The organism is Streptomyces sp. NPDC046925, assembly GCF_040644915.1.
GTDB lineage: Bacteria > Actinomycetota > Actinomycetes > Streptomycetales > Streptomycetaceae > Streptomyces.
The window spans coordinates 1-56,767 of record NZ_JBEYWZ010000005.1 but is presented as its reverse complement, the minus strand read 5'-3'; the positions used below and the strand labels follow the sequence as shown (position 1 = coordinate 56,767).

Sequence of the window (56,767 nt, the reverse complement as noted above, 5' to 3'; positions counted from 1 at the left end):
GGTCCGGCTTCAGGCAGGCGGTGGTGGCGGTGGCCCAGCCGTGCATCCCCGGGTGGTGTCCGGGCTCGGACAGCGCGTGCAGGGCGACGCCCAGCTCCGCCAGGGGCGAGGGGTCGAAGAAGATCCGCTCCTGCGGCAGGCCCGCGATCTCGATGTGCACGCTCATGGCCCCATCGTGCACCGCGCCACTGACATCCCGGCCGCCGATTGACGCCCGGTGTCAATCGGCGCGACGGGGGCCTGACGGCGGGAGCAGTCTGAGGTGACAGGGCCGGAACCCGAACCGGCTCTCCTCGACCCACCCCTGCGCCGACTCGGTTTCCCGTCGACCCGGGGGTGCCCGATAAGTAACAATTGTCTTGAAAGGTGACCCGCCATGAGCATCACGCAGCAGTACCTCCTCGACGGCTACCGCGCCGCCCAGCACGAGGAGCGCACCCCGCCCGCCCCCGGTACGCAGGACTGGCAGGTCATCCACGAGGTGCGCGACTACGGCCGGTTCCGTGCCGTCATCGGGGAACGCCCCGCCCGCGGCCGGGTCCGGGCGGCTGTGGCCCGGTTCATCCGGGGATCCGGCGCACGAACTCCGCGACCGCATCACTGACGTCCTCGGGCGTCCACTCCAGGCCCGCCCCGGTCACGGTGACCTCCGTGACCGAGAGGCCGGGCGGCCCGTCGGCGAACCAGCGGCCGAACAGCTGGGTCTTGGTCTCCTCCGCCTGCCCGAGCGCCGCCTCGGTCAGGGCCCCGGCGTCGTACGGCAGCCAGACCTGGAACTGATGGGTGTGCGGCCGCTCGGGGTGCACGCGCGACCAGGGCACCCCGGCGGCCGCGAACCCCTCGCGCAGCGCGTCGGCCACCACGCGCGCGTGGGCGACGTAATCCGGCAGGCGCGGAAGCGTGTTCTTCAGGCCGAGCAGGGCCGCGACGGCGGCCGGATACTGCTGGAAGAGCAGGCCGCCGTAACGGTGCCGCCACGTCCTCGCCTCGTCGACCAGGGTGCGCGGGCCCGCGAGCGCCGCCCCGCTCAGGCCCTCAAGGGACTTGTAGAACGACACGTACACGGTGTCCGCGAGACCGGCGATCTCCGCGAGGGAGCGGCCGAAGTGCGGTGTGCACTCCCACAGGCGCGCGCCGTCGAAGTGCACGACGGCGTCGCGTTCGCGGGCCGCCGCCACGACCTCTTCGAGCTCCTCCCAGGACGGCAAGACGAAACCGGCGTCCCGGAGCGGGAGTTCGAGCATCAGCGTCCCGAAAGGCTCTCCGAAGTCCGCCACCTCCTCGGCCGTGGGCAGCCGGGGCTCGCGCGTCGGATGCACCGTGCGCAGCCCGCTCACCGCGTACAGGGCGCCCCCTTCGTGGACCTCGGGGTGGGCCTTGGGGTGCAGGGCGACGGTCGCGTTGCCGGTACGGCCCGCCCAGCAGCGCAGGGCGACCTGCTGGGCCATCGTGCCGGTCGGGAAGAAGGCGGCCGCCTCCTTGCCGAGCAGCCGCGCGACCTCGTCCTCCAGACGGCCGACGACGGCGGAGCCGTAGATGTCGACGGGCTCGTCCGCGCCCACGACCTCCGGGGCCGCGTCCGCGAGTGCCGATAGCCGCGCGGTGACCGGGAGGAGCCCGGACCAGCGGTGCAGGGTCCGGTCGGCGCCGAGCCCCGCGGCCCGGCGCCGGGCGGCCGCGAGATCCTCCTCGCTCGCCCCGTCGTCCGCGGGATGCTCCTGGCCCTGTGCTCCGTCGTATGAAGTCATCTCCCGAGCATGGCGTGTGACCGGCCACCGGTCATATGAATACCCACAGCCTGTGGACAGCCGAGGACGCGGCACGGACCAATCGCGTTAGCATGACGAGAAATCGTCCGGTACCCCGAGCGGACTGGAACGGGAAGGCGTCATCGCGTGAACGCACCTCATCAGCCAGACCCGCGGGACCGCCCCGCGAGGCTCACGGTGGGTGTCGTGGGAGCGGGCCGGGTAGGCCCCGCGCTCGCCGCGGCACTCCAGCTCGCCGGACACCGTCCGGTCGCCGCGTCGGGTGTCTCCGACGCCTCCGTACGACGCGCGGCGGCCCTGCTGCCCGACGTCCCCCTCGTCCCGCCCGCCGAGGTCCTGGAGCGCGCCGACCTGGTCCTCCTGACCGTGCCGGACGACGCCCTGCCGGGCCTGGTCGAGGGCCTCGTCGAGACCGAAGCGGTCCGCCCCGGCCAGCTCCTGGTGCACACATCGGGGCGGTACGGCACAAAGGTGCTCGAACCGGCCCTGCGGTCCGGCGCCCTGCCGCTCGCGCTGCACCCCGCCATGACGTTCACCGGCACCCCCGTCGACGTACAGCGCCTCGCGGGCTGCTCCTTCGGCGTCACCGCTCCCGAAGAGCTGCGCCTGGCCGCCGAGGCCCTGGTCATCGAGATGGGCGGCGAGCCCGAGTGGATCGCCGAAGAGGCCAGGCCGCTGTACCACGCGGCGCTCGCGCTCGGCGCCAACCACCTGGTCACGCTGGTCGCCGAGTCCATGGACCTGCTCCGGGAAGCGGGCGTCGGCGCCCCCGACCGGATGCTCGGCCCGCTGCTCGGCGCCGCCCTGGACAACGCCCTGCGGTCCGGCGACGCCGCCCTGACCGGACCCGTCGCGCGCGGGGACGCAGGCACGGTCGCGGCGCACGTGGCCGAGCTGCGCAAGCACGCGCCGCAGACCGTCGCCGGATATCTGGCGATGGCCCGCGCGACCGCCGACCGCGCGCTCGCCCACGGCCTGCTCAAGCCCGAGCTGGCCGAGGACCTCCTGGGGGTCCTCGCCAATGGCGGGAGCGCGAGCGGCGGCAGCGAAGGAGGGGCCCGATGACCGGCCTCCTGCACACCGCCGAACCCCTGCGCACGCGCGCGCGTGACGGCCGCCGCGTCGTCGTCATGACCATGGGCGCCCTGCACGAGGGCCACGCCACCCTGATCCGCACCGCACGCCGCATCGCGGGCGACGACGGCGAGGTCGTGGTCACGGTCTTCGTGAACCCCCTCCAGTTCGGCGCGGGCGAGGACCTCGACCGCTATCCCCGCACCCTGGACGCCGACGTCAAGATCGCCGAACAGGAAGGCGCGGACTTCGTGTTCGCCCCCTCCGTCGACGAGGTCTATCCGGGCGGCGAACCGCAGGTCCGGATCAGCGCGGGCCCCATGGGCGCACTCCTCGAAGGAGCCACCCGCCCCGGCCACTTCGACGGCATGCTCACGGTCGTCGCCAAGCTGCTGCACCTCACCCGCCCCGACGTGGCGCTGTACGGCCAGAAGGACGCCCAGCAGCTCGCCCTCATCCGCCGCATGGTGCGCGACCTGAACTTCGGCGTGGAGATCGTCGGCGTACCCACGGTGCGCGAGGACGACGGCCTCGCCCTCTCCAGCCGCAACCGCTACCTGTCGGCGGACGAGCGCCGCACCGCCCTCGCGCTCTCCCTGGCCCTCTTCGCGGGCCGGGACCGGCACGCCGCCCAGGAGGCCCTGCACGCGCGGGCGGCCCTCGCCCCCGTCACGCACGCGCGCGCCGACGCCCTGAACGCCCTGGGGGAGTCCCGCGCCGCCGCCGACACCCACGCGCTCGCCCGGTCCGTCACGCCGTCCGTGCCCGGCGGCCCCGCCGCCGTCCGCGCCGCCGCCCGGCAGGTCCTCGACGAGGCGGCCCGCCGCAAGACCCCGCTGGAGCTGGACTATCTGGCGCTGGTCGACCCCGCCGACTTCACGGAAGTCCAGCCGGGCCACACGGGCGACGCGGTCCTCGCCGTGGCGGCCAAGGTCGGTGCGACCCGGCTGATCGACAACATCCCGCTCACGTTCGGAGCCACCGCATGAGTGCCACCGGAATACGGCTGCACGCCCCCGCGCCGGGCTGGTCCCTGGCCGCCGACATCGTGGTCGTCGGCTCCGGAGTCGCCGGACTGACCACGGCCCTTCGCTGCTCGGCGGCCGGCCTCAAGACCGTCGTGGTCACCAAGGCCCGCCTGGACGACGGCTCCACGCGCTGGGCCCAGGGCGGCATCGCCGCCGCGCTCGGCGAGGGCGACACCCCCGAACAGCACCTGGACGACACCCTCGTGGCCGGCGTGGGCCTGTGCGACGAGGAGGCCGTGCGCACCCTGGTCACCGAGGGCCCCGGTGCCGTACGCCGCCTCATCGAGACCGGCGCGCACTTCGACACCGGACCCGAAGGCGCCATCGAGCTGACCCGCGAGGGCGGCCACCACCGCCGCCGCATCGCGCACGCGGGCGGCGACGCGACCGGCGCCGAGATCTCCCGCGCCCTGGTCGAAGCGGTCCGCGCCCAGTCCATACCCACCGTGGAGAACGCCCTCGTACTGGACCTGCTCACCGACGCCGAAGGCCGCACCGCCGGTGTCTCCCTGCACGTCATGGGAGAGGGCCAGCACGACGGCGTGGGCGCGGTCCACGCCCCCGCGGTCGTCCTCGCCACCGGCGGCATGGGCCAGGTCTTCTCGGCGACCACGAACCCCTCCGTCTCGACGGGCGACGGCGTCGCGCTCGCCCTGCGCGCGGGCGCCGAGGTGAGCGACCTGGAGTTCGTGCAGTTCCACCCCACCGTGCTCTTCCTGGGCGCCGACGCCGAGGGCCAGCAGCCGCTGGTCTCCGAGGCGGTACGCGGCGAGGGAGCCCACCTCGTGGACGCGGACGGCGTGCGCTTCATGGTCGGACAGCACGAGCTCGCGGAGCTCGCCCCCCGCGACATCGTCGCCAAGGGCATCACCCGGCGCATGCAGGAAAAGGGCGCCCAGCACATGTACTTGGACGCCCGGCACTTCGGCGCCGAGATGTGGGAGAACCGCTTCCCGACGATCCTCGCCGCCTGCCGCACCCACGGCATCGACCCGGTGACCGAGCCCATCCCCGTCGCCCCGGCCGCGCACTACGCATCGGGCGGCGTCCGCACCGACCCGCACGGCCGCACCACGGTCCCCGGCCTGTACGCCTGCGGCGAGGTCGCCTGCACCGGCGTGCACGGCGCCAACCGCCTGGCCTCCAACTCCCTGCTGGAGGGCCTGGTCTACGCCGAGCGCATCGCGGCGGACATCGCGGCACAGCACGCCGAGAAGGCCCTCCCCGCCCTGTACGCGGCCGTCCCCGTCCCCGTGCCCGCCCCGGCGCCCGACCACGACGCCCCCGCGCACCCCCTGCTGCCCCCCGAGGCCCGCTTCGCCATCCAGCGCGTGATGACCGAGGGCGCCGGAGTGCTCAGGTCCGCTGACTCCCTCTCCGGGGCCGCGGCCCGGCTCGCCCGCATCCACGCCGAGGCCGCGGGCGCGCTCGCCGAGGACGGCAAGACCGCCGAACCCGGCGTCGACACATGGGAGACCACCAACCTCCTGTGCGTCGCCCGCGTCCTGGTCGCCGCCGCGCAGCGCCGCGAGGAGACCCGCGGCTGCCACTGGCGCGAGGACCGCCCCGACCGCGACGACGAAGCCTGGCGGCGCCACATCGTCGTACGCCTGAACGCGGACCGGACCCTGGCGATCCGCACGACCGAGACCCACGACTTCCCGCCGACCGGCCCCAGTTCCCGTCCCAGCCCTCAGGAGAAGTGACCGTGAGCACCCCCGACGACCTCCCTCTCGCCCCCACGGGCGGTGGCTGCGGCGACGCCTGCGGCTGCGGCTCGGACGACGCGTACGACCCCCTGGAGTGCGGCCTCGACCCCGCTCTCGCGCAGCTCCTGACCGACGCGGGGCTCGACCCCGTCCAGGTCGAGGACATCGCGCACCTGGCGATCGAGGAGGACCTGGACGGCGGCGTGGACGTCACCTCGGTCGCCACGATCCCCGAAGAGGCCGTGGCCACCGGCGACTTCACCGCGCGTGAGGCCGGCACGGTCGCGGGCCTGCGCGTCGCCGAAGCCGTCATCTCCCTCGTCTGCACGGACACCTTCGAGGTCGAGCGGCACGTGGAGGACGGCGACCGCGTGGCGGCGGGCACCAAGCTGCTCAGCGTCACCACCCGCACCCGCGACCTGCTCACCGCCGAGCGCAGCGCGCTCAACCTCCTGTGCCGCCTCTCCGGCGTGGCGACGGCCACGCGCGCGTGGGCCGACGCACTCGATGGCACCGGCGCCAAGGTCCGCGACACCCGCAAGACGACGGCGGGCCTGCGCGCCCTGGAGAAGTACGCGGTGCGGATGGGCGGCGGCGTGAACCACCGCATGTCGCTCTCCGACGCGGCCCTGGTGAAGGACAACCACGTGGTGGCCGCCGGAGGCGTGGAGCAGGCCTTCAAGGCCGTGCGCGCGGCCTTCCCCGACCTGGCCGTCGAGGTCGAGGTCGACACCCTCCACCAGCTGCGCGAGGTCGTGGACGCGGGCGCCGACCTGATCCTCCTGGACAACTTCACGCCCGGCGAGACCGAGGAGGCCGTGGCCATCACGGACGGCCGCGCGATCCTGGAGTCGTCGGGCCGCCTCACCCTGGAGAACGCCCGGGCGTACGCGGAAACGGGCGTGGACTTCCTCGCGGTGGGCGCCCTCACCCACTCCTCGCCGATCCTGGACATCGGTCTCGACCTGCGCGCGGCGGAGTGACGACGACATGCTGCTGACCATCGACGTCGGAAACACCCACACCGTCCTCGGCCTCTTCGACGGCGAGGAGATCGTCGAGCACTGGCGCATCTCCACCGACGCCCGCCGCACCGCCGACGAACTCGCCGTGCTCCTGAACGGCCTGATGGGCATGCACCCGCTGCTCGGCGAGGAACTCGGCGACGGCATCGACGGCATCGCCATCTGCTCGACGGTCCCCTCCGTCCTGCACGAACTGCGCGAGGTCACCCGGCGCTACTACGGAGACGTGCCCGCCGTCCTCGTTGAGCCCGGCATCAAGACCGGCGTCCCGATCCTCATGGACAACCCCAAGGAGGTCGGCGCCGACCGCATCATCAACGCGGTCGCGGCGGTCGAGCTCTACGGAGGCCCCGCCGTCGTCGTCGACTTCGGCACGGCGACGACGTTCGACGCGGTCTCCGCGCGCGGGGAGTACACCGGCGGCGTCATCGCCCCCGGCATCGAGATCTCCGTGGAGGCACTGGGCGTGCGCGGCGCCCAGCTCCGCAAGATCGAGCTGGCCCGGCCGCGCAGCGTCATCGGCAAGAACACCGTGGAGGCCATGCAGTCCGGCATCCTGTACGGCTTCGCGGGCCAGGTCGACGGCGTCGTGCAGCGCATGGCCCGCGAACTGGCGGGCCCCGGCGGCGACCCCGACGACGTGACGGTCATCGCGACCGGCGGCCTGGCGCCCATGGTGCTCGGCGAGGCCTCGCTCATCGACGAGCACGAGCCGTGGCTGACCCTCATCGGCCTCCGTCTCGTATACGAGCGCAACGTCGCCCGGAGTTGAGCACACCGCCCGCGCGGCCCCGCGGGCGGCGGCTCATAACGGGCGGCTCATAAGCGGGGCTTGCGCGCACAACCCCGCGCCCCATACAAGAGTCAGCGCAAGGACGGGACTTGGGCAGGTTCGAGCGGGCGTGGAGAAAATGGGGCGTAGGGGAAGTCTGGTCGCAACAGTGGCGGCCGGAGTGCTGATCGGCCTCACCGGACCGGCCACGACGGCGAGCGCGGTCGTCGGGCCGGCCACCGGGCCGATCGCCGGGCCGGCCGACGACCGCGTGGTGCACGCGGTGTCGTACGCGGGGGACTTGGACGCGGTGTCCCGGGCCGCGCACCCGCGCGCGGGCGGCGCACCCGACGCCACCGTCGCCCCCACCGCGTCCGCCACCTCCAGTACGTCGCCGATGTCCCGTACGGAGGGTGCGGAGGACGGGGACGACGGTGGCGCGGACGCTCCCGCTCCCGGCGGCACCATCGCGGACACCGGTGCGGGCGTGCTGCCCTGGATCGCCGCGGGGGCGGCCGGCGCTCTGGGGGTCGGCGCGGTCGTCTTCGCGATGATCCGCCGCCGTTCGGAGTGAAGCGGCCCTAGTCGGCAGCGGGCATACCCGAGTCGGAGTCGGCGGCAGGCTCAGGAGCCACGCCACAGACTGACGTTTAGCGGATTTTGTCCGTTTAACACGTATTGTCGGCTCATGCCCACGCCATACGGTTCTCGCGGCGGCATGGCCTTCGGTGCGGAGGAGCTGCGTGTGCTCCGCCGCGCTCTGGCCGTCGCCCTGCATCCCAGCCCCGTCTCCGACGCGGACGTCCAGGACTGCCTCCGCCTCGCCGCCGCCGTCGACGAAGCGGTGAGCGAGGGCGCCAGGCTCCGCGCCTTCCTGCTGGCCGACCTCGCCCGCTACCGGGCGGCCCTGCCCGGCACCGCGACCGGCTACCTCGCGCTCCTGGACGACGTCCTCGCCTCCGGCTACCAGCCGGGCGCCGACGACCTCGCCGCGCTGCGCGCCCTGCGCGGCAACCCGGTCGCCGCCGCCCTCCTCGACCGCTGCCGTACCGTCGCCGAACAGGCCGTACGCGCCCGTCTCGCGGGCCGCTCCCATACGGCCGTCCCGGCGCCCCGCCCCCTCGTCCCCGCCTCGCGCACGCGCCTGCTCGCCATCCCCGGCGGCCGGTCCGAGGGCGACGAACGGACGGAGCCCGGGCCCAAGACGCCGAGCGCACCGCCGCGGAAACCGGCCGCGCCCGAACCGTCGCGCCCCGTGCCGACCCCGGCCGAGGTCTTCCCTCCCAAGCGCCGTCCGACGGACCCGCCGCACCAGCTCGCCGCGGGCTAGCTACTCTGGGGGGCATGGACTACGTCTCCGCGCTCCTGCCCCCCGTAGTGATGGCCGTGTTCTTCGGCGGTCTCATCGTGACGATCGTGAAGACCCAGGGCGGCGCCAACAAGGCCAAGGAGGACGCGGCCGTCGACGCCGTGATCGCCCGCGCCGAAGGCGCCCAGCAGACCCCCAAGGCCTGACCGGTCCGCACACCCCAGGCGTACGACTCGCTCACTTTCCGAGTCGTACGCCCTTTTTGTTGGGGAAATGACGCCTCCGCCACGTCCGTCATGTCATTAGTGACTTCTCCCACTATTGTTCTGGTGTGCCTCGCCCCTTGGGAGAACTCGAAGACTCAGTCATGACACGGGTGTGGAAGTGGAACCGCCCCGTGACCGTTCGAGAAGTCCTGGAAGACCTTCAGCAGGAACGGTCCATCGCGTACACCACCGTCATGACCGTTTTGGACAATCTTCATCAGAAGGGCTGGGTGCGCCGTGAAGCGGAAGGCCGTGCCTATCGATATGAGGCGGTCTCCACTCGCGCCGCCTACGCCGCCGCACTGATGAACGAAGCATGGTCGCGCAGTGACAACCCGGCCGCCGCTCTCGTCGCCTTCTTCGGGATGATGTCGGAGGAACAGCGCGAGGCTCTCAGTGACGCGATGCGCATCATCGGCCCGGCCGCTCAAGCCACCCTCTCCGAAGACTCCGCCACTCAAGCCCCCGAGAACCCCGGCGAAGCGGAGCCCGAAGCAGAGAGATAGCGTCCGGTCATGCCAGCAGAACCCCCTGAACTCAGCGCTAAAGCAGTCTCCGTACGCCGGGCGCGCACAGCCGATGTGCCGGTCGTACGCAACCTCCTCGACTCCTACGCCCGTCAGGGGATCCTGCTCGACAAAGCGACGGTCGCTCTTTACGAGTCCATCCAGGAGTTCTGGGTGGCCGAACGGGACGACAACGCCGAGGTCGTCGGCTGCGGCGCCCTGCACGTGATGTGGGAAGACCTCGCGGAAGTACGCACTCTCGCGGTGAACCCCGATGTCAGGGGGTTCGGAGTGGGACACCAGGTGTTGGGGAAGTTGCTGCAGACAGCTCGCTGGCTCGGTGTCAGGCGGGTTTTCTGTCTCACCTTCGAAGTCGACTTCTTCGCGCACCACGGCTTCGTGGAGATCGGTGAGACTCCTGTCGACGGAGATGTCTACAGCGAGCTCCTGCGTTCCAAAGACGAGGGTGTCGCGGAGTTCCTCGGCCTCGAACGAGTGAAACCGAACACCTTGGGCAACAGCCGGATGCTTCTGCATCTGTGATCGACGCCGGTATTCCGGGCTGCCTGCTGCCCGGGTTCCCTATGTCCGAAACGCGCACGTTTCCCGGGTTCCCGGGGTGCTCGGTCTCTCCCAGGGGTTTGTGTTTTCCCAGCAAAAGCGGTTTGCTTTCCGACGTACTGCAGTACTGCATATAACAGGGGGCGGCGATTCTGCGGCTCGCGTCGTGCGATCCGGCCCTAAGTTATCGATGAAAGGAAATCCGGTGGCACAGAAGGTTCAGGTCCTTCTTGTCGATGACCTCGACGGTGGCGAGGCAGACGAGACCGTGACGTTTGCGCTGGACGGCAAGTCCTACGAGATCGACCTCACCACGTCGAACGCGGACAAGCTCCGTGGTCTTCTTGAGCCGTACCTCAAGGGTGGTCGTCGCACCGGTGGCCGTGGTTCGGCCGGGCGCGCCAAAGCTCGTGCATCTGCTGCCGGTGGCGGTCAGGACACCGCGGCGATCCGTGCCTGGGCCAAGGAGAACGGTTTCGAGGTCAATGACCGCGGCCGCGTCCCGGCGTCCATTCGTGAGGCTTACGAGAAGGCCAACGGCTGACGACGGGTTCGTCCCAGCCGGACCCGGTGGCATTGCGTCGCCGCCGTGTCCACGAGTCGTACGAGACCGGAGCCCACGGCGGGATCGCCGTGCGGCGCGGTGCCACCCCCCACGCACGACAGGGACGGCAGTGCCGGCAGCGTCGGCTCCACCTCGCACCCGGGCTCCGGGGGTCGCAGCCATACGGCGGCCCCCTGCGAGCCGGACCACCCCGGAGGCGTGGGCGCGTCGATCCGTCCGCCCGCCCCTACGGCCGTGAGGTCGAGCGGAATGCCGCCCCACTCCAGCCAGTCCAGGAGCCCCGGCAGCTCGTCGGCGCTCCCCGCGGACACGAAGAGCCGCATCGAATCGCCCCGCAGAGCCACCGGAGCCTTCGGCCCGACGTGCCGCAGGGCGGCGAAACCGGCTTCGGCGGGCAGCTGCAGTACATCGAAGCGGAGCCCCGTCAGGAGCTGCACCGGCAGCCCCGGACGGCGTTCGGCGGTCGCCCAGCCGAGTTCGTTCGCGTACCACTGCCGCACCGGATCGCTCTGCTCGACCGGTACACGGGGCGGGGGAACGGTGATGGCCATGCCAGGAGCAACCGGCCGGACGGCTCAAGGGTTACGCAGCGTGTTACCGGGAATGCGCACAGTGGCCGGAAATGGGGCGTGGTGGCGTGTTCGGCGGCGCAAGGCTGTTCGCCCGTAGCGGAGGGAACCGGCGCGCGCCGCATGGAGTGTCAGTCCTTACGGGTAAGACATCCCTAGTGGGGAGGGGCGACACACGCGCGAGGCCGTCTCACGTTCGCCATCGGCGTAGCTGTGGTGAGGGTAAGTGCTTGGCCTGCGGGAACATCGTCTCGCACCATCGGGTTGGAGCAGTTGTCGGCGTTCGGGGTCAGGAGGCACCTCTTGTTCTCGGCCGGGTGTCGGCAGTTGGAATGAGCGGTCCCCGCTTGCGGGACTAAGCTGCGGAAGGACAGGGAGGGGACAGCCCCCTTACTGCCTGACCGCTCTGAGGAGCGATTAACGATGTTCGAGAGGTTCACCGACCGCGCGCGGCGGGTTGTCGTCCTGGCTCAGGAAGAAGCCCGGATGCTCAACCACAACTACATCGGCACCGAGCACATCCTCCTGGGCTTGATCCACGAGGGCGAGGGTGTCGCCGCTAAGGCCCTGGAGAGCCTCGGGATTTCGCTCGAGGCGGTCCGCCAGCAGGTGGAGGAGATCATCGGTCAGGGCCAGCAGGCCCCGTCCGGGCACATCCCCTTCACCCCCCGTGCCAAGAAGGTCCTGGAGCTTTCGCTCCGCGAGGCCCTTCAGCTGGGCCACAACTACATCGGCACGGAGCACATCCTGCTCGGCCTGATCCGCGAGGGCGAGGGCGTCGCCGCCCAGGTCCTCGTGAAGCTGGGCGCCGATCTCAACCGGGTGCGGCAGCAGGTCATCCAGCTGCTCTCCGGATACCAGGGCAAGGAGACCGCCACCGCCGGCGGTCCTGCGGAGGGCACGCCTTCCACGTCCCTGGTGCTCGACCAGTTCGGCCGGAACCTCACCCAGGCCGCTCGTGAGTCCAAGCTCGACCCGGTCATCGGGCGCGAGAAGGAGATCGAGCGGGTCATGCAGGTGCTGTCCCGCCGTACGAAGAACAACCCCGTGCTCATCGGCGAGCCCGGCGTCGGCAAGACCGCCGTCGTCGAGGGCCTGGCGCAGGCCATCGTCAAGGGCGAGGTGCCCGAGACGCTGAAGGACAAGCACCTCTACACGCTTGACCTCGGCGCGCTGGTCGCCGGCTCCCGCTACCGCGGTGACTTCGAGGAGCGCCTGAAGAAGGTCCTCAAGGAGATCCGCACCCGCGGCGACATCATCCTGTTCATCGACGAGCTCCACACCCTGGTGGGTGCCGGCGCCGCCGAGGGCGCGATCGACGCCGCGAGCATCCTCAAGCCGATGCTGGCGCGAGGCGAGCTGCAGACCATCGGTGCCACGACGCTGGACGAGTACCGCAAGCACCTGGAGAAGGACGCGGCCCTCGAGCGCCGCTTCCAGCCCATCCAGGTCGCGGAGCCGTCCCTGCCGCACACCATCGAGATCCTCAAGGGTCTGCGCGACCGTTACGAGGCCCACCACCGGGTCTCCATCACGGACGAGGCGCTGGTGCAGGCCGCCACCCTGGCCGACCGGTACATCTCGGACCGCTTCCTGCCGGACAAGGCGATCGACCTGATCGACGAGGCCGGTTCCCGGATGCGCATCCGCCGGATGACCGCGCCGCCGGACCTCCGCGAGTTCGACGAGAAGATCGCGGGCGTGCGTCGCGACAAGGAGTCGGCCATCGACTCCCAGGACTTCGAGAAGGCGGCTTCTCTCCGCGACAAGGAGAAGCAGCTGCTCGCGGCGAAGGCCAAGCGCGAGAAGGAATGGAAGGCCGGCGACATGGACGTCGTCGCCGAGGTCGACGGCGAGCTCATCGCCGAGGTCCTCGCCACGGCGACGGGCATTCCGGTCTTCAAGCTGACCGAGGAGGAGTCCTCGCGTCTGCTGCGCATGGAGGACGAGCTCCACAAGCGGGTCATCGGCCAGAAGGACGCCATCAAGGCGCTTTCGCAGGCGATTCGTCGTACGCGTGCGGGTCTGAAGGACCCGAAGCGTCCCGGTGGTTCGTTCATCTTCGCCGGCCCGTCCGGTGTCGGTAAGACGGAGCTTTCCAAGACGCTCGCCGAATTCCTCTTCGGTGACGAGGACGCCCTGATCTCTCTCGACATGTCGGAGTTCAGCGAGAAGCACACGGTCTCGCGTCTCTTCGGTTCGCCGCCCGGATATGTCGGTTACGAAGAGGGCGGTCAGCTGACGGAGAAGGTCCGCCGCAAGCCGTTCTCGGTCGTCCTCTTCGACGAGGTCGAGAAGGCCCACCCGGATATCTTCAACTCGCTGTTGCAGATCCTTGAAGACGGTCGTCTGACCGACTCCCAGGGCCGGGTCGTGGACTTCAAGAACACGGTCATCATCATGACGACCAACCTCGGCACGCGTGACATCTCCAAGGGCTTCAACCTCGGATTTGCCGCGTCGGGTGACGTCAAGACGAACTACGAGCGCATGAAGACCAAGGTCAACGACGAGCTGAAGCAGCACTTCCGCCCGGAGTTCCTGAACCGTGTCGACGACACGGTGGTCTTCCACCAGCTCACCGAGGAAGACATCATCGAGATCGTCGATCTCATGATCGCCAAGGTGGACGAGCGTCTGAAGGACCGCGACATGGGCATCGAGCTCAGCGGTGACGCGAAGAAGCTGCTCGCCAAGAAGGGCTACGACCCCGTCATGGGCGCCCGGCCGCTGCGCCGGACGATCCAGCGCGAGGTCGAGGACGTCCTGTCGGAGAAGATCCTCTTCGGCGAGCTCCGCCCCGGCCACATCGTGGTCGTCGGCACGGAGGGTGAGGGCGACGAAGCCAAGTTCACCTTCCGCGGCGAGGAGAAGGCGGCGCTTCCGGATGTTCCGCCGATCGAGCAGGCGGCCGGCGGCGCCGGGCCCAACCTGAGCAAGGAGGCGTAGCCTCCGGCTCGCCTGACAGGCTCACAGGGGCTGCCCCGGATCGTTTACTACGGTCCGGGGCAGTCCCTTTTGCTTTGACCTTGGCCGCGGGTGGTTTGTGGCTGGGCGCGCAGTTCCCCGCGCCCCTGAAGGGCGCTACGACGTGATCGTGACGCCCTCCGGGACATTCCTCATGCGCGGGAGCCGGGGGTTTACCCGGAGCACGCTCAGGTTCGGGAAGCGGGAGAGCCAGGAGACGTCCGTGTCGGCCAGCTCGGCGGTGACCCAGAGGTGGGTCAGCTGTTCGTGCTCCAGGCCGTCCAGGAGCTCCTCGGTGGGCATGACGCCGACCAGCTGGATCCACGGCCGCCCGCCGAGCTGCCGCAGCGCCGCGAGCTCGGCGGTGTCGGCCACGGGGTAGTACAGGCCGACCGGGTCGAGATGGGCGATGATCTCGCGCGCGTACCGCTCCGTGTCGAAGTGCCGCCACGGGCGGACCAGTTCCATCCGGATCGACAGCGCCGAGCGGTGGCGCAGGCGGGCGAGGTAGTCGATGGCGGCGTCGTCCTGGACGCGGGTCGCCGTGATCGCGAGGAGCAGCGCCTCCTGGTCGTTCGCCACCAGCTCGGGGTCCGGCAGCTGCTCCAGGACGATGGGGCCGACCCAGCCGAGGCTGCGGGCGGCCAGCTCCGTCGTGGGGCGCACGAGGTTCTTCGTACGGTCGTGGACGAGCTGCTGCACCGCGGGGTCCAGCTCGGTGACGTGCTCCAGGCAGGCCGCGGCCATCAGGCGCCGGTGGTTCACGTGCGGGCGGCGCAGGTTCGGGGCGGCGGCAAGGAGCCGCTCCAGGAAGTCGGCGCACTCCTCGGGCCGGGCGTGGGCGGCGGCCATGCGGATGACCTCCTCCCACTCGGCGCGGTGCGCGTGCTCCACGAGAGTGCGGAACTGGCCGCGCGCCACAATCTCCTTGGCGGCCAGATAGTCCTGGAAGGTGCGGTGGATGAAGTCCACCGAGAGCCCCGACTGTTCGCGCAGCAGGCCCGTGCGGTGCAGCAGATGGCGGAAGATCTTCTCGCCGTCGCCCTCGGCCCGCGCGGAGGGGATGGCGGGCAGCGCGCCGTCCAGGATGGCGACCACACGCTCGCGCGGCAGCTCCGACACGCCCTCCTCGACCATCGCGTGGGCCAGTTTGCGCAGGAGCAGCTCCCGGGGGCCCTGCTGGAGGCGCACGTCGTCGGCGTACAGGACGTCGCGCTCGGGGTCGCGGCGCTGGAGGAGCATCTCCAGGGCGGCGTCGTACAGCTCCTTGCGGCCTTTGGGCAGCGAGCCGGAGCGGTCGCGGTTGAGGGCGCAGATCAGGCCGCACATCAGGGGGTTGGTGGCGAGCTGGCGCAGCTCGCGGTAGATCCGTACGGAGTGCAGGAGGCGCTGTTCGTACTCCTTCAGCTTGTCGCGGTCCGCCTGCTCCTTGCACTGCTCGTCGCTCATCGCCGCCGCGTGCCAGTCGTGTATGAAGTGCGTGACCTGGTCGCGGGTCATCGGCGCGAGGGAGAGCTCCTTGAAGCCCTCCTCGGCGAGGCGCTCCTGGGCGAGCCAGCCGTCCTCGACGGCGGAGGGCCGGGAGGTGACCAGACAGCCGTTGCCGGAGAAGATGCGCAGGAGGCGGCGGAGCTGGTTGCGCAGTTCGTCGCGGGTCTCCTCCGGGGCCTCGTCGATCCCGTCGACCAGGAGCACGGCGCGGCCCGCGAGGAGCGTACGGACGACCCAGCCCTCCGGGGCCTGGTCGGCGAGGGGGTGGCGGATGGCGTGCAGGAAGTCGTCCGGCGCCGGGAAGCCCTCGCGGGCGAAGCGGCGTACGGGCAGGACGAAGGGCACGCGGACGCCCTCGCGCGCCGCGGCCACAGCGAGCCACTGGATGAGGGTCGTCTTGCCCGAGCCCGCGACACCGCGCAGCAGCACCCGCTCGTGGCCCTCCAGGGCCCGGTCGGCGAGCAGCACGGTCCGCGGCTCGCCCGGTACGCCGCTGCCGCTGCTCTCCTCGGCCTCCAGGCTGAGGTAGGTGTCCTCCAGGGGCCAGCGGTCCGGCGCGTTGGCGAGGTCCACGCCGACGATGGTGAGCCAGCCGTGCTGGCGTACGACCTCTTCGGCGTACGCCGACTCGAAGTCGCGGTCTTCTTGCGATCGTTCGGGCTGACGGGCCGCGGCTTCGGCGTCGTTCAGGTCGATCAGCTGACGGATACGGCTTGCCCTCTCGGCCATGTGCCGCTGGATGTGCGGCGAGCGGCGGACGAAGTGGTACAGGACGTGCAGGCACACGGCCACGAGTAACTCGTCGTGGAACCACGCCGCGTTGGGGGAGAGGGCCCGGTCCGCGCCCTGCACGGCTCCCCGCAGGCGCCGTGCGTAGTCCTGCGGCCCCAGGCGCACGGCGTCCACGTCCGTCAGGTCCAGCTCCCCGATGGCGAGCAGCGTGCGCGTCAGTACGTCGACGACGGCGGCCAGCTCGGTCGTCGGGGCGGTGTGCGCCTCGGCGGCCATGTGCACGAAGTCCGCCGCCGTGCGGTGTACGTCGTCGGGCGTCGCCGGGGCGTCGGCGCCGCGCCAGGTGGTGAGGGCGGCGATCAGCTCGGGTGTGGCGGGCGGCAGCGGGGGAGGCAGGCGGATGAGCCGTTGTACCAGGGGTGCGGCGAGGGTCGAGGGGATGCGGACAACGGGCTCCATGGACATAGGGGGTCCCTGCGGGTGGGATTTCGTGTGTCGTGGAAAGTCAAGGGTAGGTCAACTCCGCCACGGTGGAGGGGTGATGAGTTCGATGCGGCTCGGCGCCTGCTGGGCCACCGCCTCACCGACCTCGGAGGCCACATGGACCCTTTTGAGGTTCGGGAAGACCGAGAGCCAGGCGAGGCCCTCGACGGGGTGGGACGCCTCCAGGCCGAGCCGGATGAGCTGGTCGCGCACGATGAGCTCGGTCAGGTCCTCGACGCGGTAGGCGCCGACGACCTGGATGTCCGCCCAGCCGCCGATGGAGCGCAGGGCGCGCAGATCGTCGGTGTCGCGGACGGTGACCCTGGCCTGGCGCGGCAGGTGCGCCAGTATCTCGCGGGCGTAGAGCTCCCGCTCGAAGCGCGGCCAGGCCGCGGCGAGGGTCCGCTGGACGTCCATGCTGGGGTGCTCGCGGAACTGGGTGAGGAAGTGCAGCGCGGTCTCGCTGCCCAACTCGGCCGCCGTGCGCACCACATGGCGTGCCGCGAAGTCGTCGAGGTCAGCGGCGGGCGGCAGCAGCGAGAGCACGAGCTCGCCCCCGGCCCGCGCCAGTTCCTCTGCCTCGGCGCCGGACCCGGGCGGCACGAGCAGCCGCACCCCGACCTCCACGAACGAACGGATCGCGGGCGCGACCTCCGCGGCGTACGGCATCCCGGCGGCGGCGAGCAGCTTGCCGCGCGGGGTGCCCTGCTCCACGAGCCGCCGCAGCATCCGCTCGGCCTCCTTGGGCCGGGCGTGGGCGATGGCGAGGAGGACGACGTCCTCCCACTGGTCCTTGTCGGCGTTGTTCAGGAGCAGGTCGAAGTCCAGTTCCTGTACGGCGAGCCGGGAGCCGAGATAGTCCTGGAACGTGCGGTGCAGAAAGTCCACGTGGCCGTCCGCGGGTTCGCGCAGCAGCCCGGACCGCAGCAGGAGCGAGGTGTAGACCTCCTCGGCGCCGCTGTTCAGGTTCATCGAGGGGAGCGCCTGCGTGATGATGTGCAGCGCGTCCGAACGGTCCATCTCCGAGCGGCCGTTGCGGATGAGCCACCACGCGAGCCGTTGCAGCAGCTGGATCTGGGTGGCGTACGGGATACGGATCCCGCCGGGGTCATCAAGGCCCCGCTCCCGGTCGCGCCGTTCGAGGAGCATCGAGAGGGCGGCCTCGTACAGGGACTTGCGGTCCTGGGGCAGGAAGCCGTTGCGGTCCCGGTGCAGGGCGCAGAGCATGCCGCACATCAGGGGGTTGGTGGCGAGGCGGTTCAGCTCGGGCGTGGTCCGTACGGCCTGGAGCAGGGAGATGCCGGTGGACGTGTCGGCCCCGGCGGCGCGGTGCCAGCGGCGTACGAACGTGGCGACGTCGTGCCGGGACATCGGCGAGAGCGTGAGTTCGTTGAAGCCGGCGGCGGTCAGCCACTGCTCGGGGACGGCCGAGGGGCGCGAGGTGACGAGCCACAGGTTGCCGGGGAACGTCCGGGCCAGCTCGCGCAGCCACCGGCGGGCGGAATCGCGCCGGTCGCCCGCGATCTCGTCTATGCCGTCGACGAGGAGCACACCGCGCCGCGCCCGCAGGACGCGTTCGACCCAGCCCGCGGGCTGCTCGCCCGCGACCGGGCAGGCGACGGCTTCGAGGAAGTTCCCCGGGATGGGCAGGTCCGCCCCCGGCCGCAGGATGCGCCGCATCGGCAGGACGAACGGCACGCGCCCGATGAGGTGCGAGAGCCCGTGCTCGTACGTACGGCTGGCCGCCGTCACGGCGAGCCACTGGACGAGCGTGGTCTTGCCGGACCCGGCGACGCCCCGCAGCAGGACCTGGTCGTGCTGGGCGAGGACCTGCTCGGCGGGTACGGGCAGCCCGCCGCCGCCGGGCCCCGCGCGCTCGCGGGTGGCTTCCAGGCTGAGGTAGGCGGTGTCGAGCGGCCACTCGCCCGTACCGGCGTCGAGTCCGTAGATCGTGAGGGTGCCGTGGCGCTCCGCGATGTGAGCGGCGTAGCGGGATTCGAAGGCGGCGTCCTCGGAGGACTGCGAGGGAAGACGTTCGAGCAGAATGTCGATGGTCCGCACGAGCCGGGCCAACTGCCGTGTATGCACGAGCTGTTGGCGGGCGATGAAGGTGGACCTCTGCGAGAAGAAGTTGAGGATGTGCAGGGAGGCGGTGTGCAGGAGCTGGTCGTAGAGGAGCTCGGCGTCGCCGGAGAGGCCGTACGTGCTGATCTCTGTGGCAGTCCGCAGCCGGGCGGCGAATTCCTCGGGGCCGAGGGCGACGGCCTCGTAGTCCTCGATGGTGAGGGCGCCGAGGAGGCCGAGCGTATGTGCGAGGGCGTTCCTGACGGCGAGGGCCTCGTCGGCGTCGATGGGCTGTTCGATCGGCCCCGCGGCCTTGAGCGCTCGCCGCACGAGCTCCGCGGCGACCTTCTCGACGTCCTTGGGCGTGACACCGCGCTTCTCGCCGCTGAACGAGACGAGCGAGGAGATCCGCACGGGCTTGTCCACCAGGGCCGCGCCGGGCTGATCCGCCACGAAGAGCTTCTTGATGAGCGGCACGACGACGCCGGACGCGATGCGGGCGCCTAGCGTGGTGGCTTCGACCATGGGTCGAGGGTAGGCGAAGGGGTATGCGGGCGGCTGTAGTTGGTACGTAACTGAACCGCTGCGGCGCTGATTGCAAGAAAATCCCGCTCGGGGGCGGTGCAGGGGCGTGCGGAGCGGGAATTTCTCGCGATACGTCGCTGCTGGGCCAGTCCGGGGTGAGGCGGGCCGGGGTGGGTCCGGTCGAGGGGCTTCAGTTGAGCCGGGTGCCGTACACCTTGTCGACCGTCAGCGTGATCAGCACCCTGCGGTCGGCCACCATGACCGCGCGGTACTCGTCCCAGTCCGGGTGCTCGCCGGCGGCGGCGCGGTAGTAGTCCACCAGAGCCTGGACCTCGGGCCCGTCCGGGTCAGTGCCGGGCCCGACAAGAGTGACGGCCCCCTCGGCGGTGGCCCAGGCCCGACCGTCGGCACTGGTCACCTCCAGCGCGGCCCGCGGATCGCGCCGCAGGTTCACGAACTTGGCGGTCTTGGCTGTCGTCGACACGCGGATGAGGCCTGCGGCGCGATCGTAGGAGGGCATCACGGGCGAGAGCTGCGGCAGCCCGTCGGCCTTGATCGTCGCGAGGACACCGAGGTTGCTCTGCGCGAGGAGGGTGTGAGGGTCGAAGGGCGCGGGGCCGTCTGTCGTCATGCTGGGGGCAACTCGGCTCTGGGGGCGGGGTATTCCGGCTCGGCCCGGCTTGTACGGGGCCGGACGGGTGATGGGCGCGGGCTGAGGAAGGCCTGAGCTCTTCAGCCCTCGATGCCGTCGATGGCCTCCTGGACCACGCGCGACAGATCCTCCTCGCTGGGTACGAGTTCACGGTCGGCCGGCTTGAGCGTCGAGTAGGACGTCACGGCCATCGGATTGTTGCTGGCGTCCAGGGCGAGCTGTACGGCTGACTTGTTGTGGTGGGCCCCGATGAGGAAGCCGATGGTCGCGTCGTCGCGCTGCGGATCGCGTACGAGCTGGTCGACCACGCTGACGTAGAAGTTGAGCTTGCCGATGTGCTTCGAGCTCACGCTCGGCGTGCTGCTTGTCGAGCCCGAGGAAGTCGAGACGGTACGGGTCTCGTGCCAGCTCCTTGAGGACGTCTGAGCCCTCGGGAACGGTCGCGGCGAAGTTGTTGGCGGCGGAGCCCTGGGTGAGGTGCAGCTCCTGCTGGATGAAGCGGTCCAGGATGGCGCGAGACCATCCGTTGCGGACGGCTTCGGTGATGTAGAAGTCCAGCTCGGGGCGGGTGTGGAGCTTGTCCATCATGGAGGTGACGTGGCCCCAGGGCAATTGTGCAACAGGCTGTTGCACAATTGGCTCCGGCCAGATACGGGCCATCTTGTGCATGTACATCAGGTTGCGGCGCGAGAAGCCGCGCTGGCTCGGAAAGGCCGTTTTCAGGTCTCCGGCCAGCCGGACCACGACCTTGGTACCCCAGCCCTCCCGCTCCTGGCGGGCGAGAATCAGCTTCCCGATCTGCCAGTACATCTGGACCAGTTCGGTGTTCACGGCCCGCTGGGCGCGGATGCGTCATCCGAATGGGTGTCTGGCAGCGCACCGAGACTGCCGCGGTGCAGCTCAGAGCGTCGGGGCCGGGCTATTTGAGGGTGCGTATCAGTGCGGCGAGGGCTGCGGGGGTTGTGGTGAGGGTGGTTTCCGGGGCGTCGCTCTCGCGGAGGTGGATGGTCTCGGTGTCGTGGCTTGCGGCGACGTTTACGCAGTTGGCGCCGGCGCCTTCACTGAACGTCGACTTCTGCCAGTTGAGTTCGTTCATCGGGGTCCTCCGCTGTGGGTGTACAGGATGTGCTGGACGAGGCCCCAGGAACCGGGTCCCTCACGGGCGTCCGGAGGATCCTCGCGGACAAGCGCAGGGAGTGCGCTGTGGGCCAGAGCGGCTACGGTCGCTTGATACTGCGATACGGCTGCGGCGTCGTGCAGGGTCATGCCTGCGGCAGGGTGCTCGACGAAGACGGTCTCCAGCCCGGTCACGCCCGGTGCGAGGAGCAGGAAGGGCGCGCTACGCCACGCCTGCGTCCCTTGGTCAAAAGGGAGCACTTGGATCGTCACCTGCGGATTTTCGGCAACGTCGATCAGGTGGGCCAGTTGCCTTCGCATGATGTGCGGGTCGCCCACGACCATGCGCAGGGCGGCTTCGTGGATGACGGCATGCAATCGGGGAGGGCGCTCCCCGCAGAGGACGCGCTGGCGCGCGAGGCGAAAGGCTACGAGGGTGTCGATCTCGGCAGTTGTGGCGTCGGGCCGGGCGCTACGGAACAGGGTGCGCATGTACGGCTCCGTCTGGAGCAATCCGGGGATCAACAACGTTTCGTAGCTGGCGATGTCAGCAGCGCGATCCTCCAGTTCGGCCAGGTCGAGCACCTGTTGGGGCAGCGCCTTGCGGTACTCGGACCACCACCCCTTGCCATTGCTCTCCGACATCCGGATCAGCTCGGCGATGTACGGACCACTAGTGCACCCGAACTCGTGGAGCAACGTGCGGAGCCGTTCCGTGGAGATGCCGGTCCTGGCTGCCTCGATGTGGGTCAGGTGCGGGCGTCCCATGTCGATCAGCGCAGCCGCCTCTATGAGGTTGAGACCCGCCTTCTCGCGCAGCTTCCGTAGCTCGACGCCGAGCCTTCGCTGGCGCTCGGTGATGCGCAGCCGCAGTGCCAAGGTGAGACCTCCAGGGAGTTCGGGCCCAGTTTGCCGCGTTAGTCGCGAAGGATCCACTGATCGAGGCAACTAGGTTGCACTAGTGGGACTTCGTTGCTTACGGTGAGTGCAGCGACGCTCACACGCTGATGGTGGAAGCCTCGCTGTCGACGCATACCCCTGCCTGACCGCAGAAGCGCACTGCTCGGTCCAACTCGCCGTTCCGGACGGCGACTTGTTCGCGAAGGGCAGTAGGCCACTGCGGCCGGGCTGTCAGCAGGGCAGCAGGCGAATCACCGTCACAGCGAACGAACCCCGACGCGCGCCTTGGAGGCGTCTCATGGGCGTTACCGTGCATGACTCCGGAGACCCCGTGTGTGGGTCCGGACCCGAACTCCCGCAGACCTACACCCTGTTCTCCCCGGCCAACGCCATCTCCCCGAAGATCTGCCGTGACTTCGTGCGCGGCGCGCTACTCACCCTGGGCCTCGGTCACCTCGCCGAGACCGCCGCGCTCTGTACGTCGGAGCTGGTGACCAACGTCCACCGGCACACGAAGGGTGACGTGCACCTGAGAGCCGCAGTGTCCGCGACCCACGTACGCGTCGCCGTGTACGACGGGAGCCCTCAGCTGCCCTCGCCCCGGCGGGCCCCCGTCGAGGACGAAGGCGGGCGGGGGCTCTTTCTCGTGACCGCGCTGTCGGACGTCTGCGGGATGACGCCGACCGGGGGTGGAAAAGGGGTGTGGTTTCAGCTCAATCGGTGATCACGGGGTGGGGAGCGCGTACCTCGATGCGGGAGGGGAGGGCATCCAAGTCCGACACCTGTCGGGCGTTGATCGTGAGGCGCCTCAGGGCGGAGAGGCGGGAAAAGGGGGCGACGCTGAGCCGTTCCCGGGCGGAGAGTCCGTAGAAGGAGAGGTGCGTGAGGTCGGGGAAGAGCCTCGTGACGTGAGATACCGCCGGTATCCAGTCGATGTCCGTGTGCATCAGGGACAGCTCCGTCACGCCGGTCAAGGTCATTCCGGCCGGTGCGTGGGCGAGGGCGCCGGAGGTCAGGTCGAGGCGGATGAGGTGCGGGAGGCGCGTGAGGGCCTCCCAGGTCGCCGCTGAGTCGAGATGGGCGGTCTCGCCGAAGATGACCCATTCCAACTTCTGCCACTTGTCCAAGGCGTGCAGGCCGTTCACAGCGCGTGCGGTGTCCCATATTCCGAGCGTGCGCAGCGGAGCTTCGGCGGGGATCATGTCGAGACTCCAGGGCTCGCTGATGTCCGTGAGGCGAAGCTGGTCCAGGCCGCGCAGCCCGTGGCGCGCCTCGGCGGAGAGACGGCCGGGCGGCACCTTCAGGTTCAGGAACGTGGGGGCGCAGGCCGCGATCAGGCGGGAGGCGGCGGTGGGGGAGACGGTCTCGCGGATGTCCAGGAGCTTCGGACGGATTCCCAGCCGCTCCAACTCCATGACCTGGTCGGCGCTTCGGAGAGTGAAGTACGTTTCCCCGTCGTCCAGTTGAGTGATGACCGCTTCCGCGTATCTGCGGCAGTCGTAGCGACTCCACCCCCACATGAGCTGGCTGTGCACGGCGAGCGCGGGGTGGCGCGCGAAGCGTGCGAGGAAGGGGATCGCGGCGTCCGACGGGATGCTCGTCGCGGTGATCGCGACGTTGCCGGCCTCCTGCTCGTCCAGCTCGTCCGGACCCGGCAGCAGGTCGAGGACCATGGGGCCGACCGCCGCCAGCTCGCGGGCGGCCTCCGGGCTGCGCGGCGGAATCACCTCGGCCACCCGCAGCTCCACCTGCTCCCGTACCCCGGGCGCCAGCTCGGCCGCGTGCTCCAGGCAGGTCGCGGCCAGCAGATGTACTCGTACCCGCGCCCGTTCTTCGGTGTGAGCGTCCCCGAAGGACAGCAGGTCGGCGAGGATTTCCGCTCTCTCGCGGGGCCGCGCGTGCGCCACCGCCATGCGGATGACGTCCTCCCACTGATCGTCCGCCCCATGGCGTGCGAGGACGCCGAAGTCGCCCTCGTCGACCGCTGCCCGCGCGCCCATGAAGTCCTGGAACGTGCGGTGGATGAAGTCGACCGTCCCCGGAGCGGGCTCGCGGAGGAGACCGCTGCGGTGGAGGAAGTGCTCGAAGACCGCCTTGGCGTCGCCGAGCGCCGCTACCTCCGGAACCGAGGGAAGCGCGTCCGCGATGATCGCTTCCGCACGCGAAACGTCCATGGACGTACGGCCGTTGCGGATCAGCCAGTAGGCGAGACGCTGGAGGAGTTGTAGCTGCGGCTCCTCACGGAGCTCGGGTACGTCCATGTGCCGTTCGCGGTCGCGGCGGATCAGGAGCATGGACAGGGCCGCCGTATAGAGATCTTTGCGGCCGAGGGGGAGAAAACCCCTGCGGTCGCGGTGCAGCGCGCAGATCAGCCCGCACATCAGGGGATTGGTGGCCAGCAGGCCGAGGTCGGGCTTCGTACGCACCGCATCGAGGAGCTGGCTCTCGTACGCGACGAGCGCGGCATCCTCGTCGGCCGTACCCGTACGTGCGGCCACGTGCCAACGGCTGATGAACGCCCCCGCGTCCTCCTGGCTCATCGGCGAGAGCGTGAGCTCGGTGAAGTCCTCATCGGCGAGCCAGTCCTCGCGTACGGCCGAGGGGCGGGACGTGACCAGCCAGCGGTTGCCGGGATAGGCGTCGATCAGGTCACGCAGCCACACGCGGGTGCGGGAGCGCTCGGCGTCGGGGATCTCGTCGATGCCGTCGACCAGTACCAGGGCGCGCCCCGCCGTCAGGACACGTGACTCCCAGCCGCCGGGCTGCGTACCGGCCAGCGGGGAGTCGACCGCGGAGAGGAAGTCCTTGGGGGCGGGCAGGCGCTCGCCGTGGCGGGTGAGGGTGCGCAGGGGGAGGACATAGGGGATGCGGTCGTAGAGGTACGTCATGCGGTCGCCGTCCGGGGCCGAGCGCGCGGCACTCACCGCCAGCCACTGCACCAGCGTCGTCTTGCCGGAGCCCGCCTCACCGCGCAGGAGCACGCGGTCGTGGTCCGCCAGTGCCCGGTCGGCGGGGCGGGACGTCGGGGCCGACTCGGTGCCCTGGTCCGCCCACTGCGCGATCCGGGGGCTCGTCCTGGCCAGGGCGTCGGCGATCGCCCGGTCGGCCAACTGGTACCGGTCCGGCCGCTCCGTCGCCTCCAACGACATGTACGCCGCATCCAACGGCCACCGCCCCGGCGAATTCGCCAGATCGATCCCGAAGATCGTCAGCTTCCCGTGCTTCTTCGCGACATACGCGAGATACCGCTGCTCGAACGCCACGTCCTCCGCCCCCGGCAGCGGATGCCGGCCGATCAGTTCGTCGACCTTCGCGATCAGCTCGCCCTGTCTGCGGCTCTGTTCGACCAGCGTCGCGGCCACGAACGTCGACCGCTGGGTGAAGAACTGCAGGACGTGCAGGCACGTCGTGTCGAGGAGGCGGGCGTAGAAGTACGTCGCGTCCGCCGAGAGGTCGCGGGTCGGGGTGTCGGCCGCGTCCCGCAAGCGGGAGGCCAGAGCGGTGTGGCCCAGTCCGACCGCCTCCGCGTCGCTCAGGGTGAGGTCCCCCAGCGCGTGCAGCGTGCGCGCCAGCGCGTCCGTGACCGCCCCGCGCTCCTCGTCGGCGATCGGCCGCTCGCCCGTACGTAGCGCCTGGTGGACCAGGTCCCCGGCCAGCTTGGTGAGGTCCTTCTCCGTCAGGGTGCGCTTCTCGCCCCGGAAGGAGACGAGGCCCGACAGGCGTACCGGCCTGTCCACGAGGCCCGCCCCCGGCCCCTCCCGTACGAACAACTTCTTGATCAGAGGGGCTACGGCGGCGGAGGCGAGCCGGGTGCCGATGACCGCGGGATCCATGCGCCGCAGCGTAGCGCCGGTCACATTCCACAGGTTGTTGATCTCGGGGGCCGGTGACATGACGCACAGGCGTTATGTCCGGTACTAGGCGGAATAGTGGGGGTGGCGGGAGCGGGGTCAGGGACCTTTGGCAGGCAACCCCCGGGACCTTGGGCGCGTCGGGAGGGTCCATCCGCCGGACGCGCCAGTGCGGGCCGGAGGTGTCCTTTCGAAGTGGGGTTAAACCCCGTTCCGGGCAGCAATTCCGGTAAGTAGTTGAAGGGGTAATTGTCGGGATTTGTCGGTGTCAAGAGGTCGAAAGAGGGGCGGTTGGCTACGGCTTTAGGTAGTAGATGGGGTGTTTGAGCAGCGGCCGGGGGGCGGGTTACCAAGGTGAGGCCCCGGCGGGAAACGCAGCGAAGCGTCTGCCGGGTCCCTTTGTGTCCCAGCTCCACCCCAGCTCCACCCCAGCACCACCCCAGCACCACCCCAGCACCACCCCAGCCCCACCCCCGTCCCCACGTGCCACGCAGCGACAGCGACAGCGGCGGTGTCACGTACACGCTCCCCATCCCGGAGGTCATCCGCCATGTCGAAGCGCGCCACGTCCACCCAGTCCGGCCTGTCCCTGCTCCGCACGCGGACGGCCGTCGTCACCGTCGCCGCCGCCGGTCTCGGCGCCTCGGCCGTTCTCGGTACCGGCGTCGCCGCCGCAGCCGACGCCAAGGGCGGCGCGTTGCCCGGCGTCTCCGCGAACTCGATCTCGGCTCAGGCCGACGCGCAGGCCAAGGCGGCCGGCAAGGCCAAGCAGGCCGCGGCCAAGGCCAAGCAGGCCGCCGCCAAGAAGGCCGCCGGCTGGCAGGACCCGGTCGACAAGTACACCCTCTCCGCGTCCTTCGGGCTCGGCGGCAACATGTGGTCCAGCAAGCACTCCGGCCAGGACTTCGCCGTGTCCATCGGCACCTCCGTCGAGGCCGTGCACAACGGCACCGTCGTCAAGGCCGGCGGCAACGGCGCCGGTGACGGCCCCGCGTACGGCAACGCCATCGTGATCAAGCACGACAACGGCACGTTCTCGCAGTACGCGCACCTGTCGAAGATCGACGTACGCGTCGGCCAGACCGTCGGCACGGGCCAGCACATCGCCGCCTCCGGCAACACCGGAAACTCCAGCGGCCCGCACCTGCACTTCGAGATCCGTACGACCCCGAACTACGGCTCGGCGGTCGACCCGGTCGCGTTCCTGCGCTCCAACGGCGTCAGCGTCTGACGGTCCCGCGCTTCAACGGCGGGCGTCAGCTCTGACGGTCCCGCGCTCCAACGGCGTCACCGTCCGGCGACGAGTGACGCCCTAGGCGCCTTCGTGCGCCTGTGTCACCAGATCGATGGCGACTTCGAGGATGGCCTTGCGCTTCTCCTCGGGGTCGCCGTCGACGTCTTTGAGCACGAACATCCCGCCGTGCATCGTGAACAGCGCGCTGAAGCAGCGCACCTGCGTCGTCATCGGAGTGCCCGGCTCCCTGAGGATGTCGAGCAGGCCGATCATGCGGTCCTTGAAGGTCTCGCCCGTCTTCAGGTCCCGCATCGTCGCCTGGTTCTCCTGCATGAAGCGGAAGAGCGGGGCCGCGTCCTTGAGGATCTCGCTGTAGCGGGTCAGGATCGTCCGCTTGGTCTCCAGCGTGCGCGGCTGCTCCTTGCCCCACTCCATCAGCTCGTCGATGGGCCTGGTCATGTCCTCGAAGATGCTGGTCAGGATGTCTTCTTTGGTCTTGAAGTGGTAGTACAGCGCCGCCTTCGTGACCTCGAGACGCTCCGCGATCTCGCGCAGTGACGTCTTTTCGTAGCCCTGCTCGGCGAAGAGTTCGAGGGCCACGTCCTGAATGCGTTGGCGGGTGTCCCCGCGGCGCTGCTGCTTGCCCGTGACCATCTCGGTGCTCCTCGACTCCCTCGACTCGAATCCTTGGACCCGATTTTACTTACTTGACGCCCGGCTAGTTAGGGGTCTAGTTTCCCTCAGTGTAGTCAGCTTGCCGGTCGGCAAGTAAGTAGGAGCACGAAGTGGGTAACCGGGGAGTGGGGAACATGGCCGAGATCGCCGAGACGAAGGACAAACCGGGGGAGCAGGCGAAACCTGCCGGGACGGAGAAGGAAGCGCCGCAACCGCGCAGCGTGCGCGTCGTGATGATGGCGCTGATGGTCACCATCCTGCTCGCGATGCTCGACAACATGATCGTGAGCCCCGCGATGCCGACCATCGTCGGCGACCTCGGCGGCATCGAGCACCTGTCGTGGGTCGTCACCGCCTACATGCTGGCGACCGCGGCCTCGACCCCCATCTGGGGCAAGCTCGGCGACATGTACGGGCGCAAGGGCGTCTTCCTCACCTCCATAGTGATCTTCCTGCTCGGTTCCGTGCTCAGCGGAATGGCGCAGGACATGGGCCAGCTGATCGGCTTCCGGGCCGTACAGGGACTCGGCGCCGGCGGTCTGATGGTCGGCGTCATGGCGATCATCGGTGAGCTCGTCACGCCGCGGGAGCGCGGCAAGTACATGGGCATGATGACCGGCGTCATGGCGGTCGCCATGATCGGCGGACCGCTCGTCGGCGGCACCATCACCGACCACCTCGGCTGGCGCTGGGCCTTCTACATCAACCTGCCGCTGGGCATCGTCGCGCTCGCCATGGTGACCGCGGTCCTGCACCTGCCGAAGAAGAAGGCGAAGGGGCGCATCGACTACCTCGGTGCGGCGCTCCTGACCGTCGGCATCAGCTCGCTCGTGCTCGTCACCACCTGGGGCGGTACGGAGTACGACTGGACCTCGACCGTGATCATGGAGCTGATCGCGATCGGCGTCGTCGCCCTCATCGGCTTCGTCATCGTGCAGAAGAAGGCCGCCGAACCGATTCTGCCGCTGCACATCTTCCGCAGCCTCAACTTCACCCTGATGTCGGTGATCGGCTTCCTCACCGGCTTCGTGATGTTCGGCGCGATGCTGTTCCTGCCGCTCTACCAGCAGGCGGTGCAGGGCGCTTCGGCCACCAACTCCGGGCTGCTGCTCCTGCCGATGCTGCTCTCGATGATGGTCGTCTCGTTCTTCTCGGGACGGTTCACCACCTCGACCGGCAAGTACAAGATCTTCCCGATCGCCGGCACCGTACTGATGGTCCTCGGACTGTTCCTGCTGTCCACGATGGACACCGACACCACGCGGTTCATGTCCGGCGTCTACATGGCGGTGCTCGGTGCGGGCATGGGCTGCCTGATGCAGATCACCATGCTGGTGGCGCAGAACAGCGTCGAGATGAAGGACATGGGCGTCGCGTCGTCGTCGGCCACGCTCTTCCGTACGCTCGGCTCCTCGTTCGGCGTCGCGATCATGGGCGCGCTCTTCAACAACCGGGTCGAGCACACGATGTCCGAGCGCGCCGGACAGCTGGGCGGCAAGGTCACCGAGCAGTCCGCGCAGCTCGACGCGGACAGCCTGCGGAAGCTGGCCGCGCCGGTACGGGACGCCTATCAGCACGCGGTGTCCGCCGGTACGCACTCCGCGTTCCTGCTGGGCGCGGTCATCGGAGTCGCGGCGCTGATCGCGGCGCTGTTCGTCAAGGAGGTTCCCCTGCGGGGGGCCGGGCCCAAGGACTCCGGTCCTGCCGCTCCTGAGGGCGACAGCAAGGCCGCGTCTGAGGGGGACAGGAAGGCCGCTCCCGAGGGGGACGCCAAGGCTGCCGGGGATGCGGCTGGGGACGCCGCGCCCGGGCCGCGGGACGCGGTTGCAGAGGCCGTCTGACCTGCGGTCCTACTCCCCTGGCTGAACGGGCCCCCGGCACCATGAGGTGCCGGGGGCCCGTTGCCGTCGCGTGACGCCTGCCCGCGGCGGGCGGCTACGTGCCGTGCTTGTACTTGTCGGGCTTGTACTTGTCCGAGAGCTGCAGCATCGGATAGCTGCCCGTGTTGGTCGGGGCGTGTTCCGGGAGCCAGAGGACCGCCACCGCGCCCTCCGCCGGGTCGTCGGGGCCCGCCCCCGCGGGCGTCACGTTGCGGAACGTGAGCCGGGCGCCGAGCACCCGCGCCTGACCCGCGGCGATCGTCAGACCGAGCCCGTGGCCGACGCCCGCCCGGTCCGTGCTGCCGGTGCGGAAACGGCTCGGCCCCTCCGCGAGGAGCCCCGCGGGGAAACCGGGCCCGTGGTCGCGGACCCGCACCACACGGCCCTCGACACTGACCTCGACCGGCGGCTTCCCGTGCTTGGCCGCGTTGGCGAGGAGGTTGCCCAGGATGCGCTCCAGGCGGCGCGGGTCGGTGGTGACCTCCGACTCGTGCACCACCGTCACGCTCACCTCCGAGTTCAAGGCGCCGATCCGCCGCGTCACGAACTCGCCGAGCATCAGATCCTGCAACTCGGCACGCTCGGCCGCGCTGTCCAGACGGGCCACTTCCAGTACGTCCTCGACGAGCGTGCGCATCGCCTGCGCCCGGTCCCTGACCAGCTCCGTCGGACGGCCGGGCGGAAGGAGCTCGGCCGCCGTGAGCAGCCCCGTCACCGGCGTACGCAGCTCGTGCGCGATGTCGGCCGTCACCCGACGCTCGGCTTCGAGACGCTGCTTGAGCGCGTCCGCCATCGCGTCCACCGAGCGCGCCAGATCATCGGTCTCGTCGCGTACGACGCCGCCGATGGCATCTCGTACGCTGACGTCCGTCTGCCCCCGGGCCACCTCCTGCGCCGCGGTCGCCGCCTTGCGCAGGCGCCGCGAGAGCTGGCCGCCGATCAGCACGCCGAGTGCGCAGCCGCCGAAGACCACCGAGATGGAGCCGATGACCAGGGCCTGGTCGAGGTCCTTCATGACGGTGGCGCTGCGGTCGGTGAAGCGGGTGTGCAGCGACAGGATGTGGCCGTCGCTCAGCGGCACCGCGGCCCAGATGTCCGGCACCCCGCCGTCGTGCTCCTCGACGTAGGTCGCACGGCGCCCCGCGAGGACCTTGGAGAGGAGCTCCTTGGGCATCTCCGGATCGTCGATCTTCATGCCGAACTGCGACGTACGCCCGGACGTCTCGTAGATCCGCTGGGCGTAGAGGATCCGCTCGTCCTGCACGTCGCGCGCGTTGTCGAGCATCGATACGCGCGCCGCGTTGTGCACGACCAGGCTCAGCGCCACCGCGACGAGCGCCCCGACGAGCGCGATCGCCGCGCTGATCTTCCAGCGCACGCCGGTGCGCAGCCGGGGTCCGAACGCCGCGCGGAGGCGGGCGCGCAGCGCGGCCACCTTGCCCCTGCTCATATACGCCCCCCGGGATGCGCCGTTCAGGTCAGCCGGTCTCTGCGGCTCAGCCGTGCCGTTCAGGTCGGCCGTGCCGTTCAGTTCAGCCAGTTCAGCCATGCCGTCGGCTCATGCCTTGAGCTTGTAGCCGAAGCCGCGGACCGTCTCGATGCGGTCCTGGCCGACCTTCGTGCGAAGGCGCTGCACATGGACGTCGACGACGCGGGTGTCGCCGCCCCAGCCGTAGTCCCACACGCGTTCCAGGAGCTTGTCGCGGGAGAGGACCGTGCCGGGCGCGGACGAGAATTCGAGCAGCAGGCGCATCTCGGTCGGCGTCAGCGCCACCGGCGTGCCGTCCTTGCGGACCTCCATGCCCTCCGTGTCGATCTCCAGATCGCCGAAGTGCAGGACACCGCCGTCCGGCGAGCTGCCCTCACCGGCGGCGGGCGCCCCCGACTCGGGACCGCTCGCGTGCCCGAAGCGGCGCAGCACGGCACGGATCCTGGCCACCAGGACAGCGCCGTCGAAGGGCTTGGTCACATAGTCGTCGGCCCCCGCTTCCAGGCCGAGCACGACGTCGATGGAGTCGGCACGCGCCGAGAGCATGATCACCGGGACCGTGGACTCGTCGCGGATGCGACGGCACAGCGAGACGCCGTCCAGGCCCGGCACCATCACGTCGAGCAGCGCGATGTCCGGGCGGTTCGCGCGGAACGCCTCCAGACCCTGAAGGCCGTCGGGCATCGCGGTGACGACGAACCCGTCCCGTTCGAGCGCGAGCTGCGTCGCCTCGCGGATGACGTCGTCATCCTCGACGAACAGGACATGGGTGTGCTCTGCCATCGGGAGCTTCCAGTTCTCTCAGTTCTCCGTGGGAGCGGGGGCATCGCTGCCCGCCGCGCTGCTGTAGTGATTGCGGATGCGGTCCGTCTCCCTGAAGTGGTTCGCCGCCCACTCGTACGTGATGACGACCTCGCCCGAGGGATACGACACCGGATCATCCTCCGCGTACAGCTGCTTGGTGATCACCAGGTCGCCCCGGTCGATCTCCGCGTAGACGGGTGGCTCCTCGTCCTGGAAGACATTCTCGTACTTCTTGCCCTCGGTGCGATACACGTAAGTGCTGGTGCCGACAGCGTCGCCGCAGGTCATGATGTTCACGACGACATCGGACGCCGATCCTCCGGTCAGGTTGCCGTACGAGACGTCGACCGGATACTCGTCGGCGACACAGGGCTTCAGATCGCGCTTGACCGCCTGGCTCACCTTCGGGTCGTCCTTGACGAGCTTCACCGCTTCGAGGGTGGAGGGCGGCGAGGGCGCGGACGCCTCGGAGGGCGTGGGGGACGGCGACGGGGTCATCACCGTCTCGCCGCGGTTGCCGGGGCCCTCGTCCCTGGCGCCGGAGCCGCCGGTCGAGCAGGCGGTGAGCAAAAGGCCGATGGCGGCGAGCGCGATCCCTGCCGCACTCCCCGCCCGCATCGTCCTGCCAGCCCGGGGGCTTAGGCCGCGCAACGCTCCCGCTCCTCACGTTCGAGCGCGCCGGTGGCGGGCTCATCGCGGTCCCGGCTCTCCAGCTCCTGGCGGAGCCGGGCGAGCGCCCGGTGCAGGGTGCTCTTGACCGTTCCCGCGGACATGCCGATTGCCGCGGCCGTCTCCTCTGTGGACATCTGCTCCCAGTGTCGCAGCACCACGACGCTGCGCTGCTTGGGTGCGAGCACCTTCATGATGTCCATCAGGAGGGCGCGGTCCGCGTGCTGCTCCGTGGAGTCTTCCACGGACGCGTCGGGCAGCTGCTCGGTGGGGACCTCTTCGAGCTTGCGGGCCCGCCACCACTCCGTACGCGTGTTGATCATGACGCGGCGCAGATAGGCGTCCGCGAGCCGCTTGTCGGCTATGCCGTCCCAGCGGCCGTACGTCCGCACGAGCGCGGTCTGGAGCAGGTCCTGGGCGTCGACGGGGTCGGGGACCAGGCGCCGGGCACTGCGCAGCAGGGCGTCCTGCCGAGTGCGGACGTACTCTTCGAACTCGAGCACCTCACCGTGCGCCATACCTAACCGCCTCCGTTCACCGACCACCGCTGCTTCTGCGGTACGGATATGAAGCTACGGAGGCGTTGTCACGAGGCTGTGCGGAGCAGCCAGCGGAGGGCGCACGGCCTTCCGTCGGTTGTGTAACAGAAGTAGGCCGGACGTAAAGGTGAGGTCCTGCCCGGCCTCGGCCGGGTCAGCTCGGCTAGGTCAGGGGAAGGCGGTAGAGCCCCTCGGGGAGCGGCTCGACGAGACCGTCCGCGACAAGCCCGTCAAGGGCGCGGGCCCGCTGCACCGGCTCGTCCCACACCCGGTCGAGGGTCGCCTGCGGTACGGGCGCCACGGCCTCCCTGAGCACCGCGAGCAGCTTTCCGCGGACCTGGCGGTCCGTGCCCGCGTAGGTCTGACCCCGGCGGGCGGGCCCCTGATGGGCCGGCTTGCCGGCGGCCTGCCACGCGCACTGCTGCGCGATGGGGCACCGGTTGCAGCTCTCGTTCTTGGCGGTGCAGACGAGGGCGCCGAGCTCCATGGACGCGGCGGCCCAGCGGGACGCGGTGCGCTCGTCCTCGGGGAGCAGGGCGCGGGCGAGCTTGCGCTCGGCGGCGGTGGTGGCGTTCGGGGGGTACTGGACGCCGGTGACGGCGCGCGCGAACACCCGCCGCACGTTGGTGTCGAGGACGGCGTGCCGCTGCCCGTACGCGAACGACGCCACGGCCGCGGCGGTGTACTCGCCGATGCCGGGCAGCGCGAGGAGCTGCGCGTGCTTGGCGGGTACGTCGCCGCCGTGCCGTTCCGTTATGGCGACGGCGGCGCCGTGCAGGCGCAGGGCGCGGCGGGGGTAGCCGAGGCGCCCCCAGGCGCGGACGGCTTCGCCGGGGGCTTCCTTGGCGAGGTCGGCGGGGCGGGGCCAGCGGGCGATCCACTGCTCGTACACCGGCAGGACGCGGCTTACCGGCGTCTGCTGCAGCATGAACTCACTGACCATCACGCCCCAGGGCCCGGCGTCGGGCCGACGCCACGGCAGATCGCGGGCGTTCGCGTCGAACCAGGCGATGACGGAACTGTGCAGGGCCTCGCCGGCGGGCTCGGGAGTGTCTGACATGGGCATGGGCGGCATGGGCTTCGTGGGCGCAGTCATGGCAACACGATCCTGCCACGGGCCCACCCCCCACCGGGCCAGGCGGGGCCTTCTCCCCCCGGTTTCGCCCGGCCGGGGTGGTCTGTTTGGCACGGGACCGCCCCTGTTCGGGGGCACGGCCCTGCCGCCGGACGCGCCTGGCGATCTTCCCCCCCCACCCACCCGCACCGGGCCCCCGATTTCCCCCCGCTGCGCGTCGCGGGGCAATCGGGTGGGTGGGTGGGAAGGCTTGTTCGGTGGTGATCGGATGCGGGGTGAACGGGCGGGTGGGTGGGAGAGCTTTGGCGGTTCTAGGGCCAGGACCTGACGATCGGCAGGGGTGAAGCCGCGGGGCAAAGACGTAGCGTCGGCGACGTGATGGGAAAGCGGGGGCAGGACGCCCTCCTCTGGGCAGCGTTGGCGCTACCCGCGTTGACCGCGGACCGGCTAGGCCTGAACGAGCCCCGCGGGCCCTGGCCGCAGACCGCGGGCCTCGCGGTCCTGGCCCTGGCCGCAGCCCTCTGGCGAAAGAACCCCCCGACAGGCTTCGCGGCGGCGTCCGCACTGGGCCTGGCCACGGCCCCCTCCCTGTTCACCCTCTCGTACGGCCCCGCCCTGGCCGTATTCGCCCTCCTCATGGGCCGCAGGGCCAGCCGACCCCGGCCCGCCCTCCTCCTCTTCGGGGCCACCGCCCTGACAGGGACGGCCAAGATCCTCGTACGCGGAGAAGACCCCGTAGTGGAGTGGCTGGTCTTGATGGCCACGCTCCTCTTCGGCGCGGTCTTCCCGTGGCTCACGGGCCGCTACCTCCGCCAGGGCCGGGAACTGTCCGCCGCGGGCTGGTCCCGCGCAGCCCAGCTGGAGCGCGAGCAGCGCATCGTCGCCGACCGGGCCCGGCTCCGGGAGCGGGCCAGGATCGCCCAGGACATGCACGACTCCCTCGGCCACGAGCTGAGCCTCATCGCGGTACGGGCCGGCGCCCTCCAGGTGGCCCCCGACCTGCCGGACCGGCACCGAAGCGCCGCGGCCGACCTGCGCGCGGCCGCGTCGGACGCCACGGACCGGCTGCACGAGATCATCGGGCTGCTGAGGGAAGAGGGGGACGAGGCCGCCCCGCTCGCCCCGGCGGGCGAGAGCGTACGGGCCCTGGTCGAACGGGCCGCCGACTCGGGCCTCCCGGTCACGTACAGGGAGGAGCACCAGTCCGCGCCGACCACGACAGAGGAGCACGAGCGGACCGTCCACCGGACCATCCACCGGGTCGTCCAGGAAGCCCTGACCAACGCAGCCAAGCACGCCCCCGGCGCCAAGGTCACCGTGGAGATGCGGCCGACCGCCGTCATCGTCTCCAACGGGCCCGCGCAGGCGGAGGGCCCTGGACCAGGAGCCGGAACCGGGCCCGGACTCGGAGCCGGTTCCGGCCTCATAGGCCTGCGGGCCCGCATCGAAGACCTCGGCGGCACCCTCGACGCGGGCCCGCACGGCGACGGCTTCCGGGTCGTCGCACAACTCCCCGCGCAGGGAGAGAAGCCCTCAGGGGGAGAGCACTCGGGGGGAGAGAAGCCCTTCCCGAGACCGCCCGCACCCGCAGGAACCCCCCTCGCGTACGCGCGCCGCAGGACCGTACTGGCCTTCGGCGCCGCCCTCGCCACCGGAGCGCTCCTCGTGGGCGGCGCCTTCGCCTGGTACGCCTACTCCAGATCACAGACCGTCCTCGACCCCGCCGACTACGCCCGGCTCACGCTCGGCCAGCGACAGGCCGACGCCGAACGTCGCCTGCCCGCCAGAGCCGCGACCGACCCGCCCGAGGAGCGCGCCCCGACCCCGCCCCCCGAAGGCGCGGACTGCCGCTACTACCGCGCGAGCGGCGAACTCTTCGTCAGCGTCGAGCACTTCCGCATCTGCTTCAAGGACGGGGCCGTCGTGCAGAAGAGCGTGATACCCAAGGCCGGGACCGGCGGCGAAGTCGAACAGGAGAGGAAGAAGTGACTGCGGTGATCCGTGTACTGCTGGCCGACGACGAGGCGATGATCCGCGCGGGCGTCCGCGCGATCCTCGGCGCGGGCGAGGACATCGAGGTCGTCGCGGAGGCCGGTGACGGCCGGGAAGCCGTCTCGCTCGCGCAGGCCCACCGCCCGGACGTCGCGCTGCTCGACATCCGCATGCCGGGGCTCGACGGACTGGCCGCGGGCGAGGAGATCGTACGGACGCTGCCCGGCACGGCGGTCGCGATGCTGACGACCTTTTCCGAGGACGCCTACGTCGCACGGGCGCTGAGCGGCGGAGCCACCGGCTTCCTGCTGAAGTCCGGCGATCCGCACGAACTCATCGCGGGCGTACGCGCGGTGGCCGGCGGCGCCGCCTTCCTCTCGCCCAAGGTGGCCCGCCACGTCATCGACGGCTTCGGCGCCCGGCGCGCGGTCCGCGACGCCGAGGCCCGCGCCCGGACCGAGGCCCTCACCCCGCGCGAGCGCGAAGTCCTCGGGCTCGTCGGCGAAGGCCTCTCCAACCCGGAGATCGCCGCCCGGCTCCATCTGGTGGAGGGCACGGTCAAGGCGTACGTGAGCGCGGTCCTCGACCGGCTGGGGGTCAAGAACCGCGTCCAGGCGGCGATCGTCGCCTACGAAGCGGGACTTGTACGGCTCTGACGCCCAGCCGCACCTCAGACGCCCCGCCGCACCTCAGAAGCCCCGCCCACCTCAGAAGCCCCGCCCACCTCAGACGCCCCGCCGCACCTCTGAAGCGGCGCCGTACGAAGTCCCGCCCCCGCCTCTCCGGTTACGGTCTCTCAGCGCCGGTGCGACGCGGGCCGTCGATGCGACGCGGGCGCCTGCTGATTCGGGTTGCCCGGCCCGGCGAACCACCTGACGACGCCCGTCGACGACCCGCGCATCGCCTCGCCGACCCGCGCCACGGGGCGAGTTGCCACCCGTACGAGGGCGAAGGCGAGCACGGCTCCCAGGAGCAGGCCCACGACCACGTCATGCGGATAGTGCACGCCCACGAAGACCCGCGAGAACGCCATGAGCACGGCCATCGGCAGCGTGAGCGCAGCGATCCGCGGCCAGGCGAGCGCGAGGCCGACCGCCGCGGCGCCCGCGATCGTCGAGTGGTTGCTGGGGAAGGACCAGTCGCCGTACGCCGGGCACTCGACGATGGAGGGGAGCGCACCGGCGACGGCCCGGCACGGACGTTCCTCGTCCACCGCCGACTTGAGCGTCTCGCTGCACACGTACGCCACCGCCGTGACGAGGGGCGCGAGTACAGCTATCGCGAAGGCGCGGGGGTCGTCGCGCCGCGCACGCCACCAGGCGACGATGAAGAGCGCGCCGAAAAGCAGCAGTCCGAGCTCCGTCCACACCTCGGCGAGGTGCTGGAACCAGGTAGGGGTGTCATGGGCGAAGTCGGTGACATCGCGATAGAGATCGTCGGTCATGGTGTCCATGATTACGGACGGTACGGAGTAGGTCCGAATCGTCACATCCGGCGATCGACCCGTCACAGTCCCTGACGAAAGACAGGGGTCGATAAGCGGAGCCGGTTATTCCGTGATGATGATCGGCAAACTTTGTGACTCTGAGCGGCGGGTGGGGCAGGACAAGGCCCGGATCTCTCGTAAGGTTTGGGCCGTGGGATCACTGCGCAATCCGGTCGGGCCGCTTCCCTCCACCATCTACTGGCGTCGGAGGGCCGTTCTGCTGTCCTTGCTCGGGCTCATGGCGCTCCTCGTCGTGTGGGTGCTCACCATGGGGGGCGGGGGCAAGAAGGACGGCGCCGACGGTCCGTCGGGCTCAGGTCCGGCCACGTCCATCACGCCGGGGCCTTCCAGTTCCGGGCCCGCCATCAGCCAAAACCCCGGCGGGCGCGACGAGTCGGACGACGAGGACGGCAAGGACGGCTCCGGCTCCGGCGACTCGGGCGGCGGCTCCGGTGATTCCGAGGGGTCGGGCGGATCGGGCGACTCCGGCGACGGCAGCGGCTCGGGCGACGACGGCAAGGGCGGCGGCGGTGCGGGCGGACAACTGCCCGCCGGGTCGAGCATCCCCAACTGCGTGAGCGGCGACGTGAAGTTGAAGCTGCGCAGCATCCACAACCGCTACGAGGTCGGCGAGAAGCCGAAGTTCGAGGTCGTCGCCCAGAACAGCGCGGGCAAGGCCTGCAAGGTGGACCTCGGCGCCAAGAAGACGGTCCTCACGATCACCCGCGCCGACGGCGACAAGGAGATCTGGTCCTCCGCGGACTGCCCCGAGGGCAGCGGCAGCCTCTTGCTGCGGGTGCCGGGCGACGGGCGCGTCACGCGCACCGTCGAGTGGGACCGCCGGGAGAGCGAGCCGAAGTGCGCCACGCCTTCGGCGGGGAGTGCGGAGCCGGGGACTTATCTCGTCGAGGCGAAGGCCCCCGGGCTGAAGTCGGTACAGGCTTCGTTCGTGCTCGAAGAGGGCTGATCTTCGGGTTGCTGCCCGGTGGGCGGTCTTTCCGCGCTTCGCGCGGGGTTTCCCGCCCACCCACCCGATTGCCCCGCAGCTCTAGACGTACCGCTCCAGAATCGACGACTCCGCAAGCCGCGAAAGCCCCTCCCGGACGCTGCGGGCCCGCGCCTCGCCGACCCCGTCCACGGTCTGGAGGTCATCGACGCTCGCAGCGAGCAGCTTCTGCAGGCCCCCGAAGTGCTCGACGAGGCGGTCGATGATCGCGCCGGGCAGCCGAGGCACCTTGGCGAGGAGACGGAAGCCCCGCGGGGAGACCGCGGAGTCCAGCGCCTCGGGAGAGCCGGTGTAACCCAACGCCCGCGCAACGGTGGGCAGTTCGAGCAGCTCCGCGTGCGAAAGCGCGTCCAGCTCGAAGAGCGCCTCTTCGACCGTACGGGACCGCTTCGCCGTCGGCTCGGGGACGTAGTCCCGGACGACCAGCTCGCGCTCGGGCTCGACGCCCGCGATCAACTCGTCCAGTTGCAGGGCGAGAAGACGGCCGTCCGTGCCCAGCTCCACCACGTACTCGGCGATTTCGGTGGCGATGCGGCGCACCATCTCCAGGCGCTGGGCGACCGCGGTCACATCGCGAACCGTCACCAGGTCCTCGATCTCCAGGGCGGAGAGCGTGCCCGCGACCTCGTCGAGGCGCAGCTTGTAGCGCTCCAGGGTCGCGAGGGCCTGGTTCGCGCGGGACAGGATCGCCGCCGAGTCCTCAAGGACCTTGCGCTGGCCGTCCACGTAGAGCGCGATGAGGCGCATGGACTGGGAGACGGAGACGATGGGGAAGCCCACCTGCTTGGACACGCGGTCCGCGGTGCGGTGCCGGGTGCCCGTCTCCTCCGTGGGGATCGTCGGGTCGGGGACGAGCTGCACGCCGGCCCGCAGGATCTTGGTGATGTCCTTGTCGACGACGATGCCGCCGTCGAGCTTGCACAGCTCGCGCAGCCGCGTCGCCGTGAACTCGACGTCCAGGATGAAGCCGCCCGTACACATCGATTCGACGGTCTTGTCCCAGCCGAGGACGATGAGCCCTCCGGTGTTGCCGCGGAGGATGCGCTCGAGTCCGTCGCGCAGGCCCGTGCCGGGCGCGACCGCGCTCAGGGAGGCGCGCATCAGCCCGTCCGCACCGGAGCTTCCACCGGACTTGCCGGGAGCTGACGCCCGGTCGTTGGCTGCCACTGCACTCCTCGGGTCGCGGGTTGTCCAAGCCCCGGTCCACACGACTGCTTCGTACGGATGGGCGAGACCAGGGCAAAGTCTACCGGCGCTCTTCGCTCTCCCGTGGGGCCTCTCTGCGACGCGACCTCGGAAGAACACGCAGCGCGTCCCCCATGTCGGCGACTTCGGTGACCTTCATACCGGCCGGAACCTTGCCCGGATCGGCCGGGACAAGGGCGTGCGTGAAGCCCAGACGGTGCGCTTCGGCCAGTCTGCGCTGGACTCCCGTGACCCTTCTGACCTCGCCCGCAAGGCCCACTTCGCCGATCGCGACGAGATTTTTCGGCAGCGGGGTGTCGCTCGCCGCGCTGGCCAGGGCGAGGGCGACCGCGAGGTCGGCGGCCGGCTCGGTGAGCTTCACGCCGCCGACGGTCGCGCTGTAGATGTCGCGCTTGCCCAGTGCGGTGATGCGGCCGCGCTGCTCGAGGACCGCCAGCATCATCGAGACGCGGGAGGTCTCCAGGCCGGACGTGGTGCGGCGGGGGGAGGGGATCTGGGAGTCGACGGTGAGGGCCTGGACCTCGGCCACCAGGGGGCGGCGGCCTTCGAGGGTGACCGTCAGGCAGGTGCCGGGGACGGCCTCCGTGCGGCGGGTGAGGAAGAGGCCGCTGGGGTCGGCGAGCCCTGTGATGCCCTCGTCGTGCAGTTCGAAGCAGCCGACCTCGTCCGTCGTCCCGTACCGGTTCTTGACGCCCCGGACCAGGCGCAGGCGCGCGTGCCGGTCGCCCTCGAAGGACAGGACGACGTCCACGAGGTGTTCGAGGAGGCGGGGTCCCGCGATCGCGCCGTCCTTGGTGACATGGCCGACCAGGAGCGTGGACATGCCGCGCTCCTTGGAGGCGCGGATCAGGGCGCCCGCCACCTCGCGGACCTGGGCCATGCCGCCCGGCGCCCCGTCGATCTCCGGCGATGCGACCGTCTGGACCGAGTCGAGGATCAGGAGGGAGGGCTTCACCGCGTCCAAGTGGCCCAGGACGGCGGCGAGGTCGGTCTCCGCCGCGAGATAGAGGTGGTCGTCGATGGCCTTGATGCGGTCGGCGCGCAGCCGGACCTGGCTCGCCGACTCCTCGCCGGTCACATAGAGGGTGCGCTGCTCGTCGCTGGCCGACTTCGCCGCGACGTCCAGGAGCAGCGTCGACTTGCCGACGCCCGGCTCGCCCGCGAGGAGCACCACGGCGCCGGGGACCAGGCCGCCGCCCAGGACGCGGTCGAATTCGGGCACGCCGGTGGAGCGCGCGGTGGCCTGGCGGCCGTCGACCTGGCCGATGGGCAGGGCGGACGAGGTGACACGGCCGGGGGCCGTGGTGCGGACCGCGGGCGCCCCGTACTCCTCGACCGTCCCCCAGGCCTGGCACTCGGGGCAGCGGCCGAGCCACTTGGCCGTCTGCCAGCCGCACTCGGTGCAGCGGTAGGACGGCCGGTCTTTACCGGTCTTCGTGCGGGCAGCCATGAACGGAACCGTAGCGGGCAGCACTGACAGTGCCGCACGCGAGCCGGACCGCGGCCACGGAGGCAGCTCCGGAATCATGGGTTCCTGTCCCCTTTTGAGGGATCTGTTCACCCGTAAGGATTAAATGTGCTCAAGGGGGAGGAGCGACCCGGCATCATCCGCCTAACTTCGCACGGGTGATGAGCAGCAGGCCGGAAACCCCCACCCAAGCAACCGGCGCACACCGGGCGCATCGTGACGCGCGTCAGCGCGTGGTCCCCCGCTCGGTGCCGCAGGCGCCGCCCGCACGCTACGAACCCTGTCTGGACGGCCTGTTCACGTACTGCCTGTCCGTCCTCTGCGATCACGAAGCCGCGACCGCCGCCGTGGGAGACGTCCTCGCCATCGCCGAGCGCCGCGGCTCACGCGGCCCGGCCTCCGAATCCGAACTGAAGTCCTGGCTGTACGCACTCGCCCGCTGGGTCTGCCTGCGCGCCCTCGCCGACGCGAAGCGCAAGCGGCAGGGCGCGCACGCCTCCGGGGGAGCATCCCGCGTCCCGAAGGCCGCGGACTCCACCGAGTCCGCCGAGTCCGCCGCGCCGCCGAACGAGACGCAGCGGCAGCGCCGCCGCGAACTGGCCCAGCTGGCCTGGCCGGAGGCCGCGGGCACGACGCCCGAGCAGCGCGAGGCGCTCGAACTCGCCGTCCGCCACCAGCTCACCGCCAAGGAGGTCGCCGCGGTCGTCGGCATGGACGTCGCGCGGACCCGCGACCTCCTTGCCTCCGCCGCCTGCGAGGTGGAGCGCACGCGCGCCGCGCTCGCCGTCGTGGAGACCGGCAACTGCCCGATCGTCGCCCGCCTCACCGGCGATAACCAGCTCCTGCTCGGCACGGCCCTGCGCCGCGAGCTCGTGCGGCACGTCGACGACTGCCCGCGCTGCCGCCGCACCGCCGAGCGCGCCGGATCCGGCGCCTGGCCCGGCACCGCCGCGTCCCCGGCCGCGCTGCCCGTCATCGAGGCACCGCGGGCCGCCGTGCACGTGGCGATGGCGCACGTCCCGCGCGCGCGGGGCGGCGGTCCGCGCTTCGACCGGCGCGGTTTCCCGGTGGACCCCAAGGACCACGCGGCCCGCCGCGACCGGATGCGCGCGCGTGCCGTGACGACGACGGTCGTCGCCACGGTGGTGGCCGCCCCGGTCCTCGCGCTCTGGGCGGCGTACCGCGGTGCGCCGCTGACCGGCGAGGGCCAGGACGGCCGCTCGGTCAGCGCCAGCGACTCCGGACCCGACGGCATGAACGGCGACCGCCGACCCGAGGACTACGAGAACGCGGGCAACGCCGACACCCCGCCCGACCCCCGCTTCACCGCGGGCAGCCGCTCACCGGACGTCTCCGTGGAGGTCATCAGCTCCGGATCGGCGCCGTCCCGTTCCGGCACCGGCGCCGGCCGCCTCACCGTCGCGGCGCAGCCCAGCGGCGGTACGACACTGATCACGCTCTCCGCGTCGGGGGGCGAGCCGGTCCACTGGTCGGCGAGCGCGGGGGCGCCCTGGCTCTACCTGAGCCGGTCGTCCGGGACGCTCTCACCGGGAGAGACGTTCACCCTCCGGGTGTACGTCGACCGCACGCGGGAGCCCGCCGGGCACTGGAGCGCACGGGTCTCCGTCGCGCCCTCGGGGGCGATCGTCTCGATCGACGGGTACGGCAGCGGTTCGGGCCGTCCGACGCACCCCGGCCCCCGCCCGACCCCGACACCCCCGAAGCCGAGGCCGACCCCGACGACCCCAGACCCGACCCCCACCCCGACGACCCCTGACCCGACACCGACCACCCCGGACCCGACCCCGACCCCGTCGGACCCGGGCACCTCGACACCCCCGCCGAGCGACAGCGGCGACCCGAGCCCGAGCGGGAGCTAGGGCCCCGGTACGCGGCCGGGATTCAGCGAGAGGGATCCGCCGGATGCGGTGCGACCAGCGGCAGCTGAGAAGCGAGGCGCTCCTCGCACAGCTCCGCGAGCCGGTCGTACCCCTCCTTGCCCATCAGCTCCGTCAGCTCGGGACGGTAGGAGACGTACACGGGATCACCCGCGCCGTGCGCCGACGTCGCGGACGTGCACCACCAGTGCAGGTCGTGCCCGCCGGGCCCCCAGCCCCGCCGGTCGTACTCCCCGATGGACACCTGGAGGATCCGCGTGTCGTCGGGCCGGTCGATCCACTCGTACGTCCGCCGGACCGGCAACTGCCAGCACACGTCCGGCTTCGTCTCCAGCGGCTCGCGCCCCTCCTTCAGCGCCAGGATGTGCAGCGAGCATCCCGCGCCCCCGGAGAAACCGGGACGGTTCTGGAAGATGCAGGAGCCGTTGTACGGGCGGGTCTGGCGCTCGCCGTCGTCGTCGGTCGAGACCCAGCCGGTCTCCGTGCCGATGTCGTGGTGCTGCCAGATGTCCGGCGTGAGCCGCGCCACGGACTCGGCGACGCGCTTCTCGTCGTCCTCGTCGGAGAAGTGGGCACCCAGCGTGCAGCACCCGTCGTCCGCCCGGCCCGCCTGAATGCCCTGGCAGCCACTGCCGAAGATGCAGCTCCACCGAGAGGTCAGCCATGTCAGATCACAGCGGAAGACCTGCTCGTCGTCCGCGGGATCAGGGAACTCCACCCAGGCCCGGGCGAAGTCGAGACCCTTCTCGTCCGGCTGCGTCTTCGCAGACTTGGCAGACTTCGCGGCCTTCTCCGGCTTCCCCGACTTATTCTTCGGCTTCGTTTTGTCGGTCTTCGCCTTTTTCGTCTTTGGCACGTCTCCAGGGTATGCGCGCGGTACCCGGTCCGAGGACCAGCGACAGCCGTACGAGCAGTAGCGTTCCGTATATGAGACTCGGTGTCCTCGACGTAGGTTCGAACACGGTGCATCTGCTGGTGGTGGACGCACACCCCGGCGCGCGCCCCCTGCCCGCTTACTCGCACAAGGCGGACCTGCGGCTCGCCCAACTCCTCGACGACGCCGGGGCGATCGGCCCCGAGGGCGTCGGTCTCCTGGTCGGCACCGTGCGTGACGCCCTTGAGGCCGCCGAGGACAAGGGCGTCGAGGATCTGCTGCCGTTCGCGACCTCCGCGGTGCGCGAGGCCAGCAACGCCGACCAGGTCCTGGCCAGGGTCAAGGAGGAGACCGGCGTCGACCTCCAGGTCCTCACCGGCGAGGAGGAGGCCCGCCTCACCTTCCTCGCCGCCCGCCGCTGGTTCGGCTGGTCGGCGGGAAAGCTCCTGGTCATCGACATCGGCGGCGGCTCGCTCGAAATCGCGTACGGCATCGACGAGGAACCGGACGCCGCGGTCAGCCTGCCGCTCGGCGCGGGCCGTCTGACGTCCTCCTGGCTGACCCAGGACCCGCCGGACCCCGCCGACGTGAAGGCGCTGCGGCGGCACGCGCGCGCCGAGATCGCCCGCACGGTCGGGGAGTTCAGCCGCTTCGGCGCCCCGGACCACGTCGTGGCGACGTCGAAGACGTTCAAGCAGCTGGCCAGGCTCGCGGGCGCCGCACGCTCCGCCGACGGTCTCTACGTACAGCGTGAGCTGAAGCGCAAGTCCCTGGAGGACTGGGTGCCGCAACTGGCCGCGATGACGGTCGTGGAGCGCGCCGAACTGCCCGGAGTCTCCGAGGGGCGGGCCGGACAGCTGCTCGCGGGGGCGCTCGTCGCCGAGGGTGCGATGGATCTCTTCGGGGTCGAGACCCTGGAGATCTGCCCGTGGGCACTGCGCGAGGGCGTGATCCTGCGCAGGCTCGACCACCTTCCGACGTCGTAGGGCGCGTCTCCTCTCCACTAGACGTACGTCACACAGGACTCGGGTGTGTGGGAGACCACCTCCCGGGTGCCGGGGCGGGGCCCGTACGCTGTCCCTCGTGGCAGAACCAGTGGTGCGCATCCCGGATGCGAAGGTCGCCCTGTCGACGGCCTCGGTCTATCCGGAGTCGACGGCGACGGCCTTCGAGATCGCCGCGCGCCTCGGCTACGACGGCGTCGAGGTCATGGTGTGGACGGACCCCGTTAGCCAGGACATCGAGGCGCTGCGCAGACTCAGCGACTACCACCGGATCCCGATCCTCGCCGTGCACGCGCCATGTCTCCTGATCACACAGCGCGTGTGGTCCACGGACCCCTGGGTCAAGCTCCAGCGCGCGCAGGCCGCCGCCGAGAAGCTGGGCGCGTCGACCGTCGTCGTGCACCCGCCCTTCCGCTGGCAGCGCGGGTACGCGAACGCCTTCGTCGACGGCATCTGGAAAATGGCCGACGAGACGGACGTCCGGTTCGCTGTCGAAAACATGTACCCGTGGCGTTACCGCGACCGCGAGATGCTCGCCTACGCCCCCGACTGGGACGTCACCAAGGACGACTACCGCCACTTCACGGTCGACCTCAGCCACACCGCGACTGCCCGCACGGACGCGATGGACATGATCGACCGCATGGGCGACCGCCTCGGGCACGTCCACCTCGCCGACGGCAAGGGCTCCGCCAAGGACGAGCACCTGGTGCCGGGCCGCGGCACCCAGCCGTGCGCCGAGCTCCTGGAGCACCTGGCGACCAGCGGCTTCGACGGCCACGTCGTCATCGAGGTCAACACGCGCCGCGCGATGTCCAGCGCCGAGCGCGAGGCCGACCTCGCCGAGGCCCTCGCCTATACGCGGCTGCATCTGGCGTCCGCGGTGAAGGTGCCCCGGTCGTGACATCGGCCTCACAGGGCGACGCGGCCCCGCGCCGCAGGGGACGCCCGTCCCGTACGCAGTCCGCCGGGGGCCCCGCGACACGGGACCGCATCCTGGAGGCGGCCCGCACCGAGTTCTCCGCCCGGGGGTACGAGAAGACGTCCGTACGCGGGATCGCCAAGGCGGCCGGGGTGGACTCGGCCCTCGTGCACCACTACTTCGGCACGAAGGAACAGGTCTTCGAGTCGTCGATCGAGGTGGCCTTCGCGCCCGCGCTCGACGCCCCCGCCGCGATCGAGGAGGGCCCGCTCGACGGCGTCGGCGAGCGCCTGACCCGCTTCATCTTCGGCGTCTGGGAGAACCCCGCGACCCGCGTACCGCTGCTCGCGATCGTGCGCTCGGCGGTGAACAACGAAACGGCGGCGGCCGTCTTCCGCCGGCTCATCGCCGGGCAGCTGCTCGGCAGGATGGCGAGCCGGCTCGACCAGCCGGACGCGGAGCTGCGGGCGGAACTGGCGGCCGCGCAACTGGTGGGCACGGCCATGCTGCGGTACGTGATCCAGGTCGAGCCCCTGGCGTCCGCGGACCCGGAGGCGATCATCGCGCGGATCGCGCCGGTGGTGCAGAGGCACCTGACCGGCCCCTGACCGGCCCTTGACCGGCCCCTGACGGGGGCGTGGGACAGCCGCTCACCGAGACGGTTGTCCCGCATTCCGGACAGGCTGTCCAGATCGTGGAGGGTCGGCGTACCCTCGAAAACAGTCGATTCCTATGTCTCTGAGATCTCAGAAGGAGCGAGCGACGATGCCCGAGCTCAGGTCCCGCACAGTCACCCACGGCCGCAACATGGCGGGCGCACGCGCCCTTATGCGTGCCTCCGGTGTACCCGGCGCGGACATCGGGCGGAAGCCGATCATCGCCGTCGCCAACTCCTTCACCGAGTTCGTGCCCGGCCACACCCACCTCCAGCCGGTGGGCCGGATCGTCTCCGAGGCGATCGTCGCCGCGGGCGCCGTCCCGCGCGAGTTCAACACGATCGCCGTGGACGACGGCATCGCGATGGGCCACGGCGGCATGCTGTACTCCCTGCCCTCCCGCGATCTGATCGCCGACTCGGTGGAGTACATGGTGGAGGCGCACTGCGCCGACGCCCTGATCTGCATCTCCAACTGCGACAAGATCACCCCCGGCATGCTGAACGCGGCCCTGCGCCTCAACATCCCGACGGTCTTCGTCTCCGGCGGCCCGATGGAGGCCGGCAAGGCCACGCTGGTGGACGGCACCGTCCGAAAACTCGACCTGGTCAACGCGATCAGCGACGCGGTCGACGAGAACGTCTCGGACGAGGACATCCTCCGTATCGAGGAGAACGCCTGCCCGACCTGCGGCAGCTGCTCCGGCATGTTCACGGCCAACTCCATGAACTGCCTGACCGAGGCCATCGGCCTCTCCCTGCCGGGCAACGGCTCGACCCTCGCCACGCACACCGCCCGCAAGGCGCTGTACGAGAACGCGGGCCGGACGGTCGTCGAGATCGCCAAGCGGTACTACGACGGCGACGACGAGTCGGTCCTGCCGCGCAACATCGCCACACGCGCCGCCTTCGACAACGCCATGGCGCTCGACATCTCCATGGGCGGCTCCACGAACACGATCCTGCACCTGCTCGCCGCCGCGCAGGAGGCCGAGCTCGACTACACCCTCGCCGACATGGACGCCGTCTCGCGCCGCGTCCCCTGTCTGGCCAAGGTCGCCCCGAACGTCGCGCCCGGCGGCACGTACTACATGGAGGACGTGCACCGCGCGGGCGGCATCCCCGCGATCCTCGGCGAGCTGTACCGCGGCGGCCTCCTGAACGAGGACGTGCACACGGTCCACTCCGCGTCCATCAAGGAGTGGCTGGGCACCTGGGACGTGCGCGGCGGCTCGCCCTCTGACGAAGCCGTCGAGCTGTGGCACGCGGCCCCGGGCTGCGAGCGCTCGGCGACCGCCTTCTCCCAGTCGAAGCGCTGGGACAGCCTGGACACGGACGCCGCGGGCGGCTGCATCAGGGACCTGGCGCACGCGTACTCGGAGGACGGCGGCCTCGCGGTCCTCAAGGGGAACATCGCCGAGGACGGCTGCGTCGTGAAGACGGCGGGCGTCGACGAGTCGATCTGGACGTTCGAGGGCCCGGCCGTGGTCTGCGAGTCGCAGGAAGAAGCGGTCGACAAGATCCTCAAGAAGCAGGTCAAGGAAGGCGACGTGGTCGTCATCCGCTACGAGGGCCCCAAGGGCGGCCCCGGCATGCAGGAGATGCTCTACCCCACCTCCTTCCTGAAGGGCCGCGGCCTCGGCAAGGCCTGCGCCCTGGTCACGGACGGCCGCTTCTCCGGTGGTACGTCGGGCCTGTCGATCGGCCACGCGTCGCCCGAGGCCGCGTCCGGCGGTGCGATCGCCCTGGTCGAGGACGGCGACCGCATCCGCATCGACATCCCCAACCGCGGCATCGAACTCCTCGTCGACGACGCGGAACTGACCCGCCGCCGCGAGGCCCTGGGCGGCGTGTACGCCCCCAAGAACCGCGAACGCAAGGTCTCCGCAGCACTGCGGGCCTACGCGGCCATGGCCACAAGCGCGGACCGCGGCGCGGTGCGTGACGTTTCGAAGCTGGGCTGACGCGGGCTGGTCGCGCAGTTCCCCGCGCCCCTTACGGGGCGCGTCTCACGGATGCCGGGCAGGCTCTTTCAGCCCGTCCGGCGTTTGAGGACGAACTCGGCGGAGCCGGTGATGACGGCACGTACAGGGCAGTACGAGGCCCTCGCGCCGAGCGAGTTTTCGGGAAGGGGCGGGGTTGGGGAAAGAAGCCCCGTCACCGCAACCACCCCGCCCCGCTCAGGCGTCCCCCCAGTGACGAACATGCCAGGGTGGCCAAGAGCCGCCGCTTCACGGGGGAGAGAAGCATGAGCGAGAACGTCATAGCACCGGAATCCGCAGAGGAAATCGAAGCCGCGGCGGCAAGAACGTACCCGATCGCCGCGGACGTCAACGTCCGCTCCGGCCCGGGCACCTCGTACGGCAAGGTAGGCCGCCTCTCGGCAGGAACCCGAGTGACGATCCTCTGCCAGAAGCCGGGCGAGAAAATAACGGGCCCGGCAGGCACCACGAAGCTCTGGGACCGCATCGGCAGCGGCCGCTACGTCTCCGACGCGTACGTCCGCACGGGCAGCACCGGCTACGTGGCACCCCGCTGCTGAATCACGGAAACACTGGCAACACAGCCACCACCGGCACCACCGGCACCACCGCGAAAGCCGCCGGAGTTCACTCGGACTTCGGCGGCTTCGTCGCGTCGAACGAGAACACGGTGTTGTCCGCCGCAGCCACGACCAGCACCCGCCCCGACACCGCGACCCGCGGACTCGCGTTCGACTCGCCGGTCAGCCCCTTCGCCCGCGGACTCGTGGTCCAGAGCGGCTTGCCGCCCCGCGCGGAAAGGGCGACGACCCGCCCGCTGGCAGAGCTGAAGTAGAGAGCCCCGGAACCAGACCCAGACCCAGACCCAGACCCAGACCCAGACCCAGCACCGCCCCCCGGAGCCGGCACCGGCCCCGAAGCCCCCTCCACGCTCGTCTGCCGGGACCACTTCTGCCGACCGCTCACGGGATCCACCGCGCTGATCCGCCCGGTCGTCTCGGCGAAGTAGACCGTGCCGTCAGCGATACCGGGCGTGGCGTCGTACGTCTTCTTCAGCGGCCGGGACGAGACCTCACCGCTCTCCGGGTCGACCCGCAGCACCTTGTCGTACCCGACGGACTGGGTGCCCTGCATCCGCTGGTGCAGGAGGACGAGCCCGCCCTCGGCATCACCCACCGGCTGCACGGGCCCCTGAACCGGAGTGCCCTTGCCGAGCGCACCGGACTTGAGGCCGAGGGTGTGCAGGACGGGGTGGCGCACATCGACGTTCGCGACCTCGCCGGACGGCGCGCACATCGCGTACGCGCGCTGCCCCGCCGCGACCGGCGTGCACTCGGAGCCCGCGGGAACGGGCGTCGACCAGAGCATGCTCCCGCTGCGCGCGTCCCTGGCCTCGACCCGCGTACGGCCGGGGTCGACGCTCAGGACGGTCGAGCCGGAAAGCACCGCGTCCTGCACCCGCCCGGTGTAGACCATCGACTGGCCGCCGATCGGCCGGGACCACAGCTCCTTGCTGGTACGGGCGTCAAGCGCCACCAGCTGCTGGGCCGATTCGTTGCCCTCCGGGGTGCGGTAGCCGAGGACGGTGTCCTTCGTGGCGCCCACGATGTGCATGCCCTGCGTGGGCACGCCGGGGCTCTTCACCCGCCAGATCTCCTTGCCGTCGGAGATCCGCAGCCGGGTCGCGACGACACCGCCGCCCCCGCAGAACAACGCGTCCCCGCGCGGCACGCAGCGCACCTCGTCCGGGATGCCCCGGTCGTTGGGCACGGTCGTGCGCCAGGGCTTGTAGCCGTCGGGCAGGGGCGGCGCCTCGGCCGCCGCGACCGTGCTCTCCTTGCCGTCGTCGCTTCCGGAAGAGGCGTCGGACGAGCCGAGCTGGAGCGCGGCGACCCCGCCACCGAGCGCGGCGACGGCGACGGCGGCGGCGAGCGCGGGCCGCCAACGGCGGCGCAGACGCCCGCCGTTGAGAGTCCCGTCGGGCGCGGCGGCCGTCGAAGCGTCACCGGTCCCGGCACCGTTCCCAGCACCGGGACCGGTCCCGGCCCCGGCCCCGGTCCCGGCCCCGGTCCCGGCCCCGGTCCCGGTCCCGGACCCGGCAACCGCAGCGCCCGCACCCCCGGTCCCGCCCGCACTCCCGCCCTCGGTCCCGTCATCCGAGGACCGGTGATGCTGCGTGTCCGTGTCCCGCGTACGGCTGCCCGGCGCCCCCGCCGCTTCCCCCAACTCGGCCGGCAGGTCCCGCAGCCGTTCGAGCAGCTCGTCCGCGGACGGACGCGCGTCGGGGTCCTTGTCGAGGCACGGCTCGACCACGGCGCGCAGGGCGCCGGGCACGGCGGCCAACTCCGGCGGCTCGTGGACCACTTGATACGCCGTCATGTACGGGCTGTCCGCGTCGAACGGCCCCTGCCCCGTCGCCGCGTACACCAGCAACGTGCCCAGCGAGAAGACGTCGGACCTGGGCCCGACCCCGCGCGGCGCCTGCAACTGCTCCGGCGACATGAACGGCGGCGTACCGATGACCCGCCCCGTCATCGTCAGCGTCTGCTGGTCCGCGGCGCGCGAGATGCCGAAGTCGATGACGCGCGGCCCCTCGGGTGAGAGCACGACGTTCGACGGCTTGAGGTCACGGTGCACGACGCCGACGCGGTGGATGTCACGCAGCGCCTCCGTCAGACCGATGGCGAGCGTACGCAGGTCCGTACCGGCCAGCGGGCCCTTCTTGGCGATGTGCTGGGCGAGGGTGTGTCCCTCTATATAGGTCGTCGCCATCCAGGGGTGCTCGGCCTCCGGGTCGGCGTCGACCACGGCGGCGGTGAACGCGCCGCTCACCCGCCGCGCCGCCGCCACCTCCTGCCGGAAGCGGATACGGAATTCCTCGTCCCCGGCGTACTGCTGGTGGATCAGCTTGATCGCGACGGGGCGCCCCGAAGCCGTACGTGCGAGAAAGACCGTGCCCATGCCGCCCGAGCCGAGCCGTGCCTCGAGCGGGTAGCCGCCGATCTCGGCTGGGTCACCTCCGCGAAGCGACACTCTCCTGACCTCCCCGTCCCGCCTGCCTCAGTTTTCGCCTGGGTCCGTCTGCCTGTCCTGCCACCCAAACTAGCCGCCGGGTGGTACGGCAGGGCAAGGCGGGGGACGAATAGGGCGAGCCCGCCCTCGCACCACCGGACTCCCACCGAGCTCACCCCTGCGCCGCCCGCCTCCCGACTCCCGTCGAGCCCGCCCCTGCGCCGCCCGGCCCCCGCCCCGCGCGATACTCGACGAGTGAGCGCAGATTCCAGCACCCCCGACCGCACGGCGGCGACGACCGGGGCAGCCGCGACGGCCCCCGGCCCGCAGCCCGAGCCCCTCCGCTTCTTCGGTACGACCTGGGTGGCCCACGACAACGGCTACGGCGTCCGCCGCGCGGGCGTCGCCGCGGGATCGCTGCTCGCGGCGGCGGCCGGATGCTTCGTGCTGCGTTTCGCGTACGAAGGCATGGCGATCGCGGACGTGGGGACGTTCGTGAACTTCCTGGTCCTCATCATGTTCTCGGTCTGCAGCGCGATCGCCTTCCGCCGCAGCTGGGAGGGGTTCACCCGCCGCCACGACCCGGCGTCCCAGTCGTCGATGCGCGGCCTCATGACGATCGGCTTCGTCGGCGTCCTCCTCGCCTACTTCGTCCGCTCCCTCACCGAGGCCCCCGGCGAAGAGCTCCACCGCAAGGAGTACGAGACGGCCCGCGAGCAGTACGTGAAGCGCACGTCCCGCCGCACGGGCAATCCGTCCCGCAAGAAGAAGAGGACGTAACCGCCCCGCTCCCGTACGCCCCCTGGCCCGGCCCCCGATTCGGTGGCCGGGCCTTGACGTGTCCGGCGTCTGGCGCGCGATAATCATCGCATGATGAATAACGTGAGCGACGAGGAACCTCCAGCCATCGAGGCGAGGGGCCTGACCGTCATCCGAGGCCCCCGCACAGTCCTCCGCGACCTGACCTTCACCGTCCCGAAAGGCCAGATCACCGGCCTCCTCGGCCCATCCGGCTGCGGCAAATCCACCCTCATGCGCGCGACGGTCGGCACCCAGGCCAAGGTCACCGGCACCCTGAACGTCCTCGGCCACCCCGCCGGCGCTCCCGGCCTCCGCCCCCGCATCGGGTACGTCACCCAGCACCCCTCCGTCTACGACGACCTCACCGTCCGCCAGAACCTGGACTACTTCGCCGCCGTCCTCGACCCCGGCCGCGGCCCCGCCGCCCACCGCCGCCGCGACCACGTCACCCGGGCCATCGAGGACGTCGACCTGACGCCCCACGCCGACGCCCTCGCGGGCAACCTCTCCGGCGGCCAGCGCAGCCGCGTCTCCCTGGCGGTCGCCCTCCTCGGCGCCCCGGAACTCCTCGTGCTCGACGAACCCACCGTCGGCCTCGACCCCGTACTCCGCCGCGACCTGTGGAACCTCTTCCACTCCATCGCCGCCGACCGCGGCACCACGATCCTCGTCTCCTCGCACGTCATGGACGAGGCCGAACGCTGCCACCGCCTCCTCCTCATGCGCGAAGGAGAACTCCTCGCCGACGACACCCCTCAGGCCCTGCGCACCCGCACCGCCACCGAGACCGTCGAAGCGGCCTTCCTCCACTTGGTCGACGAGGCCACCGCCGCCCGCCGCGACAACCCCGCCCCCACCAGCAGCACCTCCACCGGCAGCAGCACCTCCACCAGGAGCGCCCGATGAACACCCACCGCACCCTCGCCACCGCGGCCCGCGTCCTGCGACAACTCCGCCACGACCCCCGCTCCATCGCGCTGATGCTGCTCGTCCCCTGCGTGATGCTCCTTCTCCTGCGCTACGTCTTCGACGGCAGCCCGCAGACCTTCGACTCCATCGGCGCCTCGCTCCTCGGGATCTTCCCGCTCATCACGATGTTTCTGGTGACGTCCATCGCCACCCTCCGCGAACGCACCTCCGGCACCCTCGAACGCCTCCTCGCGATGCCCCTGGCCAAGGGCGACCTCATCGCGGGCTACGCCCTCGCCTTCGGCTTCCTCGCCGTCATCCAGTCGGTCCTCGCCACCGGCCTCGCCCTGTGGGCCCTCGGCCTCGACGTCACGGGGTCCGCCTGGCTGCTGCTCCTGGTCGCGCTCCTCGACGCCCTGCTCGGCACGGCGCTCGGCCTCTTCGTCTCCGCCTTCGCGGCCTCCGAGTTCCAGGCCGTCCAGTTCATGCCGGCCGTGATCTTCCCCCAGCTGCTCCTCTGCGGCCTGTTCACCCCGCGCGACAACATGGCGCCCGTCCTCGAATCGATCTCGAACGTCCTGCCCATGTCGTACGCCGTCGACGGCATGAACGAAGTCCTCCGCCACTCCTCCGTCACCGGCGCCTTCGTCCGCGACGCCGTGATCGTCGCGGGCTGCGCCGTCCTCGTACTCGCCCTCGGCGCCGCCACCCTCCGCCGCCGCACGGCCTGACGCACCAATGCGAGGATGACCGGAGAGCACGACCGGAAGAGCATCACCGGAAGAGAACGACCCCGGCTGAACCGCACCTGGAGGGTGACCCACACATGCCCCAGCCCGTCGCAGTCCTCGGCACCGGCAAGATCGGCGAAGCCCTCCTCAGCGGAATGATCCGGGCCGGCTGGGCCCCCGCCGACCTCCTGGTCACCACCCGCCGCTCCGAACGCGCCGCGGAACTCCGTACGCGCTACGGAGTCGACCCCGTCAGCAACGCCGAGGCCGCCAAGCAGGCCGACACCCTCATCCTCGCCGTCAAGCCGCAGGACATGGGCCGCCTCCTGGAAGAGCTCGCCCCGCACATCACCTCCGACCGCCTGGTCATCAGCGCCGCCGCCGGCATCACCACGTCCTTCATCGAGGAGCACCTCGCCGAGGGCACCCCGGTCGTCCGCGTCATGCCCAACACCCCGGTCCTCGTGGACGAGGGCATGTCCGTCATCTCCGCGGGCAGCCAGGCCACCGCCGCCCACCTCGCCCACGCCGAGGAGATCTTCGGCGCCGTCGGCAAGACCCTGCGCGTCCCCGAGACCCAGCAGGACGCCTGCACGGCCCTCTCCGGCTCGGGCCCGGCGTACTTCTTCTACCTGGTCGAAGCCATGACCGACGCGGGCATCCTCCTCGGCCTGCCCCGCGACAAGGCCCACGACCTCATCGTCCAGGCCGCGATCGGCGCCGCCGTGATGCTCCGCGACAGCGGCGAACACCCGGTCAAGCTCCGCGAGAACGTCACGTCCCCGGCCGGCACCACCATCAACGCCATCCGCGAGCTGGAGAACCACGGCGTACGAGCAGCCCTCATCGCCGCCCTCGAAGCCGCCCGCGACCGCAGCCGCGAACTGGCATCCGGCAACAACAGCTGACGCCCGGGGCCGGGGGCGCGCGGTAACCGCGCCCCCTTGCCCGGCCCCGCACGCCCCCACCCGCGCCTACAGCGCTGCCGCGGTCACCTCCACCGGCGGCAACAGACCGATCGCGCGATAGGCGGCATCCACCGTCGGCCTGGACATCCCCCTGGCCCGCTCGGCTCCCCGCCGCAGCACCTCTTCCACATAAGCGGGATCGGCGACGAGCTCCTTGTGCCTCTCCTGCAAGGGCCGCAGCACCTCCACCACGGCCTCGGCGGTGTCCTTCTTCAAGGCCCCGTACGAGTCGTACACACCGCTCAGGCCCTCGGGGTCCCCGCCTTCGCAGGCCGCGAGGATCTCCAGCAGGTTCGAGATCCCCGGCTTGGTCTCCCGGTCGTACTCGACCTCGCTCCCGCTGTCCGTGACGGCGCGCATGATCTTCTTCCGCACGACGTCCGGCTCATCGAGCAGATAGACGATCCCGGCCCCGGCATCCCCGGACTTCCCCATCTTCGACATCGGGTCCTGCAGATCCATGACCCTGGCCGCCACCTTGGGGAACGTGGCCCGCGGCACCACGAACGTGTGCCCGTACCGCTGGTTGAACCGCACCGCCAGATCCCGCGTGAGCTCGACGTGCTGCACCTGATCGTCCCCGACCGGCACCTCGTCCGCCCCGTACGCCAGGATGTCCGCCGCCATCAGCACGGGATACGTGAGCAGCGAAAGCCGGACACTCCCGCCACGAGCCCGCTCGAGGGCGGACTTCTCCTTGTACTGGATCATCCGCCGCATCTCGCCGTCCGTGGCGACGCACTCCAGCAGATACGAGAGCCGGGCGTGCTCGTCCACATGACTCTGTACGAACACGGTGGCCTGCTCGGGATCGATCCCCGATGCAAGCAACAACGTCGCCGCCTGCCGACTGAGCCTTCGCACCCGGCCGGGATCGTGATCCACGGTCAGCGCGTGCAGATCCACGACACTGAACAGCGAGTCGGCGCGGTGCTGATCCACCTCTGCCCACTGGCGCACGGCGCCCAGGTAGTTCCCCAGGGTCAGATGCCCCGTCGGCTTGATCCCGCTGAAGATCCTCGTCATCTCTCCACCTCCTGGTCAGGACCGCCGGCCCGACGACCGGGCTCCGGGTCCTCCAGGGGGAGAAACGAGAACGGCCGCCGAGTCGGCGGCCGTTGAGTACATGCGTGTGTACGGCCGCCGTCAGGCGGCCCACCACAGCTGGGTGTGCGCATGCGTAGTCACATCCCCTACGGTAGCTCTCGGGGGACGCCGCGTACCAGGGTTGACACGCCAAGGCCGCGTACGTAGTGTTCTCCGAGTTGCCCGACGTGAGCGTCGACCCTTGGTCGGTCCCCGGGCAGCCATTCCGCAACAACATTCAAGCGATCGATGTCGTGTCACTTTGCTGACCCGTCGTCTGCTCGTTTTCATGCGTGTTTGCGAAATGAGGAATCCGCGTTCGAAAGGACGCCCCGATTTGGATCGGGAGCCAGGATTCCGCTAATGTCTCACTCGTCGGAACGGCCCAACAGCCGCGAAGACAAGCCCCGCTGACTGGGAATCAGGCCCGAAAGGATCTGGTAGAGTCGGAACCGCCGGAAAGGGAAA

At 70.7% G+C, this 56,767-nt stretch carries 51 protein-coding genes and 1 pseudogene (1 of these 52 cut by a window edge); 29 read left to right on the top strand and 23 right to left on the bottom strand.

Annotation, left to right across the window (positions count from 1 at the left end; translation table 11 throughout):
- On the bottom strand, positions 1–160 hold the start of the coding sequence (locus ABZ906_RS21725; RefSeq protein WP_361385839.1) for a DUF5937 family protein. The gene continues 953 nt to the left of window position 1, outside the view; the window shows 160 of its 1,113 coding nt (coding positions 1–160); it begins with the start codon at positions 158–160; the stop codon falls past the left edge of the window.
- Between the two features lie 216 nt (positions 161–376).
- Between ABZ906_RS21725 and ABZ906_RS21720 the strand changes: the two genes are divergently transcribed.
- The gene (locus ABZ906_RS21720; protein ID WP_361384966.1) at positions 377–604 is read left to right on the top strand and encodes a hypothetical protein; all 228 of its coding nucleotides are present in this window, start codon (positions 377–379) and stop codon (positions 602–604) included.
- On the opposite strand, the gene ABZ906_RS21715 is transcribed toward ABZ906_RS21720, so the two are convergent.
- Positions 561–1,748 (bottom strand): beta-eliminating lyase-related protein, encoded by a 1,188-nt coding sequence (locus ABZ906_RS21715; RefSeq protein WP_361384963.1) that lies wholly within the window; start codon positions 1,746–1,748, stop codon positions 561–563. The genes ABZ906_RS21720 and ABZ906_RS21715 overlap by 44 nt on opposite strands.
- Before the next feature lie 147 nt (positions 1,749–1,895).
- Between ABZ906_RS21715 and ABZ906_RS21710 the strand changes: the two genes are divergently transcribed.
- The 11 genes from ABZ906_RS21710 to ABZ906_RS21660 all read left to right on the top strand — a co-directional run bounded on the left by ABZ906_RS21710 (position 1,896) and on the right by ABZ906_RS21660 (position 10,563).
- Entirely contained in the window at positions 1,896–2,834 is a 939-nt protein-coding gene (locus ABZ906_RS21710; RefSeq protein ID WP_361191115.1) for a DUF2520 domain-containing protein, read from the top strand.
- The gene (gene panC / locus ABZ906_RS21705) at positions 2,831–3,832 is read left to right on the top strand and encodes a pantoate--beta-alanine ligase (protein WP_361191118.1); all 1,002 of its coding nucleotides are present in this window, start codon (positions 2,831–2,833) and stop codon (positions 3,830–3,832) included. Before ABZ906_RS21710 ends, panC begins: the two co-directional genes overlap by 4 nt.
- Positions 3,829–5,577: an L-aspartate oxidase gene (locus ABZ906_RS21700; protein WP_361384960.1), complete on the top strand. Its 1,749-nt coding sequence runs from the start codon at positions 3,829–3,831 to the stop codon at positions 5,575–5,577. Before panC ends, ABZ906_RS21700 begins: the two co-directional genes overlap by 4 nt.
- Before the next feature lie 2 nt (positions 5,578–5,579).
- Positions 5,580–6,563, top strand: coding sequence for a carboxylating nicotinate-nucleotide diphosphorylase (gene nadC / locus ABZ906_RS21695; protein ID WP_361384957.1), 984 nt, complete (start codon positions 5,580–5,582; stop codon positions 6,561–6,563).
- A 7-nt stretch (positions 6,564–6,570) separates the two neighbouring features.
- The gene (locus tag ABZ906_RS21690) at positions 6,571–7,377 is read left to right on the top strand and encodes a type III pantothenate kinase (protein ID WP_361191124.1); all 807 of its coding nucleotides are present in this window, start codon (positions 6,571–6,573) and stop codon (positions 7,375–7,377) included.
- Between the two features lie 169 nt (positions 7,378–7,546).
- Positions 7,547–7,951, top strand: a complete 405-nt coding sequence (locus tag ABZ906_RS21685; protein ID WP_361384954.1) for a hypothetical protein — start codon at positions 7,547–7,549, stop codon at positions 7,949–7,951.
- Positions 7,952–8,095: 144 nt separating this feature from the next.
- Positions 8,096–8,707, top strand: coding sequence for a hypothetical protein (locus ABZ906_RS21680; RefSeq protein ID WP_361191242.1), 612 nt, complete (start codon positions 8,096–8,098; stop codon positions 8,705–8,707).
- Between the two features lie 14 nt (positions 8,708–8,721).
- On the top strand, positions 8,722–8,892 hold the full coding sequence (locus ABZ906_RS21675; protein ID WP_361191128.1) for a hypothetical protein: 171 nt from the start codon (positions 8,722–8,724) through the stop codon (positions 8,890–8,892).
- Between the two features lie 125 nt (positions 8,893–9,017).
- Complete coding sequence (locus tag ABZ906_RS21670; protein WP_361191130.1) at positions 9,018–9,458, top strand: BlaI/MecI/CopY family transcriptional regulator; 441 nt, start codon at positions 9,018–9,020, stop codon at positions 9,456–9,458.
- Between the two features lie 9 nt (positions 9,459–9,467).
- Positions 9,468–10,001 carry an amino-acid N-acetyltransferase gene (locus ABZ906_RS21665; RefSeq protein WP_361191132.1) on the top strand — a complete coding sequence of 178 codons (534 nt, stop codon included), beginning with the start codon at positions 9,468–9,470 and terminating at the stop codon, positions 9,999–10,001.
- Positions 10,002–10,224: 223 nt separating this feature from the next.
- A complete protein-coding gene (locus tag ABZ906_RS21660; protein ID WP_361191134.1) occupies positions 10,225–10,563 on the top strand; it encodes an Lsr2 family protein in 339 nt (112 codons plus the stop codon).
- On the opposite strand, the gene ABZ906_RS21655 is transcribed toward ABZ906_RS21660, so the two are convergent.
- Complete coding sequence (locus ABZ906_RS21655; protein ID WP_361191137.1) at positions 10,542–11,135, bottom strand: SCO3374 family protein; 594 nt, start codon at positions 11,133–11,135, stop codon at positions 10,542–10,544. The two genes, ABZ906_RS21660 and ABZ906_RS21655, sit on opposite strands and share 22 nt — an antisense overlap.
- A 441-nt stretch (positions 11,136–11,576) precedes the next feature.
- Between ABZ906_RS21655 and ABZ906_RS21650 the strand changes: the two genes are divergently transcribed.
- Entirely contained in the window at positions 11,577–14,102 is a 2,526-nt protein-coding gene (locus ABZ906_RS21650; protein ID WP_361191139.1) for an ATP-dependent Clp protease ATP-binding subunit, read from the top strand.
- A gap of 135 nt (positions 14,103–14,237) precedes the next feature.
- Here ABZ906_RS21650 and ABZ906_RS21645 read toward each other — a convergent pair whose 3' ends face one another.
- The 7 genes and pseudogenes from ABZ906_RS21645 to ABZ906_RS21615 all read right to left on the bottom strand — a co-directional run bounded on the left by ABZ906_RS21645 (position 14,238) and on the right by ABZ906_RS21615 (position 22,062).
- Positions 14,238–16,802: an NACHT domain-containing protein gene (locus tag ABZ906_RS21645; RefSeq protein ID WP_361191140.1), complete on the bottom strand. Its 2,565-nt coding sequence runs from the start codon at positions 16,800–16,802 to the stop codon at positions 14,238–14,240.
- A 57-nt stretch (positions 16,803–16,859) separates the two neighbouring features.
- Positions 16,860–19,415 carry an NACHT domain-containing protein gene (locus tag ABZ906_RS21640; protein ID WP_361384951.1) on the bottom strand — a complete coding sequence of 852 codons (2,556 nt, stop codon included), beginning with the start codon at positions 19,413–19,415 and terminating at the stop codon, positions 16,860–16,862.
- Positions 19,416–19,605: 190 nt separating this feature from the next.
- Positions 19,606–20,046, bottom strand: coding sequence for a PPOX class F420-dependent oxidoreductase (locus ABZ906_RS21635; RefSeq protein WP_361191144.1), 441 nt, complete (start codon positions 20,044–20,046; stop codon positions 19,606–19,608).
- A gap of 101 nt (positions 20,047–20,147) precedes the next feature.
- Positions 20,148–20,417, bottom strand: a complete 270-nt coding sequence (locus ABZ906_RS21630) for a PDDEXK nuclease domain-containing protein (protein WP_361384948.1) — start codon at positions 20,415–20,417, stop codon at positions 20,148–20,150.
- A 187-nt stretch (positions 20,418–20,604) separates the two neighbouring features.
- Positions 20,605–20,877: pseudogene (locus ABZ906_RS21625) on the bottom strand (DUF1016 N-terminal domain-containing protein); the annotation flags it as partial.
- A gap of 109 nt (positions 20,878–20,986) precedes the next feature.
- Entirely contained in the window at positions 20,987–21,163 is a 177-nt protein-coding gene (locus ABZ906_RS21620) for a DUF397 domain-containing protein (protein ID WP_361384945.1), read from the bottom strand.
- Positions 21,160–22,062, bottom strand: coding sequence for a helix-turn-helix transcriptional regulator (locus ABZ906_RS21615; protein WP_361384942.1), 903 nt, complete (start codon positions 22,060–22,062; stop codon positions 21,160–21,162). Before ABZ906_RS21615 ends, ABZ906_RS21620 begins: the two co-directional genes overlap by 4 nt.
- 352 nt (positions 22,063–22,414) lie before the next feature.
- On the opposite strand from ABZ906_RS21615, the gene ABZ906_RS21610 reads away from it, so the two are divergent.
- Entirely contained in the window at positions 22,415–22,807 is a 393-nt protein-coding gene (locus ABZ906_RS21610; protein ID WP_361384939.1) for an ATP-binding protein, read from the top strand.
- On the opposite strand, the gene ABZ906_RS21605 is transcribed toward ABZ906_RS21610, so the two are convergent.
- Positions 22,797–25,916 carry an NACHT domain-containing protein gene (locus ABZ906_RS21605; protein ID WP_361384936.1) on the bottom strand — a complete coding sequence of 1,040 codons (3,120 nt, stop codon included), beginning with the start codon at positions 25,914–25,916 and terminating at the stop codon, positions 22,797–22,799. The genes ABZ906_RS21610 and ABZ906_RS21605 overlap by 11 nt on opposite strands.
- Positions 25,917–26,484: 568 nt before the next feature.
- Between ABZ906_RS21605 and ABZ906_RS21600 the strand changes: the two genes are divergently transcribed.
- Positions 26,485–27,165, top strand: a complete 681-nt coding sequence (locus ABZ906_RS21600; RefSeq protein ID WP_361384933.1) for a M23 family metallopeptidase — start codon at positions 26,485–26,487, stop codon at positions 27,163–27,165.
- A gap of 81 nt (positions 27,166–27,246) precedes the next feature.
- Here the strand turns inward: ABZ906_RS21600 and ABZ906_RS21595 are convergent, their stop codons facing one another.
- Positions 27,247–27,822 carry a TetR/AcrR family transcriptional regulator gene (locus ABZ906_RS21595; RefSeq protein ID WP_361191158.1) on the bottom strand — a complete coding sequence of 192 codons (576 nt, stop codon included), beginning with the start codon at positions 27,820–27,822 and terminating at the stop codon, positions 27,247–27,249.
- A 254-nt stretch (positions 27,823–28,076) separates the two neighbouring features.
- On the opposite strand from ABZ906_RS21595, the gene ABZ906_RS21590 reads away from it, so the two are divergent.
- On the top strand, positions 28,077–29,684 hold the full coding sequence (locus ABZ906_RS21590) for an MDR family MFS transporter (protein ID WP_361385836.1): 1,608 nt from the start codon (positions 28,077–28,079) through the stop codon (positions 29,682–29,684).
- A 94-nt stretch (positions 29,685–29,778) separates the two neighbouring features.
- On the opposite strand, the gene cseC is transcribed toward ABZ906_RS21590, so the two are convergent.
- The 5 genes from cseC to ABZ906_RS21565 form a co-directional block, all read right to left on the bottom strand.
- Positions 29,779–31,173: a two-component system sensor histidine kinase CseC gene (gene cseC, locus ABZ906_RS21585; RefSeq protein WP_361385833.1), complete on the bottom strand. Its 1,395-nt coding sequence runs from the start codon at positions 31,171–31,173 to the stop codon at positions 29,779–29,781.
- 108 nt (positions 31,174–31,281) lie between these two features.
- Positions 31,282–31,995 carry a two-component system response regulator CseB gene (gene cseB / locus ABZ906_RS21580; RefSeq protein WP_361191163.1) on the bottom strand — a complete coding sequence of 238 codons (714 nt, stop codon included), beginning with the start codon at positions 31,993–31,995 and terminating at the stop codon, positions 31,282–31,284.
- A gap of 18 nt (positions 31,996–32,013) precedes the next feature.
- On the bottom strand, positions 32,014–32,634 hold the full coding sequence (locus ABZ906_RS21575; protein ID WP_361384930.1) for a hypothetical protein: 621 nt from the start codon (positions 32,632–32,634) through the stop codon (positions 32,014–32,016).
- Positions 32,635–32,654: 20 nt separating this feature from the next.
- A complete protein-coding gene (locus tag ABZ906_RS21570; RefSeq protein WP_361384927.1) occupies positions 32,655–33,203 on the bottom strand; it encodes a SigE family RNA polymerase sigma factor in 549 nt (182 codons plus the stop codon).
- Between the two features lie 184 nt (positions 33,204–33,387).
- On the bottom strand, positions 33,388–34,299 hold the full coding sequence (locus ABZ906_RS21565) for an A/G-specific adenine glycosylase (RefSeq protein ID WP_361385830.1): 912 nt from the start codon (positions 34,297–34,299) through the stop codon (positions 33,388–33,390).
- 378 nt (positions 34,300–34,677) lie between these two features.
- Between ABZ906_RS21565 and ABZ906_RS21560 the strand changes: the two genes are divergently transcribed.
- Both ABZ906_RS21560 and ABZ906_RS21555 read left to right on the top strand, forming a co-directional pair.
- Positions 34,678–36,288: a histidine kinase gene (locus ABZ906_RS21560; protein WP_361385827.1), complete on the top strand. Its 1,611-nt coding sequence runs from the start codon at positions 34,678–34,680 to the stop codon at positions 36,286–36,288.
- Between the two features lie 5 nt (positions 36,289–36,293).
- Entirely contained in the window at positions 36,294–36,947 is a 654-nt protein-coding gene (locus tag ABZ906_RS21555; RefSeq protein ID WP_361384924.1) for a response regulator transcription factor, read from the top strand.
- Positions 36,948–37,087: 140 nt separating this feature from the next.
- Here ABZ906_RS21555 and ABZ906_RS21550 read toward each other — a convergent pair whose 3' ends face one another.
- A complete protein-coding gene (locus tag ABZ906_RS21550) occupies positions 37,088–37,744 on the bottom strand; it encodes a phosphatase PAP2 family protein (RefSeq protein WP_361384922.1) in 657 nt (218 codons plus the stop codon).
- A 184-nt stretch (positions 37,745–37,928) separates the two neighbouring features.
- On the opposite strand from ABZ906_RS21550, the gene ABZ906_RS21545 reads away from it, so the two are divergent.
- Positions 37,929–38,744: a hypothetical protein gene (locus ABZ906_RS21545; protein WP_361384919.1), complete on the top strand. Its 816-nt coding sequence runs from the start codon at positions 37,929–37,931 to the stop codon at positions 38,742–38,744.
- Between the two features lie 81 nt (positions 38,745–38,825).
- Here the strand turns inward: ABZ906_RS21545 and disA are convergent, their stop codons facing one another.
- Both disA and radA read right to left on the bottom strand, forming a co-directional pair.
- Positions 38,826–39,950, bottom strand: coding sequence for a DNA integrity scanning diadenylate cyclase DisA (gene disA / locus ABZ906_RS21540; RefSeq protein ID WP_190083935.1), 1,125 nt, complete (start codon positions 39,948–39,950; stop codon positions 38,826–38,828).
- 79 nt (positions 39,951–40,029) lie between these two features.
- A complete protein-coding gene (gene radA, locus ABZ906_RS21535; RefSeq protein ID WP_361191176.1) occupies positions 40,030–41,439 on the bottom strand; it encodes a DNA repair protein RadA in 1,410 nt (469 codons plus the stop codon).
- 176 nt (positions 41,440–41,615) lie between these two features.
- Between radA and ABZ906_RS21530 the strand changes: the two genes are divergently transcribed.
- Positions 41,616–43,337 (top strand): hypothetical protein, encoded by a 1,722-nt coding sequence (locus tag ABZ906_RS21530; RefSeq protein WP_361384916.1) that lies wholly within the window; start codon positions 41,616–41,618, stop codon positions 43,335–43,337.
- Between the two features lie 22 nt (positions 43,338–43,359).
- Here ABZ906_RS21530 and ABZ906_RS21525 read toward each other — a convergent pair whose 3' ends face one another.
- Positions 43,360–44,211, bottom strand: coding sequence for a hypothetical protein (locus tag ABZ906_RS21525; protein WP_361191181.1), 852 nt, complete (start codon positions 44,209–44,211; stop codon positions 43,360–43,362).
- Positions 44,212–44,282: 71 nt separating this feature from the next.
- Between ABZ906_RS21525 and ABZ906_RS21520 the strand changes: the two genes are divergently transcribed.
- From ABZ906_RS21520 to ABZ906_RS21500, 5 genes are all read left to right on the top strand, one after another.
- Positions 44,283–45,215, top strand: coding sequence for a Ppx/GppA phosphatase family protein (locus tag ABZ906_RS21520; protein ID WP_361384913.1), 933 nt, complete (start codon positions 44,283–44,285; stop codon positions 45,213–45,215).
- A 97-nt stretch (positions 45,216–45,312) separates the two neighbouring features.
- Positions 45,313–46,137: a sugar phosphate isomerase/epimerase gene (locus ABZ906_RS21515; RefSeq protein ID WP_361191184.1), complete on the top strand. Its 825-nt coding sequence runs from the start codon at positions 45,313–45,315 to the stop codon at positions 46,135–46,137.
- Entirely contained in the window at positions 46,134–46,763 is a 630-nt protein-coding gene (locus ABZ906_RS21510) for a TetR family transcriptional regulator (RefSeq protein WP_361191186.1), read from the top strand. Before ABZ906_RS21515 ends, ABZ906_RS21510 begins: the two co-directional genes overlap by 4 nt.
- Before the next feature lie 157 nt (positions 46,764–46,920).
- Positions 46,921–48,774, top strand: a complete 1,854-nt coding sequence (gene ilvD, locus ABZ906_RS21505; protein ID WP_361384910.1) for a dihydroxy-acid dehydratase — start codon at positions 46,921–46,923, stop codon at positions 48,772–48,774.
- Positions 48,775–49,058: 284 nt separating this feature from the next.
- Entirely contained in the window at positions 49,059–49,352 is a 294-nt protein-coding gene (locus tag ABZ906_RS21500; protein WP_361384907.1) for an SH3 domain-containing protein, read from the top strand.
- 67 nt (positions 49,353–49,419) lie between these two features.
- On the opposite strand, the gene ABZ906_RS21495 is transcribed toward ABZ906_RS21500, so the two are convergent.
- Positions 49,420–51,825 carry a serine/threonine-protein kinase gene (locus tag ABZ906_RS21495; protein ID WP_361384904.1) on the bottom strand — a complete coding sequence of 802 codons (2,406 nt, stop codon included), beginning with the start codon at positions 51,823–51,825 and terminating at the stop codon, positions 49,420–49,422.
- Positions 51,826–52,059: 234 nt separating this feature from the next.
- Here ABZ906_RS21495 and ABZ906_RS21490 point away from each other — a divergent pair, with 234 nt between their 5' ends.
- The 4 genes from ABZ906_RS21490 to proC all read left to right on the top strand — a co-directional run bounded on the left by ABZ906_RS21490 (position 52,060) and on the right by proC (position 55,153).
- On the top strand, positions 52,060–52,584 hold the full coding sequence (locus ABZ906_RS21490) for an EamA/RhaT family transporter (protein ID WP_361191196.1): 525 nt from the start codon (positions 52,060–52,062) through the stop codon (positions 52,582–52,584).
- A gap of 90 nt (positions 52,585–52,674) precedes the next feature.
- Complete coding sequence (locus ABZ906_RS21485; protein ID WP_361384901.1) at positions 52,675–53,511, top strand: ABC transporter ATP-binding protein; 837 nt, start codon at positions 52,675–52,677, stop codon at positions 53,509–53,511.
- On the top strand, positions 53,508–54,245 hold the full coding sequence (locus ABZ906_RS21480; RefSeq protein ID WP_361191201.1) for an ABC transporter permease: 738 nt from the start codon (positions 53,508–53,510) through the stop codon (positions 54,243–54,245). Before ABZ906_RS21485 ends, ABZ906_RS21480 begins: the two co-directional genes overlap by 4 nt.
- A 95-nt stretch (positions 54,246–54,340) precedes the next feature.
- On the top strand, positions 54,341–55,153 hold the full coding sequence (gene proC, locus ABZ906_RS21475; protein ID WP_361384899.1) for a pyrroline-5-carboxylate reductase: 813 nt from the start codon (positions 54,341–54,343) through the stop codon (positions 55,151–55,153).
- 66 nt (positions 55,154–55,219) lie between these two features.
- Here proC and trpS read toward each other — a convergent pair whose 3' ends face one another.
- A complete protein-coding gene (gene trpS / locus ABZ906_RS21470; RefSeq protein WP_361384896.1) occupies positions 55,220–56,239 on the bottom strand; it encodes a tryptophan--tRNA ligase in 1,020 nt (339 codons plus the stop codon).
- Positions 56,240–56,767: the final 528 nt, after the last annotated feature.

Excerpts from the sequence above, each read along its gene's own strand:
- ABZ906_RS21720 (WP_361384966.1), top strand. The coding sequence starts at position 377 with ATGAGCATCACGCAGCAGTACCTCCTCGACGGCTACCGCGCCGCCCAG.
- ABZ906_RS21715 (WP_361384963.1), bottom strand. The coding sequence starts at position 1,748 with ATGACTTCATACGACGGAGCACAGGGCCAGGAGCATCCCGCGGACGAC.
- panC (WP_361191118.1), top strand. The coding sequence starts at position 2,831 with ATGACCGGCCTCCTGCACACCGCCGAACCCCTGCGCACGCGCGCGCGT.
- ABZ906_RS21700 (WP_361384960.1), top strand. The coding sequence starts at position 3,829 with ATGAGTGCCACCGGAATACGGCTGCACGCCCCCGCGCCGGGCTGGTCC.
- ABZ906_RS21690 (WP_361191124.1), top strand. The coding sequence starts at position 6,571 with ATGCTGCTGACCATCGACGTCGGAAACACCCACACCGTCCTCGGCCTC.
- ABZ906_RS21680 (WP_361191242.1), top strand. The coding sequence starts at position 8,096 with ATGGCCTTCGGTGCGGAGGAGCTGCGTGTGCTCCGCCGCGCTCTGGCC.
- ABZ906_RS21675 (WP_361191128.1), top strand. The coding sequence starts at position 8,722 with ATGGACTACGTCTCCGCGCTCCTGCCCCCCGTAGTGATGGCCGTGTTC.
- ABZ906_RS21665 (WP_361191132.1), top strand. The coding sequence starts at position 9,468 with ATGCCAGCAGAACCCCCTGAACTCAGCGCTAAAGCAGTCTCCGTACGC.
- ABZ906_RS21655 (WP_361191137.1), bottom strand. The coding sequence starts at position 11,135 with ATGGCCATCACCGTTCCCCCGCCCCGTGTACCGGTCGAGCAGAGCGAT.
- ABZ906_RS21650 (WP_361191139.1), top strand. The coding sequence starts at position 11,577 with ATGTTCGAGAGGTTCACCGACCGCGCGCGGCGGGTTGTCGTCCTGGCT.
- ABZ906_RS21645 (WP_361191140.1), bottom strand. The coding sequence starts at position 16,802 with ATGGAGCCCGTTGTCCGCATCCCCTCGACCCTCGCCGCACCCCTGGTA.
- ABZ906_RS21640 (WP_361384951.1), bottom strand. The coding sequence starts at position 19,415 with ATGGTCGAAGCCACCACGCTAGGCGCCCGCATCGCGTCCGGCGTCGTC.
- ABZ906_RS21635 (WP_361191144.1), bottom strand. The coding sequence starts at position 20,046 with ATGACGACAGACGGCCCCGCGCCCTTCGACCCTCACACCCTCCTCGCG.
- ABZ906_RS21620 (WP_361384945.1), bottom strand. The coding sequence starts at position 21,163 with ATGAACGAACTCAACTGGCAGAAGTCGACGTTCAGTGAAGGCGCCGGC.
- ABZ906_RS21605 (WP_361384936.1), bottom strand. The coding sequence starts at position 25,916 with ATGGATCCCGCGGTCATCGGCACCCGGCTCGCCTCCGCCGCCGTAGCC.
- ABZ906_RS21600 (WP_361384933.1), top strand. The coding sequence starts at position 26,485 with ATGTCGAAGCGCGCCACGTCCACCCAGTCCGGCCTGTCCCTGCTCCGC.
- ABZ906_RS21595 (WP_361191158.1), bottom strand. The coding sequence starts at position 27,822 with ATGGTCACGGGCAAGCAGCAGCGCCGCGGGGACACCCGCCAACGCATT.
- ABZ906_RS21590 (WP_361385836.1), top strand. The coding sequence starts at position 28,077 with ATGATGGCGCTGATGGTCACCATCCTGCTCGCGATGCTCGACAACATG.
- cseC (WP_361385833.1), bottom strand. The coding sequence starts at position 31,173 with ATGAGCAGGGGCAAGGTGGCCGCGCTGCGCGCCCGCCTCCGCGCGGCG.
- cseB (WP_361191163.1), bottom strand. The coding sequence starts at position 31,995 with ATGGCAGAGCACACCCATGTCCTGTTCGTCGAGGATGACGACGTCATC.
- ABZ906_RS21575 (WP_361384930.1), bottom strand. The coding sequence starts at position 32,634 with ATGCGGGCGGGGAGTGCGGCAGGGATCGCGCTCGCCGCCATCGGCCTT.
- ABZ906_RS21570 (WP_361384927.1), bottom strand. The coding sequence starts at position 33,203 with ATGGCGCACGGTGAGGTGCTCGAGTTCGAAGAGTACGTCCGCACTCGG.
- ABZ906_RS21565 (WP_361385830.1), bottom strand. The coding sequence starts at position 34,299 with ATGCCGCCCATGCCCATGTCAGACACTCCCGAGCCCGCCGGCGAGGCC.
- ABZ906_RS21560 (WP_361385827.1), top strand. The coding sequence starts at position 34,678 with ATGGGAAAGCGGGGGCAGGACGCCCTCCTCTGGGCAGCGTTGGCGCTA.
- ABZ906_RS21550 (WP_361384922.1), bottom strand. The coding sequence starts at position 37,744 with ATGGACACCATGACCGACGATCTCTATCGCGATGTCACCGACTTCGCC.
- radA (WP_361191176.1), bottom strand. The coding sequence starts at position 41,439 with ATGGCTGCCCGCACGAAGACCGGTAAAGACCGGCCGTCCTACCGCTGC.
- ABZ906_RS21520 (WP_361384913.1), top strand. The coding sequence starts at position 44,283 with ATGAGACTCGGTGTCCTCGACGTAGGTTCGAACACGGTGCATCTGCTG.
- ilvD (WP_361384910.1), top strand. The coding sequence starts at position 46,921 with ATGCCCGAGCTCAGGTCCCGCACAGTCACCCACGGCCGCAACATGGCG.
- ABZ906_RS21500 (WP_361384907.1), top strand. The coding sequence starts at position 49,059 with ATGAGCGAGAACGTCATAGCACCGGAATCCGCAGAGGAAATCGAAGCC.
- ABZ906_RS21485 (WP_361384901.1), top strand. The coding sequence starts at position 52,675 with ATGATGAATAACGTGAGCGACGAGGAACCTCCAGCCATCGAGGCGAGG.
- ABZ906_RS21480 (WP_361191201.1), top strand. The coding sequence starts at position 53,508 with ATGAACACCCACCGCACCCTCGCCACCGCGGCCCGCGTCCTGCGACAA.
- proC (WP_361384899.1), top strand. The coding sequence starts at position 54,341 with ATGCCCCAGCCCGTCGCAGTCCTCGGCACCGGCAAGATCGGCGAAGCC.
- trpS (WP_361384896.1), bottom strand. The coding sequence starts at position 56,239 with ATGACGAGGATCTTCAGCGGGATCAAGCCGACGGGGCATCTGACCCTG.